This is a genomic window from Stackebrandtia albiflava (assembly GCF_007994225.1).
In the GTDB taxonomy this organism is placed as follows: Bacteria; Actinomycetota; Actinomycetes; order Mycobacteriales; family Micromonosporaceae; genus Stackebrandtia; species Stackebrandtia albiflava.
In genome coordinates, this window is record NZ_VLLL01000006.1 from 1,590,477 (window position 1) to 1,644,830 (window position 54,354).

Here is a 54,354-nt window from a genome sequence, read left to right on the forward strand (position 1 = left end):
CCAACGGTGCCGGGGACGCCTTCGCCTCCGGATTCCTGTGGGCCTGGACGCGGGGCGAGTCGATCGCCGAATGCGCGACGGCCGGGTCCATCGCCGGGGCCTACACGTGCCGGTCGGCCGGAACCCACACCGACCTCATCGACGCGGCCGGACTGGCGGCGGCACGTCAGGCGGTGCCCGGCGCGGTGACGAAGTCGATCAACTCCTCCACGCGCCCGAGCAGCGCCGGCTCCAGGTCGGTGTGACGGTTCACCCTGGACAGGATGTGTCGCCACGCCTCGCCGGTGGTCATCCGCCACCCGAGCCGTGCCACGACGCCCTCCTTCCACGGCTCGCCCGGCGGCACCTCCGGCCACTCCGGGATCCCCACGGCGGCCGGTGTCACGGCCTGCCACACGTCCACGAAGGGGTGCCCGCACACCAGTACGTGCGGTCCCGAGGCGCGGGCCGCGATCCGGCTCTCCTTGGAACCCGGCACGAGATGGTCGACCAGGACGCCCAGTCGCCGTTCGGCCGTCGGCGCGAACTCGGCCACCACGGCGGGCAGGTCGTCGATCCCCGCCAGGAACTCGACGGCGATCCCCTCCACGCGGAGGTCGTGCCCCCAGATCCGCTCCACGAGCTCGGCGTCGTGGACGCCCTCCACATAGATCCGGCTCCGGCGCGCGACCCGTGCCGTCGCATCGGTCACCGCCGTGGAACCGGAGGCCGACCGCAACCGGTGGGGCGGTGTCGTGGTGGCCTTCGGCCGTACCAGGGTCACCGGTTCACCGTCGATGAGGAAACCGGCGGGACGCCACGGGAACACCCGCCGCGCGCCGTGGCGGTCCTCAAGGGTGACACCGTCCTTGTCGCATGCGACGACCGCACCGCAGAAGCCGCCGACCGGGTCCTCCGCGACCACGTCCGGGGTCGCGACGACCTCCGGCACCGGTCTGCGGCGCGGCCCGCGCCGGTCTCCGGACAGGACGTCGTTGCCGTAACGCATCGCCCCAGTCTGACAGAGCGGTGCCCCGGCGAGGATCCGCCGGGGCACCGCCGGACGTCAGCGGTCGATAGTCACGACCGGCGACTCCCAGATCTCGGGCGGGCCGTCGTCCAGTGACTTGAAGAACGACAGCCGCAGTGTGTACTCACCGTCGGGTGCGGGGGTGCCGTCGGCCAGCCGGGTGTCCCAGCCGTAGAAGTCCATGCCGGTTCCGGCGCCGCTGTTGCGGACCACCATGAACTCCCTGACCGGTGTCGCCACCACCCGGCCGTCGCCGTCGACGACCTCCATGCGCAGCTCGGTCAGCATGGGGAAGCCGTGCGACAGCATCACCCACGCCTCGCCGTCCGCCTCGGTGACCGTGATCGGCGCGTTCTCGCCGAAGTCGAAGTGGCCGGGACGCAGCGCCGGGTTGTCCAGTCCGGTGTTGACGTCGGTGAACGTCGGGTTGATCGCCGACACCGCGTGCCAGTCACCCGACACGCCCATGTAGGACACCCTGGACGACTCGCCGAAGAACAGCGGATCGAACTCCACCCAGCCGCCGAACACGGTGCCGTCCGGGACGTTCTCGGGCTGGCCGATCCTGATGCGGACCGTGGTGCTGCCGTGCGGCGGCACGACGACCGTCCGTCGCACCTGGACCTCGGCGTCGGCGGTGACGAGGGTGTACTCGGAGGTGTAGGGCGGCGCGGCGCCGTGCCCGGCCTCGGTGTCGACCCGGTAGATCGCCGGCAGGAGACCGGTGTTGGTGAGGGTCACCTCGCGGGTCACCGTGGCACCCTCCAGCTCTCCCAGCGGGAGCTTCGCCGGTGACACGGTCGTCCTGGTCGCCAGCGCGGCGGGCAGGTCGATCAGCCCGGCACCCTGCTGCGCCACCGGGTGTAGGCCGTCGGCGGGCGCGCCGGAGAGTCCGGTCGGCCGGGCGGTCGACTGCAACAGGTCCCGGACCTGGCGTGGCGTCATGTCACCGCGTTCGGAGAGCAGCACCGCGACGGCACCGGCGACGTGCGGTGCGGCCATCGAGGTTCCGGAGTTCACGCCGTAATGTCCCATGTGGCTCGGCAGCGTAGAGAAGACGTAGCCGCCGGGCGCCACCAGGTCGGGCTTGTAGTCCAGTTCGTGGCTCGGTCCCCACGAGCTGGACGCGTCGGGGGTGCCGACGTACTCGTCCTGGACGCCGATCCGCCAGTACGAGCCCCACTCCGCGGTGACGGTGCCGTCCTCGGCCAGCCGCTGCTGGATCAGCCGGGCGTCGTTCTGCCGGATCGCCACCGCCGGAACGGTGCCCGCGACACCCCAGAAGTGGCCCTCGGGGATCTCGTCCGGATCGGTCCACTCACTGTCGTCGTAGTACAGGACTCCGGCCGCGCCGCCCGCCGTCGCGTTGGCGACCATCGTCGTCGGTGTGCACGGGTACGCGCCGCCGGTGGACAGGACGAGCACGCCCGCGAGGCTTCCGGGTGCGGCGGGTTCGCAGACCGCGCCGCCGTCGACGATCTCCAGTGTCCCGGACGCGGGTGCCGCCGGACCGGTGTGGAAGACGTTGAACGGCACGGTCTCGCCGCTTCCGAGCGTCAACGCCAGGTGCGTGTACCCGGAGGAGTAGACGCTGCCGACCGTGATGGCCTCCGAGGCGATACCGGGGCTACCCGGCTTGAACGGCCCGGCGAAGCCGTTGCCGATGGCCACGACCGGTACGACCCCCTGAGCCGCCACCGCGTCGAGAGCCCTGGGCAGCAGGGCGTTCTGGTGGACCTGTGACTGCGCCTGGCCCAGACTGAGGTTCACCACGTCGACGCCGTCGGCCACCGCGCGCTCCAGCGCCTCCAGGACGACCACGTCGGTGGTGGGGCGTTCCTCACCGAACACCCGGTAGGCCATGATCCGGGCGTCCTTGGCGACTCCCACCAGGGTGTCGTCCTCGCCCGCGGCGATCCCGGCGACATGGGTGCCGTGGCCGCCCGACAGGGTCGCCTCGTCGTAGGGGTCGGGGTCGCGGTCGACGACGTCGTAGCCGCCGATCACCTTCTCGTTGGGGAACTCGCCGCCGCCGAGTGCGGGGTGGTGGTAGTCGATCCCGCTGTCGACGACTCCGATGACGACGCCTTCGCCGGTGGCGCCGTCGCGGTGCGCCTCGGGTACGCCGGTCAGGTCGGTGACCGTCACGTTCTCGCGCGTGACCTCTCCGTCTCCGGGCGACCGGTACGCCTCCACCGGTGGGGCGCTGTAGGTGTTGACCGGGTGCACGGCGATGACGCCGGGCAGGTCGGCGAGGGCGGCGGCGTGGGCACTGTCGACCTCGACCGCCACCGCGTTCATCACCGTGTCGTACCTGGCCAGCTCGGTGACCTCGACGTCGAGGCGGGCCGCCGAACGGGCCAGGCCGTCCTTTCCGGAGTCGCGGGCGGCGGCGTCACCGAACTCGACGATGACCACCGTGTCCTCGCCGGACTCGGTGGGGACGCCGGGATCGGCGTTGCTGATGCCGGGTATCGCGGTCACGGCGAGGACGCCGAGCGCGATCCCGATCCTGGGGAAGATCGTAATCGTGGGCTCCTGGGGTAGGGGATCACTCGGGTGTGGGCCTTCGGCGCGTCGGCCCGTGCCGTGCGGGCCCGGTCGCCGGGTCATTCGGGGATCTCGGTCTCCGGGGAGGGGTAGACCGTCAGGGCGATGCCGTACCGGTCGTGCCCGGGGCCGGCGTCGGGGAGGTCGTCCGGTCCGGCGAGGTGCAGCAGGACCTCCCGCAGCCGGTCCAGTTGTTCACGGGTCAGCCGGACGTGCCGGATGCCGAGGAACTCCGGTGCGGCGGGCGTGGCGGCCATCTCGTCGGCGACGCCGCGCATGAGGCTCGCGACACCGGCGGGGTCGGCCTCGGCGGTCGCCCTGGGGATGTGGTGATTGCGCTGCGGCCGGTGGTAGTACCGGGTGGTTCCGCCCCGCACCGACGCGGTACGGGCGACGGCGACGAGCCCGGCGCGTTCCAGTATTCCGAGGTGGTGGGCGATGTTGCCCTTGAGCGTGTCCAGCATCCGCGCCAGTTGGCCGGCGGTCGCCTCCCTGTCGTCCAGGACGGACAGAATGCGCTGGCGCAGTGGGTGCGCCAGCGCCTTGTACTGGGCGGCGTCGGCGGTCGGGACCGTTTCGTCGTCGGACACCGGCTAAGTGTCAATTTCTCTTGATACTTTGTCAATACCGCCGGCCGTGTGACTGCGGTCTCAGCCGGGTGAGCCGGTGGCCACCAGATCGGGACTCGCCGGACGCGAACGCCGGTACACCGCCAGCGTCTCCCGCGCCACCCGGTCCCACGTGTACCGGCTCAACACCCGCTGCCGCCCCGACCGGCCCATCCGGTTGCGGGTGGCCGGGTCACGTGACAACCGGGTCACCGCCAACGCCAGGTCCTCGACCCGGCCGCCGGGCACCAGCAGGCCCGTCACCTGGTCCTCGACGCTGTCGGTCAGGCCCCCGACCGCCTCCGCCACCACCGGGACACCGCAGGCCATCGCCTCCAGCGGGACGATCCCGAACGACTCGTACCACGGCGTGCACAGCAGCAGGTCGGCGTCGCACAGCAACCCGGGAAGCCGGTCGCGATCGGTCTGGCCGACGAACCTCACCCGGTCGGCGACACCGTGCCGCAGTGCCACCGCGCGAAGCCTGCGGGCCTCGGGATCGGCGGCCAGTTCCGCCTCGGGGGGTCCGCCCGCGATCACCAGTTCGGTGTCGGGCAACTGGGCGAGCACCCGGATCGACTTCTCGAAACCCTTGTGCGGCACCAGCCTGCCCACCGCCACCAGGCGATGCCGGAACCGGCGCGGTTCGCCGTGCCCCCGCCCCGGACGGAACAGGTCGGTGTCGACACCGCACGGCACCACCGACAACCTCTCCGGCGACACCCCCATCGCGGTGAGTTCGGCGGCCTCACTGGAGCAGCTCGCCACCACGCCGGTGGCGTGGTGACCGATGTGGCGTTCGCCGGGGATGCGCTGCGGTGGGCTGGCGTCGGCCCGCCCGAAGTGACGTCGCTTGACCACGCCGAGCGCGTGGAACGACTGCAGGACCGGCACGCCCAGTCCCCGGGTGGCGCTCAGCGCCGCGAGTCCCGACATCCAGAAGTGCGCGTGGACGAGATCGGGCCGCCGCCGTCTCCAGTCGTTGCGCAGCCACCTGGTGAACCGCGGCATGTACGGCGGCAGTTCCTCCTTCGGCAGTCGCGTCGCGGGACCGGCCGGCACGTGCACCACGCGGTACCCGGCGTCGGCGACCACCCGCACCGGTTGCGCCGGGTCGTCGCGCCGTGTGTAGACGGTCACCTCGCAACCCGACCTGGTCAGCGCCGCCGACAGTTCCGCGACGAAGAGGTTCTGCCCGCCGGCGCCGGACTCCCCGAGCGACGCCAGCGGATTCGAGTGTTCCGACACCATGGATATCCTCATAGGACGGCCTCCGTGTGCTTGTGGGCGACCGGTCCGATGCCTGGCACATCGGGTCGCCGGGCGCGCGGCCGGGCTACCGAGCACGTCGTTGGGCCGGATCTTCCGTTTCACCGCGCATGGGATCGGGCGGTTCACGCCGGACGGCCAGGTGGAACCGGCCCCATCAGTCCACCGAAGCCGGAGGGACGAGGAAAGGGGCGTTCGACGGCCCGGAACGGGACCGGTGGCCGGTGCGGAGGTGACCTTCGGCCGTTGCGGGCCGCGTGGAACGCGATTCCTCCGATCCGGAGGCCGCCCGAGGTGCCTTGTCATAGGCTCGACGCGAATGTCACGGGTGTGCCCGGAACCGGTCCGCGTGACCCGGCCCGGCCCTCCGCCGAACGCGCACGTGACCGGTGACCGTGCCGAGGGGAGAACTCATGCGAGCACTGACCGTGGTGGCCGGACGCGCCGACTCCATGGCGGTGTCGGACGTGCCCGAACCGGAGCCCGCCGCCGACGAGATCCTGGTCCGCGGCCTGGCCGTGGGCGTGTGCGGAACCGACCGGGAGATCGCCGCCGCCGAGTACGGTGAGGCGCCACCCGGACGTGAGCACCTGGTCATCGGGCACGAATCGCTCGGTCGCGTCGTCAGTGCCCCGGAGAACAGCGGGTTCGACACCGACGACTACATCGTCGGCATCGTCCGGCGCCCCGACCCCGAGCCCTGCGGCGCCTGCGCCCGCGGCGAGTTCGACATGTGCCGCAACGGCCGCTACACCGAGCGCGGCATCAAGGGCCTCGACGGCTACGCGAGTCAACAGTGGGTCGTACCCACCGAGTACGCCGTCAAGGTCCCGGCCACCCTCGGTGACCTGGGCATCCTCGTCGAGCCCGCGTCGGTGTTGGCCAAGGCGTGGGACCAGATCGACGCGGTCGGGAACCGGTCGTGGTTCGCCCCCGAGTCGGTACTGGTCACCGGGGCCGGGCCGATCGGGCTGCTCGCGGCGATGTTCGGGGTGCAGCGGGGGCTCGACGTCCACGTCCTCGACCGGGTCGAGGACGGCCCGAAACCGCGACTCGTCGAGGCGCTGGGCGCCACCTACCACCACGAGGACATGCGGGACCTCGCCGGACGGCTCGAACCGGACATCGTCATCGAGGCCACCGGTGCCCCGGCGGTCATCACGCCCGCGCTGACCGTCACCGGGCCGTACGGGATCGTGTGCGTCACGGGCGTGTCCACCCCCGGCCGCACCACCCGCGTGGACATGGGCGAGGTCAACCGGGAGATCGTGCTGGACAACGACGTCGTCATCGGCTCCGTCAACGCCAACCGCAGGCACTACGCGGGCGCCGTCGACGCCCTGGCGGCCGCCGACCGGGACTGGGTGGCCCGGCTGATCTCACGCCGGGTGCCGCTGTCCGACTTCGCCGAGGCGTTCGCGCCCCTCGAGGACGACGTCAAGGTCGTCATCACCATCGACGGGTGACCCCTCCGGGCCGACCTCACCCCGCCGCCCTCCTCGCGGCCTGGTTGGCCGTACGACCATCGACATGCCTCGAATAAGCCCTGATGTCCGATTTCCGGCCGTCGTATGACCCACCAAGCCGGGGAATCGGGGCGGGCGGGTGGTGTGGGTCGCTGCCGGGCCGCCCGCGCGGTGCCGCCGCGCCCGGCGGCGGACAATGGCCCCGAATCGGGACGAGTCCCGTGATCCCCAACTGACGCACATCGGATCCCACGCCCCGCGCGACGGATCCCGCGAAGAGGACGGTGCCGGATGTCCACGACCACACTCGTCATCGGTGGCGGTGCCGCCGGGGTCATGCTCGCCAGGCGGTTGAGCCGGTCCGGTGGGGACGTGATCCTGGTGGACCCGTCGGCCGACCCCGGTGCGGGCGTCGCCTACGGCACCGCCGCGCCGTGGCACCTGCTGAACTCGCCGGCCGCCACCATGAGCGTCGACTCCGAGGAAGCGGGCCACTTCATGACCTGGGCCGACCGGGCGGGCAGCCCGATCGGCGCCGGCGACTTCGCACCCCGCCCGCTGTACGGCCGCTACCTGCGCGCGGTGCTGGCGGAGGCCCTGTCCGACCACGGTGACCGGGTCCGCCTGGTGACCGGCACGGTCGCGGAACTGCGTCCCGGCCGGGACGGGGTGACGGCCCGGCTGACCGACGGCGGCGTCCTCACGGCCGACCACGCGATCATCGCCACCGGGAACCCGGCGTCGCAGCACCCGCTTCCCGGCCTCGCCGACCACCCCCGCTACGTGCCGACACCGTGGCACCACTCGGAACCCCTGCGTGACCTGCCCGGCCCCGTCCTGCTCATCGGCACCGGGCTCACCGCCGTGGACGTGGCGCTCAGTGTCGCGGTGGGGGAGCGGGCGGACCCGATCACCGCGATCTCCCGCCACGGCCTGGTGCCCGCCGGTCACCGGCGGCCCGACGAGGTCGCCGCCGTGCAGACCCGCACCCCCGAACCCGACCGGTCGCTCGCCCGGCTGACGGCCGAGGTCCGCAGGTCGGTCGGCGACACCGGCGACTGGCGCGCGGTGGTGGACGGCCTCCGCCCCCGGGTGGACCAGCTGTGGGAGGGGCTGTCCGACGAGGGCCGGGAACGTTTCCTCGCCCATCTCGCCCGCGTCTGGGAGGTACACCGGCACCGGATGGCGCCGCACGTGGCCGCCCGGTTCCACCGGTTGCGCGACACCGGCCGCCTCGACCTGCGCGCCGACCGCATCACCGCGGTGCACGCCGGGGACCCGGGGCACATCGGCGTCGAGTTCGCCTCGGGTGTGAGCGGCCGGTACGGGACGATCGTCAACTGCACCGGTCCGGGCAGACTGCCGGGATCGGCGAACCCGCTGGTGGCGCGCCTGCTGGCCGACGGAGTCGCCGCGATCGGGCCGTTCCGGCTGGGGTTGGACGTCGACGGCAACGGCCGGCTCGTCGGGGCCGACGGCTGGGTACACGAAAGACTGTGGACGATCGGCGCGTTGCGGCGGGGAAGGCTGTGGGAGACCACGGCCGTGCCCGAGATCCGGGCGCAGGCCGACCGGATCGCCGGAGCGCTGACCGGTTCGGTCGCCCGCGCCTGACCGCCGACCGTTTCGACGGGTGGACGTTCCCTGGGGTCGAGTCGGATGGGCACGACGAGTCGGTGCCGGGAATCGCCCGGTGACGGGCCGGTGTCCCCGTCCGATCACCTGTCAGGTGATCGACTCCGCGATCGCCTGCGCCCGGTCGCGGGCGGCCTCCACGGCGTCGGCCACGGCGGCGCGCACCCGGTGCCGTTCGAGTTCCCGGACCGCGTTGATGGTGGTGCCGGCCGGTGAGGTGACGGCCTCCCGCAGCCGCACCGGGTGTTCTCCCGTCTCCCGCAACATCGCCGCGGCGCCCACTGCGGTCTGCACGATGAGTTCGTGGGCGACGGTGCGCGGCAGACCCAGTAGGATCGCCGCGTCAGTCATCGCCTCCACCAGGTAGTAGAAGTAGGCCGGACCGGATCCCGACAGCGCCGTCACGGCGTCCTGCTGCTTCTCCGGCAGGATCAGGGTGCGGCCCAACGGTTTGAACAGGTTCTCGGCGTGCTCCAGGTCGCTCGCCGAGGCGAACCGGCCCGCGGAGAGCACCGTCATCGCCTGGTCCACCAGCGCCGGTGTGTTCGGCATCGCCCGCACCACCGCCGTGCCGTCGGGCAGCCGCTTCTCGAAGAAGCCCGTCGGAAGGCCCGCGCACAGCGACACCACCAGTCGTCCCGCCGGAAGGCCGGACAGCTCCGTCAACAGGTCGGCGGCGTCCTGCGGTTTCACCGCCACGACGGCGATCTCGGCGGCCTCCACCGCCTCGGCGGTCGGCAACACCCTGACGCCCAGGGACTCCCGCACCACCTCGGCCTGCTCAGGGCGCCGCACGGTCGCGATCAGTTCGTCGGCGCCACGCCCCGACCTACGCAGTCCACTCAGTACGGTCTGGCCGATGCGGCCCGCGCCGAGTACCGCCACAGTGGTCATCCGATCCTCCTGGTTCCTTGCGTACGGATGTCGCGGCCCCCACGGGACCGACGGCGCGAGACCGAACCGGAGGACGCCACACCGCCGCGGAGGTGTCCCTCACCGCAGTGCGTCGGAGAGCACGTCCACGGCGTGATCGATCTCCTCCGGCGTGATGACCAGTGGAGGTGCGATCCTGACGGTGGTGTGGTGGGTCTCCTTGCACAGCACCCCCGCCCGCGCCATGGTCTCGCACACCTCGCGCGCGCTCGGCGCGGCGTCCGACAGCTCGACCCCGGCCCACAGGCCCCTGGTCCGCAGTCCCGTCACCTTCGACGGGTCGAGCCTAGACAACCGGTCGGCGAGCCGGTCGCCGAGTTCCCGGGCGCGCCGCTGCCACTCCCCGGTGGACAGCATCGCGACGACCTCGCGGCCCACGGCGCAGGCGAGCGGATTCCCGCCGAAGGTGCTGCCGTGCTGCCCGGGCCGGAACACGTCCATGACCGCGCGGTCGGCCACCACCGCCGACAACGGCAGGATGCCGCCGCCGAGTGCCTTACCGAGCAGGTAGACGTCGGGCCGCACCCCGTCGTGCTCGCACGCGAAGGTGTACCCGGTGCGCCCGAGCCCGGACTGGATCTCGTCGGCGATCAACAGCATCCCGTGCCGGTCACACAGGTCCCGGAGTCCACTGAGGAAAGCCGCCGGGGGGATCACGACCCCCGCCTCGCCCTGTATCGGTTCCACCAGGACGGCCACGGTCCCCGGCGTCACCGCCGCCGCGACGGCGTCCACGTCACCGTAGGGGACCACGTCGAATCCCGGCGTGTACGGACCGTAGTCGCCACGCGCGTCGGGATCGGTGGAGAAGCTGACGATCGTCGTGGTCCGGCCGTGGAAGTTGTTGTCGAAGACGATGATCCGGGCCTCGTCACGGGGGACGCCCCGGCTCCGGTAACCCCACTTGCGGGCCAGTTTGACGCCGGTCTCGACCGCCTCGGCCCCGGTGTTCATCGGCAGGACCGAGTCCATCCCGGCCAGTGCGGCGAGTTCGGCGCAGAACGGGCCGAGCTGGTCGTTGTGGAATGCCCGGCTGGTGAGGGTGAGCCGGTCGAGCTGCCGCCTGGCCGCGTCCACCAGCCGGGGATGCCGGTGTCCGAAGTTGACCGCCGAGTACGACGCCAACAGGTCCAGGTACTCGCGTCCGTCGACGTCACGGACCCGGACGCCCTCGCCGTGGCTGAGCACCACCGGAAGCGGATGGTAGTTGTGTGCGCCGTGCGCGTCCTCCACGGCGATCAACTGCGCGGCGGTGTCGGGCACGGTGCCTCCTGAAGCTCGGTGGTCGCGCCGTCCCCGGTCGTGTGACGGACGGCGACGCCAGCATCGGTGCTCCACGGCCCGATCCGCGTCATTCCGGTGCCCCGGCGTGTTGCGTCAACGCGTGACGCTCAACAACGCCCCGGTGAGCGGTGCCGACGGGTCGGTCGACATGTCGAGGCGGGACCACGGCGCGCCCGCGTCGGTGAGCATGCTCCCGACCGCCGCGATCATCGCGCCGTTGTCGGTGCACAACCGGGGCGACGGCACCCGGAGCGTGACTCCGGCCGCGGCGCAACGTTCCTCGGCGACCTCCCGCAGCCGCGAGTTTGCGGCGACCCCACCGGCGATCACCAGGGTGTCGACACCGTGCGAGGTGCACGCGTCCACCGCCTTGGCCGTCAACACGTCCACGACGGCCTCCTGGAACGAGGCGGCGAGGTCGGCCACCGGCAACGGCCCGTCGTGGCGTTGCACCCAACGCGCGACCGCGGTCTTGAGACCGGAGAAGGAGAACCCGAACCGGCCGGTGGTGGGACGGGGGAACCGGATCGCCTCGGGGTCGCCGGCTTCGGCCGCGCGCTGGATCGCCGGACCGCCCGGGTATCCGAGGTCGAGCAGCCGGGCCACCTTGTCGAAGGCCTCACCGGCGGCGTCGTCGGCGGTGTCACCCAGGTGGACGATGGGGTCGCGGGCGAGGTCGCCCAGCAGCAGCAGGGACGTGTGCCCACCCGACACCACCAGGGCGACGCTCCGCTCCGGCAACGCGCCGTGCTCCAGGGTGTCGGCGGCGACGTGACCGGCCAGATGGTGAACACCCAACAACGGGACCCCCAGGGCCACCGCGTAACCCTTGGCGGCGGCCAATCCCACCTGCAGCGCGGTCGCCAGGCCGGGACCGGAGGTGACCGCGACGGCGTCGACGTCGCTCAGCGACACCCCCGCCCGGTCGACGGCCTCCCGGACCGTCGGGACCATCGCCTCCAGGTGTGCGCGGGCGGCGACCTCGGGGACCACCCCGCCGAACCGGATGTGCTGTTCCATGCTGGAGGACAGGCAGTCGCCGAGCAGCCTGCCGTCGCGGACGATCCCCACACCCGTCTCGTCACAGGACGATTCGATGCCCAGGACGAGGCTCATGCGTCCACCCCCGGGTGGACCGGGCGGGTGACCGGCGCGCGGCACGACATTGGCTACTCCACGGAGGTTCTGGTCGGGTGCGCCGACCGGCGGAACTGCTATTGCAACATACCCGCCACCACGGGTGAGACACGACCGGCGGCCGTCCCGGGGGGAGGGGTCACACCGGCAGTCTCTCGCCCGCCTCCACCAGCACCGACAACCGGTTCTCCGGCAGCGGCACCGGACAGGTGGAGAAGTCGTTGAACGCGCACGGGAGGTTGGCCGCCCGGTTGAAGTCGACGATCACGGTCCCGTCACCCTCGACCGGCGGCAACACCAGCGACCTGGCGGAGGCGGCGGTCGTGACACCGCTGGTGCCGTCACGGAACAGCAGCCAGAGCCGTTCGGGTCCACCGAACGCCAGCAGGCCGTGTTCCCGCCCGGAGACGTCGAACCGGACCTCGCCGGACACCACGTCGCGATGGCTCACGCCCTCCACGACCGAACCGACCGTGACCTCCCGGGACTCCGCGAACGGGACGTACCGTCCGGTCAACCGCCACGCCGCGTCGAACCCGTACCGCGGCAGCCCCCGGAACGCCGCCCGGGCGGGCGCCTCCGGGTCACGGACCCGGATCGCGGCGGCGCCGTCCCGCAGGATCGCCTCCACGACGCGCGGCCCCCACGACACCCGGACGTCCCCGGCGGCGGTGTCGAGCCGGACGGTGCCGTCGATCGGCACACCGTCCACCGACAGCCCCTCGGAGCCGGAAGCGGTGACGACGACCGCGCCGCCGTCGGACCGCCAGCGGCCCGGGATCGGTGGATGTGCGGTGTCCTCGTCCGCCAGCCATTCCAGCGCGGTGAGACTCAGCGGGCCGTCGGGCGCGCCGATGGCGGCGTCCCGTCCGGCCGCCCATTCACGCCACTGCGCGATCAGGTCCACGTCTGGCTCCTTTTCCGTCGGTCGCACAGGAGGCTACTTCGGTGGGACACGCCGTGGCTCCGGCGGTGACGGTGACGTCGGTCATGCCTCACGGGGCGAGCAGGCCCGCCGACTCCGCGACCGCCGCCAGGGTCGCCGCGTCGCCCGTCATCACCGCCCGCACGTTGGCCGTCACCAGCGACACCGGCCAGTTCCACCACGCGGCACGCCGCAACAGGTCCACGTCCGCGTCGGAGAAGCGGCGGCGGATCTCGCGGGCGGGGTTGCCACCGACGATCGTGTACGGGGCGACGTCGGAGGTCACCACCGCGCCGGTGGCGATGATCGCGCCGTCCCCGATCGTCACCCCCGGCATGACCGTCGCGCCGTAACCGATCCACACGTCGTTGCCGACGACGGTGTCGCCACGGCTGCCGGCCGACATCACGATGTCGAGGGTGCGTTCGGTCCACTCGCCGCCGAACATCGTGAACGGGTACGTCGACGGTCCACGATCGACGTGCGCGGCGCCCGCCATGAGGAAGCGGGTGTCGCAGCCGATGGCGCAGTACCGGCCGATGACCAGCCGTTCGGGACCGTACGCGTAGAGGACGTTGCGGGTGGCGAACTCGGTGGCGGCGTCCGGGTCGTCGTAATAGGTGTACTCGCCGACCTCGATCTTCGCCTCGGCCGTTCCCTCCGCCGCCGACCGGTCGATCAACGGTTTCAGGAAGACGACGCGCGGGTGTCCGGGCAACGGGTGTACGGCGGTCGGATCGGCACTCATCGGGTCTCCTCGGTCGGAACGGTCGCGGTCGTCGCGGCGGCGGACATGGTAGGCACGGCACGGGGATTGGACGTCACGGTGTGCCTTCAGTAGCGTGGAATCTCACGACCAACACGACCACTCACGTGGTCCGGCCGGAATGCGGGTGACCATGCGACGAGGTCTTGTGGCGATCGGACTGGTTCTGACGGCGGCCGGTTGCGGCTCCCCGGCGGAGGTCACCCCGCCGACGTTGGAGCCGGAGTGGTTGCAGTTCCGGGCGGTGACGGCGACGGCGCCGGTCGCGCCGGTGGACGAACCGGTGGAGTTGACCGGAGATCCGGCCACCGACGTCGAAGGCGTGTGGCGGCGGGTCGGTGAGGAGGCGGCCGCCCTCGCCCGGGGCCTCGACGCCCCGGTACACGACGCCGCCGACACCGAGGTGTTGGCGCCGTTCGGCGCGCTGACCGCCGAGGAGGTGGCGTTGCTGCCGGCCGAGGTCCGGTTGTACACGCCTTCCATCCACTGTGAACAGCTCGTCCCGGGCGGCGACTTCCTCGATCCGGCGACCGATTCCGTCCTGTGTGACACCGGGGCCACCGCCGAGGCCGCCACGAAGCTGTGGCTGGCACCGGCGGCGTTGGACGGTGGGGACGTCGCGGAGGCCGAGGCGGTGTCCGGCCCGTCCGATCCCGGGTCGGGTGTGGTCAGGATCCGGTTCTCCGAGGCCGGTACGGACGCGTGGGCCGAGCTGACCGGCGCGCAGATGGGTGAGCGGGTGGCGATCGTGCTGGGTACCGAGGTGCTGTCCGCGCCGACCGTGCAGCAGGCGATCACGGAGGGGACGACCGACATCACCGGAGGCTTCACGCCCGCCGAGGCCGAGGAACTGGTCCGCGCGTTGACGGTCACGGAGTGACCCGGCCTCACCACCAGGAGACCAGCCACTCCACCGCGTCCCCGTAACCCTCCGGGAAGAAGCCGAGCAGGGCGGCGTTGAGACCGGTGACCGGGAGGGTGAAGAAGCCCAACACCATCCCGGTCACACTGCGACCCGGGTTGGTCGCCACACCGCGCCGGTGCAGGCGGTATCCCCTGATGCCGAAGACGATCGCGAGAACCGACAACAGCAGTCCGCCGATCGGCAGACAACACGCCACCACCGCCATGACCCCGATGACGACGGCGCTGTTACCCATGGCGTTGCGGGGTACGGGCGGGTCGCCGCCCGTGACCGACGGCGACCATGACGCCGGGGAGTCGCCGGACCGGTTCATGTCGCCCCTCTCCACGTCACGGTCCGGTGCCGCCGCGCCCTTCGCGCATGTCGGACACCGGAACGGCGTTCCAGCCTACGCGGTCGCGGTCCACGGCGCGGTACCTCGCCGTTTCGCCGCCGGACAAGGTGGACTCTCCGCTCGGTGACTCGTGGCGGCCGCCTTCAAGAGGCCGTCTTCGATCCTGCTGTCCTGCTGCGCGACGAACGAGGACCGAAGACGACCTCTGAGCGGCTAGCCTGACCGGCATGACCGCAGAGCGCATGCGCGCCGCCGGAAGGCGCTGGGTGGCCGCACTGACCGACGGGCAACGCGACCGGGGGTGCCTGCCGTTCGACTCCGAGCGGCGCCGACACTGGGAGTACCGGCCGAGGCCCAGGCCCGGCCTCGCCCTGTCCGAGATGGACGCCCCGGCCCGCAAACGCGCCCACGCCCTCCTCGCCACGGCGATGAGTCCGCACGCGTTCGCGCAGGTCACCACGATCATGGGGCTGGAGGAGGTGTTGGACCACCTGGAGGGCGGCCGCCGCGACCGGCGTTCCGACGACTTCCGGCTGGTCTCGTTCGGCTCGCCCGACGCCGAACTGTGGACGTGGCGGTTCGAGGGCCACCACGTCTCGGTGACGATGAGCCTCGTCGGGGACGCCGTCAGCCCGACGCCGGTGTTCCTCGGCGCGAACCCGGCGAACCTGGGATTCCGTGGCAGGCCGGTGATCCGGCCGTTGACCTGGGAGGAGGATCTGGCCCGGGAACTGCTCGCGTCGCTGCCGGCCTCCCGGCGCGGCGAGGCGGTCGTGTCGCCCACCGCACCCGACGACATCCGGTCCCGCAACGCGCCCGACGTCTCGGACTTCGACGAGTTGCCCGGCCTTCGGGTGGCGGAGATGCCCCGCACCGCGCGGGCGCTGCTCGACGAACTCGTGGACCTCTACCTGCACCGGCTACCGCCGGAGACGGCCCGCCGGGAACGGGCGGCGTTGACGCCCGACCGGCTGCGATTCGCCTGGGAGGGGACCACGGAGCCCGGAGGCGGCCACTACTACCGGATCCAGTCGCCGGAACTGCTCCTCGAATACGACAACACCCAGAACGACGCCAACCACGTCCACACGGTGTTGCGTCGTCCCGGTGACGACTTCGGCGCGCGGCTCATCCCCGAGCACGTGGCGACGGACCACCGGAAGCCGTGACCGCACCGGCCCGGGTGCCGCAGTGCGGATACCACCTCGGGTCCACCGCGACGCCGATCGCGAGCCGGATCCCGCACCGTACGCGGCGAACCGGCCGAGCACCGACGGTCACTCCTCGATGGCGCCGTCCCGGGCACGGAGGTGCTGTCGGAACGTGAGGTCCGGTTCCGCCGCCCGGCGGGCGAGGAACTCGGAGAACGCGAGCTGTTCGCGTAGTGACCTCCCCGCGCGCAACGCCGCCACCTGCGACCGTTCGGCGGCGGCGATGCGCGCCGCCGCTTCCGACACCGCCTCGGCGGCGGAGGCGGAGACGAACACGACGCCGTCGTCGTCACCGAACACCAGGTCCGCCTCGGTGACGGTCAGATCGCCCGACCGGGCGGCGACGAGTGCGTCGGTGGGGCGGTCGTCGAGCCGCAACGGTCCGGTGGGCAGCGCGCCGAGGCTGAACACCGGCAGGCCGATCTCCCTGATGTCGGCCGTGTCCCGGTGCAGGCCCCATATGACCACTCCGGACAGTCCGGCGGCCGCGGCCTCCCACACGACGAGGTCTCCCACGCACGCCTCGTCGAGACGCCCGGCGTTGTCGACCACGAGGACGTCGCCCGGATCGGACCGCTCCAACGCCTCCAGGAACACGTCGACGCTGCCGCAGTGCCGCACCGGTCTTACCCGTCCGGCGAGTCTCACGCCGGGGGAGACCGGAGTGGTATCCGGCGGAGCGCAACGCACCGGTTCGCCGACGCGGAGGCAGCCGTCGGCGATGTGGGCGGTGCTCAGGCCCTCGAACCGTCGTCGCAGTTCCTCGGCTCGCATTCGGGACTCCCTCCGTCGCGTCGTGGTCTTCGCCGTGACGGCTCCACGGACTCGGTGACGTGTGCAGGCCGGTGACCGAGTCGCGTTGTGTGGCTTGACGATCGGGCGCCGGGGTGACATCGTACCCACGACCGTCTCTACCTTTTGGAGGCTCATATGAAGGTCGTCACCCGAAGCATGGACCGTGTCCTGGACGTGCTGCTGCGGAAGGACACCGCGGACGCGTCGTGCACTCTGGAGTGCAAACGCGTCAACCACAACGGACAGGACTGCGAGAAGTGCAGGCGGCCCGACTGCACCATCACGGTCATCTGCTACCCGCCGCCGATCGACTGAACGCCCGCACGAGTAGACCAGGAGCCCCGGTGCGCTCACGCGCACCGGGGCTCCACCGTGATGCCCGCCGCGAACTCCGTGACGTCGGCCGTCGATCGGGACTCCGGACACGGACCTCCGATGTGATGGACGATCGGTCCGAGGAATCGCCTGGCGCATCGTGGCGCCGGCGGTTAGCGTCCTCTCGTGGCCCACATCGATGTAGAGACGCCGGCGATCCTCATCGTCACGGGGATGCCCGGCGCGGGGAAGTCGACGGTGACCCGCAGGATCGCCGCGGAACTGCCGCGTGCCGCCCGACTCGACGGTGACCAGGTGAACCGGTTGGTCGTCAGTGGCAGGGTGGGGCCGTTGGGTGAGCCTGTGGACGAGGCCGAACGTCAGGTGGAACTGTGTAACCGGAATCTGTGCGCGCTCGCCGCCAACTTCGCCGACGCCGGTTTCACCGCGTTGATCGACTGGGTGATTCCGACACGGGAACAACTCGACCTCTTCGTCCGCCTACTCGCGCCCCGAACCGTCCACTTCGTGATGCTGGCCCCGGGGATCGCGGCGTGCCGCGACCGTGACATGCGGCGCGATCCTCGGGAGCGGTTCCGCTTCGACGGCTACGAGGCGTTGGAGGCCGCGATGAGCCGCGAACTCGGTGACGTCGGCTGGTGGTTCGACACCTCCGCACTCGAACCGGGCGAGACCGCCCGGCGCGTCATCGAGGAGGCCGGTGAGCGCGCGAGGGTCGGTGGTCGAGAGGCCGGGCCCCGCCCGGCGGCGGTGTCCGACGGGGCTCAGGGGCGCCAGGTCACCCAGTCGGCGGTGTCGTTGGTCACCACCGACTCCTCCATCCACATTCCGGGATCCAAGATCACGTAATTCATGGTTTCGACGTCGGTGATCACTGCCGTCATCTCGGTCCGGTTGTACCAGGAGGAGACGGTGTCCCCCATGTCGAAGTGGTTGAGGTTCACGTCGTACCCCTCCGCGATACCGAACGCCGGCCCCTGCCAGGAGTAGTCGCGGTACAGGCAGAAGGTCCTGTCGGGGCAGGGCTCACCGTCGTTCAGGGCGATGACCCCGGGCGGAAGTTGCTCCGTCGGGGCCGCCTGCGCCGTGGCGGGGGAGGACAGTGTCACCGCGGCGACGGCGGCGGCCACCGCGGCTGCTCGGGTGATGCGGATGGTGTTCATGTCGGCTCCTATGTGTCTGAAAATCGTGTGTGACGTCGTGTCACGGTGTCATCGCGCTTCGCATATCACTCTTGTCGTTCCGCTGGTGGGCAGTGGGTCCGCAGCTCCACGTGGCGCCCGGTACGGACCCCGCAAACCGCCGACCGGCGCATCACGATGGTCGAGAAATGCACCCGACGGTTCGGCGCCGAGCGAATCCATGTGCGCCTTGAGGGTCTGGGCCCGGCCGATCACCGGATCCAGACCCTCACCGCCCGACCTTCATGAACCGGTCCCACTTCGGGGGACCGGTTCATCGCCGTCTCCGCGTGTGGAGCACAGGAGACCGCCCCGCGCGTCATCGATCAGCCGGTGAGCCCGCGAGACCGTGGCCTCGTCAGGCGGCCGAGTGGGACGGGATCAGTGGGTCCAGACCACCCAGTCGGCGGTGTCGTTGGTCTCCTGGGACTCCTCCATCCACTGTCCGGCCTCCACCACCTGGTGGTGCATGGTGTCGGCGTCGACGACCAACGCCGTCATCGTGGTGTTGTTGATCCAGGTGGAGACGGTGTTCCCCATGCCGAACTCGTGGAGGTTCACGTTGTAGCCCTCGGCGATGCCGTACGCGGGTCCCTCTCCCCGGTAGTCGCGGTACAGGCAGAACGTCATCGGAGGACAGCCCTCACCGTCGTTCAGCGCGATGACCCCGGGCGGAAGTTGCTCCGCCGGGGCCGCCTGCGCCGTGGCGGCGGAGGACAGGGCCACCGCGGCGACGCCGGCGGCCACCGCGGCTGCTCGGGCGAAACGGATCGTGTTCATGACGACTCCTAGGTGTATGAATACCGTGCGAAACGCGCGTGTCGCGGTTTCGTTACTCTCCGTATATCACTCCTGTCGTTCCGTGAGTGGGAACCGGAGTCGCCCGCTTCCGCGTGGCGCTCAACGACTGCGCGGCCGTTGCCGTGCACTGTGCTCTGTGTCACAGTTGACGCGAAGGAGGTGGTGTCGATGCGCACGTGGACGACGCATCCGTCGGCGCCCGTCGTCCTCGTGTTGGCGATCGTGGTGGCCTCGTGCCTGGTCCTCGGCACCGCCGGTCGAGGGGTGCGGTCGGAGTCGGCCTCCACTCCGGATCCGGACGTTACGCCGTCGATCCCGGTCGAGGGCGGCGACCGCGCGTGCGGCGGTGAGCGCTTCGACGCCTCGGCGGTGTCGCCGTACGCGCCGGAGACCGCCGCGTACTCCGGGACCGGGCCGCACCCGGTGGTCCTGTTCAAGATGGACGGTGGGGCGGTGGACGCCGAGCCCCGGCTCCCGGCCGACTGGCTCAGTTGGCGGTACTGGTCTCACACCCAGCTCGTGGTGTGCCAACACCTGGACGACGACCCCGTACCCAGGGTCGCCGGGACCTGCTTCACCACCGACGGCAGCCGGGAGACCGCGTCGGTGGCGTTGTACTCGGCGAGCTACGTGTACCGGGTGTTCGAGGCGAGGACCGGTGAACCGGTGACCACCTTCCGGCTCGCGGGCTCCATAAACCCCTGTGGCGCGCTGCAGGCCGGGGGCGACACCGGGACGCTCCGGGCGTTGGTGTCCAGTGCGGACCTCGCCGACCGGTTGCGGCCGTGGGTGGAGGGCGACGCCCCGGGCTGAGAGGCCGTCAACACACCCGGAACCACAGGCATACCACGGTGGTGTCGTCGTCGACCGGGGTCCCGATGTCACGCCAGAACCGCGCGTGGGACTCCCGCCAGTGCGCCACCGACTCGTACCCCTCACCCTCGGCGGCGGCGAACTCCCAGGTGACCTCGTCGAACCGCACCTGCTCCACCCTGGTGATCTCCACGGTGGCGACGTGCCTCTCCCCGGTGGCGAGCAGGGCGAGGTGTTCCCCGACCGTCTCCAGCGCCTCGGACTCCGTCTCGTACTCCGCCAGGAGGCCGGCGGTGGCGGTCTTCTCCCCGGCCAGCACCAGGGCGGTCAGTTCCTCCCGGAGCTCTCCGGGAGTTCCCAGTTCCAATGCCCGTAGGCCGTTCACCCGTGGCCACATGTCGCCTCCCCGTCATGACCGGTGTCTCGGGCGCGGGACCGGTCGGTGCCGCGCCGGAACGACCCTATCCCCACCGATCGGGAACGTGACCGTGCTCCGCTCCCATCGGGCCGGTGTGATCCGTCCATAACACGCATACAAGGCGGATACGCCCGAATCGATCTCCGCGGCCGTGACCGGCGGGAACCCCCGGGGGGTGGCGGCGTGTGCGGGTCATTGCCACGCTTGTAAATCTGTGGAATTCTGATTCCGCCCTCCTGCAAGCGGTTGCCCGCTTGTTCCTACCGAGGAAGGAATTCTCATGCGACTCTTCTCCAAGGCACACACCCTCGCCGACCGCGCGCTGGACCGCATGGTTCACGGCACCCGCGCCGCCGCCGGCTGCGCGCCGGACACCTGGACCCGCTGCGTCCGCAACGGCGTCTGCTCCAGCGGTCACTCCAAGGAGCGCTGCTCCGTCAGCGGTGGCTGCACCGTGAGCTGCAGCCACATCGGCTGCTGCTGATCACGACCCGACGCCGCCCGGTGCTCCCGGGCGGCGTCTCGCCGTATGCCGCCGGCCGCCTCAGCCGTTCATCTCGGCGATGACGGCCCAGGCCATGTCCTCCCACTGCGCGTAACGATCGGGATAGGCCGACCGCTGGACCGCCTGCGCCGCCACGGTCAGCTCCATGTCCTCCCAGCCCGCCACCTCGTCCAGCGCGCGGTAGAACACCGTGGTGGAGTACTCCACGTCCATGCACTCGGCGACCGTCCCCCAGCCCATGCTCGGACGCTGCTGGAACAGCCCCACGGAGTCGTAGTCGATCATGATCCCCTCGTGCGGGTAGTCGAGGGATTCGGGCACCGCCGTGCTGGCGACGTTGCGCAGCAGGCTCTCCTGCATGGCCGTCACCAACGCGACCGCCTGACCGCGTTCGGAGAAGCCCAGTTCCCGGCCGATCTCCACCACGGTGACCGCGTTGGCCATCTGCGTCTCGTCGAGCCCCGCCACCGGCTGCGGAGGCGTCTCGGGTTGCGGGGCCTCCGCCTCGGACGACTCCGTGTCCTCTGAGGACGGCTCGGGTTCCGGGGCGGCCTCCCGTTCGTGAGACCGGTCGCCGTGGTCCTCGGTGAGTCGTTCGGTGGCGGCGGTCGCCGTGCCGGGAGGCGAGTCGCCGTCGGGTTGCGCGGCCACGCCTACGCCGACCGCGGTCAGTGTCGCCAGCGCGGCGACGGACAGGATCGCCCACGGCCGGATCGGCGGCAGGCGGAACGGTCGGCGGTGTGCGGTCGCCGGGGAGCCCGGATCGGGCGTCCCCTCTGATCGGGGTGTCGGCATTCGGCCACCCTAGGCGGCGAAATCGCAGGTGGGAAGCCTGTCGTCGTTGACTCCACAAGGGATGATGTGGCGAGAGCGACCCGCGGTGACTGCGCCCGGAATCTCCGGAAGGCCCCGTTGGTGTGGATTCGTCGCCGACTCGGCGCCGCCGGCCCGCTTTGGGCTCACTCGCTTCGCCGCTCGCGCCGGCCCGATCGGGTGAGTTACCCCGATGTGATTCGAGTTGTGATGTGTATCACTTAGATGGCTCCATTGTGGCCTCAATGGTCACGTTCCGTCGCGGTCCCCGTGCGGAGCGGCGTCGCGACCGGTCCGGGAGGTGGTCGGATACATGCCGCCGAAGTGGCCGCGCCGTTCCTCCTCCGGCGGCGGCAACGCGATCAACCGGAACCGCGCCGTCAGTTCCGGCAGGATCGATTCGAGCGCCAGATGGGTCGCGCCCCTGTCGCCACCGCCGTCGTGCAACAGGACGATGCCGCCCGGCCCGGTATGCGCCACGACGTCGCGCGCGATCCGCGCGGCACCGTGGCCGGCGTTCCAGTCGCCCGGGTCGACCGACCAGTGGATCGGCACCATGCCCAGCTCCCGCGCCACCCGCACCACACGATCGGTCCACGCGCCGCCCGGTTGCCGGAAGTACCCGATCCGGGCGTGCGGCACCGCGGCGCGGATCGCCTCGTTCGTGCGTTCCAGGTCGGCGCGGATGGCGGACTCGCTCCGGGAACCGAGGTCGTAGGAGTGCCGCCAACTGTGGTTGCACAGGGTGTGGCCGTCGGCGACGATGCTCCGCAGCAGTTCCGGATACGCCCGCGCCTGCACGCCGACGACGCAGAACGTCGCCCGGACACCGTGGCGACGCAACGACGCCAGCACCTTGGGCGTCCAGTCGGGATGCGGACCGTCGTCGAAGGTCAACGCCACCTCCGCGACACCGGTCTCCCGGACCGTTCCCGCCGGACCGTCCCACTCGCGCGCGGCCGGGATCACCTCGCCGATCCGGTACGGCGGTACGTCCACCACCCCGTCGCCGTGTTCCCGCCGATGCACCGGGGCCGGCGCGGCAGTCGTCGGCGCCGTGTATCCGGCCGCCCGGTCGCCGTGGGAGGAGCCGGGAGTCGTCACGACCACCGCGGGGAACACCACGGCCACGGCGACGACCGCGGCGAACACCATCCGTCTCATGTGCGCAACGTAACGGATCGACCCCCCGCGGCGACGGTTATCGCGGGGCGACACGGGCTCACGCGTCGGAGGGGAACCGCAACTCGGCGACCGTGGTCAGGTCGATCCCGTACCGCGCGTACACCTTCACGGTGTTCTCCGAGGTCAACACCTCGGACGTGAACCCCAGACGCGCCGCCGTCTCCACGACCTCCCGAGTGGAGGAACCCTCGATCTCCAGGTACGGCGGAATGCCCGGCCACCTGTCGAGGTCGAGCCGTACACCGTCCAACACGAACGACGTGCGGTCGTTCTCCTGATAGGACTTCGGTGAGTGGCCCGCCCTGCGCAGCAACGCCGCCGCGGTGTCGAAGTCGTCTACGACGATCTCGGTCTCGGTCGTACCGTCGATCCCGTCGTGGGCGATCTCCTTGACCGCCAACGTGACCCTGGTCCCGTCGTCCCGCAACCTGATCCAACGCGACTCGTCGCCGGGCACGATGTCGTAGACGAACCGGCGTTGCCGCGCCTCCCCGACGAGCCGGCCACCGAGCGCGCGGACGGCGTCGGTGATCGCCTCCGGATCGACCTCCAGGACCTTGGCCTCGTACTCCACCGGCATGGGCGACCTCCTCACGGAACGGGACCGGGCGGGGCGGTTCACGCTACCCGGCGCGGTGAGGGCCGTCCGGTGGCGGGCGGCGGGAATCCACCGGCTGATTCCCGCCGTCAACCGATCCGATGCGCCGTCACCGTCGAGTGGTCGATGTCCGGGCGTCCCCGCCGCCGCAGGCTGGAGACCCCCTCGTGAAACGGAGGCCACATGTGGTCGACACCCGCACCCGCCCCGGCCCGATCGGCGTCTCGGAACGCTCCCGGGCCCCCGACCTCGCCCGGGGCGCGATGCTGCTCCTCATCGCACTGGCCAACATCCCGATATACCTGCACGGCCGCCCCTACGGACTGCGGCAGCACATCGTCGAAACGGGACTCGCCGACCGGTTCGTCGCCGTCGTGACGACCGTCCTGATCGACATGCGCGCGTATCCCATGTTCGCCGCGCTGTTCGCGTACGGCCTGGTGACCATCCACCGCAGACAACGCGCGGCGGGTGTCGCCGAGCGGCAGGCGCGCCGCGTACTGCGACGCCGCCACCTGCTGCTGATCGGATTCGGGGCGGTCCACGCCGTACTGCTGTTCTCCGGCGACATCCTCGGCCTGTACGGCCTTCTCGGCCTACTCGTCACCCGGCTGCTGCGGCTGTCGGACCGGGCACTGCTGTGGCTGGCGGCGGCGTGGCTGCCGATCGCGAGTCTCCTCCAGGGCGCCGCGTTCGCCGACACCGACACCCGCCCGGACCGCACGATGTTCTGGTCGTTCGCGATCCCCGACTACCCGACCGCGGTGGCGTTCCGCGCCATGGAGTGGCTGTTCACGCCGGTGGGACTGCTCGCGGTGTTCAGCGCCGCCCTGATCGGGGTCTGGGCCGCCCGGCACGACGTGCTCACCGACCCTCACCGTCACCGGGTGCTGCTGCGGCGCACGGCGATCGTCGGCCTGACGTCGATGGTGCTGGGCGGCCTGCCGATCGGAACCGCCGTCGGTGGCCTGTGGACTGTCACCGACCCCGCCGTCGCGTACCTGCTGTCGGCGCTGCACGTGGCCACCGGAGTGTGCGGTGGCATGGGTTACGCCGCCGCCATCGCGCTGTGGGCGACGCGGCGGCCCGACCGTCCCGGCCCGGTGACGCGCGCACTGACCGCCCTGGGACGGCGTTCCCTGTCGGGTTACCTGGCGCAGTCGGTGGCGTTCGCGGTGCTGCTGACGCCGCCGATGCTGGGCATGGGGCGCTGGATCGGGTCGGCGCAGGCCGCCGGTATCGCGGTGGCCGTCTGGGCGGTGACCGTGTGCGCCGCCGTGCTGGCGGAACGACGCGGCCTGCGGGGACCCGCCGAGGTCCTGCTGCGCAGGCTGGCGTACCGGCGCACCGGGCGCGTGGCAGGGTGATCCGATGACCGCCGACCCCCACGAACACCGGATCCGACGATGGAACCTGTGGTGGACGCTCGCCCCCTACGTCGCGCTCCTGCTCGTGGCGGTCGTCGCACTGATCACCGGCACGGAACACCCGTGGCCGGTGATCGGTCTGTCCGTGGCGGCCGCCGCGTGGCACGCGTGGTGGATCCAGTCCCACCCGCACTGGTGGGAGCGGGCCATGGTGCCCATGTCGGCGTACCTGGCGGGGATGCTGGCACTCCTGACCGTCCTGTGTGAACTGGACGGCAGGTTCGCCGTCGCGGCGGCCGCCTGCTATCCCACCGTCTTCGTCGCCCTGCGGGGCGGATGGGCGTATCCGGCGGTGTTCGCGGTCTCGCTGCTCACCGTGCCGGGCGGCCCCGTCACGGTGGTGACCGGCGGGATCACCCCGGACGCGCTGGTGATCCCGCTGCTGTGGGCGGGGGTGGTGTGCTTCATCGGCGGCATGAGCCGGAGCCTGGAACGCGAGACCGCCCGGCGCGGCGAACTCAACCGGGCGCTGGCGCGGGCGAACCGCGAGCTCACCGCGCTCGGAGCGGAGAACGCGGCACTGCAGCGGCGCCTGGTCGACCAGGCGCACCGCGCCGGCGTCACCGCCGAGCGTTACTGGATCGCCCGCGAGTTCCACGACACCCTCGCCCAGGGACTCGCCGGGATCACCACCCAACTCGACACGGTGGACGCCGAGGTCCCCGACCTCCCCACGCGGGCCCGCCGCCGGCTCCACACCGCCCGGCGCCTCGCCCGAGACAGCCTCGTCGAGGCACGCCGGGCCGTCGAGGCGCTACCGCCCGGCCCGCTGGCGACCGCCTCACTTCCGGAGGCCGTCGAGTCGGTCGTGCGAGACTGGCGTGAGCAACACGAGGGTGAGATCGCGTTGACCGTCACCGGTGCCGTGACCGTGCTGCCCGAACCCGCGGAGGCGGCACTGCTGCGCGCCGTGCAGGAGGCGATCGGCAACGTCGCCGCGCACGCCCGCGCGAGACGCACCGTCGTCACCCTGTCTTACATGGAGGACACCGTGCTCCTGGACGTCCGCGACGACGGCCACGGCCGGCACCCCACCGCGACCACCGGTCTCGGCCTGGCGGCGATGCGGGACCGGATCCACCGCCTCGGCGGCGAGGTGGTGGTCGAGGCGATACCCGGAACCGGCACCGCGGTCGCCGTCAGCGTCCCGATCCGCGCCACGGCGGCCGCATGACCGACGGGATCACACTGGTCGTCGTGGACGACCACCCCGTCGTACGCGACGGGCTCGTCGGGATGCTGTCGACCCGGCCCGAGTTCACCGTGGTCGGGGAGGCCGCCGGAGGCGCGGAGGCGCTGACCGTGGTGGAACGGACCCGCCCCGACGTGGTGGTCACCGACCTGCGGCTGCCGCCACCCGCCGGGGCCGACCTGGTGGCCGCCCTGTTGGCGGCCGCACCGGTGCGGGTGCTCGTGTTCACCACCTTCGACGGCGACGACGACGTCTTCCCCGCCATCGAGGTGGGCGCGTCCGGGTACCTGCTGAAGGACACGCCGCGCGAGGAACTGTTCCGGGCGGTTCACGAGGTCGCCAGGGGCGAGTCGGTACTGTCGCCCACCGTCGCCCGGCGGCTCATAGGACGGGTCCGCGACACCGCCCGCAGGCCCGAACCACTTCTGAGCGCCCGCGAGGTCGAGGTGCTGCGCCTGGTGGGGGAGGGGAACACCAACCGTGCAGTGGCCGCCGCACTGTTCGTCAGCGAGGCCACCGTCAAGACACACCTGCTGCACATCTACGCCAAACTGGACGTCAAGGACCGCGCCGCCGCCGTCGCGGCGGGATACACCCGCGGTCTACTGTGACCGGGCCGGCCACGGCTTCGGCGGCGATGCGTCAACCGGCGCGGTGCCTTCAGATCTCCGACACGTGCGGCAGGTCCTCGCGGCGGCAGTGAAGTGTCACCGTGCCGTCCTCGTCCACCTCGAAACGATCCCGGGCGGCGAAACCGGTGTTGCGGTGCAACAGATCCATCAACACGCGCAACACGAACGGCCTCGGTTGCCGCCGCCGCTCGAAGCCGAGCAGCCGCCGTGCCCGGTCGGCGACGATGACGCCCTCCACGACGAGCGTGCCCCGGTCGGGGCGGGTCCGCACGTCGATGACGATGCCGCAGTGGGCTCCCGTCACGTCGTACACCGGCGCGGTGATCAGGTCGCTAGTGCGCATCGCCCGCCCCCGGTATCCGGTCGACGATCTTCCGGCGGAGCCACCGCTCGGCCGGACTCGACATCGACTCGGCGGCGGCGTGACTGATGGTGACGGTGCTGTCGAGGTTCTCGATCTCGGACAACGGGATCCGTGTCGGCGGCCGGGACCGACCGAAGAACCGGCCCGGTCGCAACCGTGACCTGGTGTCCAGCCGTCGCCGCCACGCCGACGTGCCGGTGAGGATCGCCGTCACCTCGATGACGCCGTCGTCGCGCAGTTCCAGTTCCACGTCGTCCACCTTCCCGAAGGGCGCACCGTCGGGGTCGACGATCTGCCGGTCCAGCAGTTCCGCCGACAGGTCGATCTGATCGTGTCCGTGCCACCCGCTCATGCGCCCATCCCCGTCCCGATCATCAAGGGGATCGCCGTGACCGCGGCCACCACCACGACCACCAGCATCGACACCCCGACGAAGTTGCCGAACCGGCCGTTGACGTGCTCGCCCATGTAGGTGCGGTCGTTGGCGACGACCAGCACCGGAAGATACGTCAACGGCAGTGCGACGGCCGAGAACAACAGCGAGTACTCCGTCACCAGGATGGGATCCACGCCCGTCTGTATGAACAGGACGGCGATCGCCAGGGACACCATCAACGACACGTGGAACCGGGCGGCGCGCTCGGGCGCGACCCTCTTGCCCCACGTCCAGCCGAAATACTGTCCCAGGGCGTATCCGCACGAAAGCGCCGCCTCGAAGGTCGCGCCCAGTGTGGCGCCGAGGAAACCGAGCAGTGCCGCCGCCACGCCCACCACACCGAACGCCAACGCCACCGGGAGCATGATCTGCCCCAGCGTGGACACGTCCATGCCGGTGGGTTCCAGCGCCACCGCGGCGGCGGCCATGATGCCCAGCGACAACACGCCACCCAGTGGGAAGCCCAGCATGACGTTGAGGCGTTGCTGCCGCAGCTGGGACGGCTTCCAGCCCTCCTCGACACCACCGGAGGAGAAGAACAGCACCGTGTACGGGGTCATGGCCGAGGCAAACAACGCGACCGCGTGGTAGAAGTAGGTCGGTACCGGCTCACCGGCGGGCGGCGCGGGCCGGGTCGCCTGGGCGAACAGTTCGCTCCAGTTCGGGTCCAGCCACCAGATCGACAGCGCGAACACCAGGATCGTCAGACCCGCGAAGCCGAACACGCTCTCGATCGTCTGGAACTTGACCCGCCACAGCACGAACCACACGACTAGGCCGATCGGTATCACCCACACCACGTGCGGGATGTCGCTGGCCAGTTCGATGACCAGCGCGATGCCGCCGATCTGCGCGCCCAGCGTCAGCAGCGTCACGAACATCGTCGCGAGCAGGTTCCACAGTGCCGCCGTCGGTCCCAGCCGTTCCCTGACCAGGTCGAACAGCGGTCGGCCGGACACCGCTACGACCCGCCCGGCCATCTCGGCGTAGCAGGCGACGCCGATGACGCCCAGGATCAGCACCCACAGCAGCGCGAGTCCGTACCGGGCGCCGATCGTGCCGCCGGCGACCACGTCGCCGATGTCGACGAACCCTCCCACCGCCGACAGGATGGCCAGGGCGAGTGTCAGCAGCTTCTTCACAGCGCCTCCGCTTCGGAGGCCAGTTCCGCGATGACGGGCTCCAGGTCACGGAGGGCGGCGCGATCACCGGATTCGACGGCCTCGCGAAGGTCGGCGGCGGTGTCCATCGAGTCGGACACCAGTTCCAGGAGCACGGGCCGGGCGGGGTCGTCCGTGGCGAGCCCGACCGCGGCGTCCTCGGCGTCGCCCAGCGCGGAGTCCACGTCGGACATGATTGCGCTCAGCGTGATCGTCGGCGGGTCCCGGCGTTGCGCGGCCCGGTTCACCAGGGACATCACCTGTGCCTCGCTGCCTATCGCGTCCGCGGTGCGTTGTGCCTCCGAGCCCGCCGAGGCGCTCCACGAGGAACAACCGGACAGCCCGGTCAGTGCGAGTGCGAGACCCGCCGTCAACAGCAAACGCCACACCATGCGAACACCTCGACCGAGATCGTATGGCCGGAATCGGACGTTCGGGCCGGAACCGGGAAACCCGGGGGACGGGCACGGGCACCCGCGCCACCACACACGTCCGTTGTGGACTGGAGTGTGCGGCGGCGTCGTACCTCGCCGTTACGATCGCGCGATGTCCCACCCCCGCGCCCGGCACGTCACCGATCTGGCCGCCCCGCCCGACGGCCGTCTGCTGTTCGCACCCGGGCCCGCGACCGCCGCATACCGGTGGGACGGAGAAGTCCTCTGCCGGTTGGACGCCCGGCTGTCGACGGCCGGCGCGGTGCCGTGGGACGTGCCACCCGGTGAACGACTCCTCGCCGCCCTGCCCGACCTGTCCCGGGCGGTGTTCGGTTCCGGGGCGGGGCTGCGGATCACCGGCCCGGGCCGGACCGGCCGGGTCGTTTCGGTGAGACACGCCGACTCCGCGACCTTCGTCGCCCGGAACCGGCTGCTCGTGTCGGCCCCGATCATGTACCTCCCGGACGGGCGGGGGCGGGAGGAACGGGGGTGGCATCGCGTCCACCTCGTGGACACCGAAGCGGCCCGGGTCGTCGACCGGCAACTTCTCGGCGACTCCGTGGACGCCGGGGTCGACGCCCTGGCCCACCCGCACGACGGGACCGTCCTGCTCACCGCGTTCGAGGGACAGGACGGCGGAAAGGTGTTCGCGGTCAGGGTCGACGCCGACCGGATGACGGTCCGGCGGATCGCCGACGACCTCATACCGGTCGACTTCTCACCACGCGGCGACCGGTTGTTGTGCATCGGGTACCACGGAGGCCCCGTGGTGATGCTGCGGTGGCCGGACCTCACCGTCGTGCCACCCTGCACCGGCTCGACACCGGAGACGAGACGCCGGACGACGACTCGTGCTTCGCCCCGTACGGTTGCCTCGTGGCCGATCGGCGGGCGGTGCTCCTGGTGAACGGACCGGGAGTCGTGTCGTGGTTCCCGGACTCGGGCGAGACGGCTCGCGTGACGTTCCCGGAACCGTGGACCGATGTATCGCACGAGACCCTGCACGGGCTCGGAGGCGGCCGGTTCGCCACCACGGCGTGGGCGCGAACCGGCACCGTTGCGGTGTGGCGACTGCCGGGACGTCCACCCGAACGGCCGTTGACCGTCCACAAGGCTTGGCAGTAGCGTCACGGCATCCGTCGCCTATCGAAGAAGGTCGATCACATGCCCACTCACGATCGCCGCCGCCTGCTTCAGACCGCCGCCGTCACGTCCGCCGCCGCACTGGCCGCCGCCGCCATGCCCGGTACCGCCGCCGCCGAAGAGGCCAAGAAGTACGAACTCGACGGCGGTCCGGGCGACTGGACCGACGCCGAACGGCTCGACTACCGCAACATCCGCATCGCGGGGTTCACCCACGACGAGGCGATCTGCTGGCTCCTGGTCGCCCGTGCCACCCTCGCCATCTTCGACCTCCCCGAACAACATCCCTCCGACATCCCCGAAGTGGTCACCCTGGTCCACGGCATCCAGAACAAGCTGCTGGCCCGTCCCACCTACCGCGACTACATGGAGGCGTACCAGGGCGACACCGAGGCCGACGCGTTGGCGACGCCGCCGAAGACCGGCTGACCTCGCCGCACGGCCCGGTGACCGGTCCGGTCACCGGGCCGCACCGTGACGGCGTGGCCGACTCCGGGACGTGCGGCGCGCGGCGGCCGTCAACCGTGCCGCGTCATGACCTCCGCGTAGTAGCCGATCCCGGAGACGTGGTGCACCACCTCCCGGATCGTCCACGTCGTCTCGCCGGGCCGGTGGTCCAGCGTCTCCGGGGCCAGGTCGCGCAGTCGCGCCTCATAACACGCCGCCAACCTGGTCAGCCTGCTGGTCGCCTCGTCCAGGTCCGCCTCGGTGAACCTCGCCCAATCCGCGTCGGTGGTGAGTTTCCTGCCGTGCCACCGATCGGGGACGGTCGGTATCCCGGCCAACCGGCACTCGATCTCGGCGAGATGGTCGATCAGGTGATCGGCCACCCGGCGCAGGCACTTGTGCGGGGTCCACACGTTGCCGTCGGCGTGGCGGCCGATGCCGTCCCAGCCGAGCCACGACTCGGCGGTCTCCAAGACCGCGGTCACCGCCTCGGGGATCAACCGCGCCACCGGGGCCGTGGTGGTCTCCGGGCGTTCGGCGTAGGCGGCGTGATCGATCGTCAGGTATCTCGTCATGCGGCGACGCTAATCGGCGGACGGTTCGGCGCCCGCCGAAACGTGTCGGCGCCGGGCCGCGTGACCCGGTGAGAGAAGTAGGTCGGCCGCGTGTCGCACCGCACTGCCGTGCCTTACTTCGGCGCCCGCCGCAGTGTCCCCGCGCTAGGTTCGACCGGTGGAGACCGTGAGCACCACCGGAGAGGTCGACGTGGCCGCCGTCGCGCGGCTCGTCGGGGAGCCCGCGCGTGCCGCCATGCTCGACGCGTTGTTGGCGGGTCGGGCGTTGGCGGCCGGAGAGCTGGCCAGGGCGGCGGGCGTGAGTCCCGCCACCGCGAGCCAGCACCTCGCCAGGCTGCGGGACGGCGGTCTCATCGAGACCGTTGCCGCCGGTCGGCACCGGTACCACCGGCTGGCGTCGCCCGAGGTGGCGGCCGCATTGGAGGCGCTCGCGGCGGTCAGCCCGCCGAAACGGGTGACGACGCTGCGGCAGTCCCGCCGCAACGACGCGCTCGCGGTGGCCCGCACCTGTTACGACCATCTCGCCGGAAGGATCGGGGTAGCCGTCCACCGGTCCCTGATCGAATCGGGGGCGCTGGAACTGATGCCGGACGGGTACGCACTCACCGACACGGGAAGACGCACGCTGTCGGGGTTCGGTGTCGACGTCGACGCGGCGGCGGCCCGACGCCGCGTGTTCGCGCGGCCGTGCCTCGACTTCACCGAACGGGTCCCCCACCTTGCCGGGGCGCTCGGCGCGGCGCTGTGCACCCGCACGCTCGACCTGGGTTGGCTGGTCCGCCGGGCCTCCGGCGACCGGTCGCTACGCCTCACGGAAGCGGGGACGGCCGGATTCGCGGAGGTGTTCGGCGTCAGGCTCACCTGACCGGTACCGGCGGATGCCGCAGGTCCGGCGTGGCCGATGACCAGGACCGTCCGCGGTCGTCCGTCCGGTTCCGCCGGGGCGAAGTCGGTGACCAGGCCGCGCCGCAACAGGACCACCCGGTCCGCATCGTCCATGCGCGACATCCGACCGCACCGGTACCGGAGTGACCATCCGCCGGTCACCGGAGGCGGGCCGTCTCCGGGCGGCGCCACGCGGTGCGCGGCACCGATCGCTAGACGGGATGAGGGCCGTGCGCCTCACCGTCAGGCCGCCGTCCTCTCGGCGTCCAGCACCCGGGAGGTCGGGGTGTCCCGTCCCGTGTAGTCGGCGACGTGCCCCTCGAACAGCACCGCGCCGCCGTGCCTGCCCGGTCCGGGACCGAGGTCGATCAACCAGTCGGCCCGCCGGACGACGTCCAGATCGTGCTCGATGACCACGACCGTGTGACCCCGATCGACGAGCGCGTCCAACACCCCCAGCAGCGTCCCCACGTCGTTCATGTGGAGACCGGTGGTCGGTTCGTCCAGTACGTACAGTGTGGAGTCGGCGGCCCGCCGGAGTTCTCTGGCGATCTTGACGCGCTGGGCCTCACCGCCCGACAGCGTGTTCAGCGACTGGCCGAGCCGCAGATACCCCAGGCCCACCTCCGCCAGGTGCCGGAGTCCCGCCACGATCTTCGCGTCGGACAGCCGGGTCATCGCCTGGGAGACCGTCAGGTCGTCCACGTCGGCGATCGACAGCCCGTCCACCGTGTGGGCGAGCACTTCCGGGGTGAACCGGCGGCCCCGGCAGGTCTCACAGACGACCTCCTGACCGTCCATGAACGCCAGGTCCGTGTAGACGACGCCGAGCCCGTCGCAGTCGGGGCAGGCGCCCTCGGAGTTCGCGCTGAACAGCGAGGCCGGTACGTCGTTGTGCCGCGCGAACAGTCTGCGGATCGCCGGTGCCAGCCCGGTGTAGGTGACCGGGGTGGACCTGCGGTTGGCGCTGACCGGGCGCTGGTCGATGACGGTGGCACCGTGGCGGGCGACGATCTCGTCGGCGAGACTCGACTTCCCGGACCCCGCGACCCCGGTCAGCACGGTCATCACACCGGTCGGGAGCGTCACCGTGACGTCCCGCAGGTTGTTGCGGGTGGCGTTCTCGACCGTGAGCCGGCCGGTCGGGGTACGTGGCGCCGGTACTGCCGCCGTGGTCCCGTCGAGCGCGCGACCGGTCGGGGTGCCGGAGCGCCGCAACGTGTCGAAGTCACCGTCGAACACGATCCTGCCGCCCGCGCCACCGGCACCCGGGCCGACCTCCACGATCCGGTCGGCGTGCGCCATGACGGCGGGATCGTGTTCGACGACGAGCACGTTGTTCCCCTCGTCGCGGAGCCGCGTCAACAGCGCCACCACCGCCTCCACGTCGGTGGGGTGGAGGCCGACGGTCGGTTCGTCGATGACGTAGGTCATCTCGGTGAGGCTGGAACCGAGATGGGTGACCATCTTGATCCGCTGCGACTCGCCGCCCGACAGGGTCGGTGTCGCGCGCGACAGCGTCAGGTAGCCGAGGCCCACCGTGACCATCGCGTCGAGTCGCTCGGTCAACGCGCGTACGGCCGGTGCGACGGCGGGGGAGTCCAGGCCGGCCACGAACCGGACCAGTTCGGTGATCTCCATACGGGACAGTTCCCCGATGGTGTGCCCGTCGACGGTGGCGGTCCGGGCCGCCTCGTGCAACCGGTCGCCCGCGCACTCGGGGCAGACGGCGGCACGGGTGAACCGGCGGATCACCTCCTGTTTACGGTCCGACAGGTTGTCCGAGGTGCGCAGGTAGATGCGTTCGAACCGTTCCACGACGCCCTCGTACTCGCGGGGTGGCCGTCGCCCGAGCGAGGCCGCCGCCTCCCCGCCGTACAGCAGCGCGTTCCGCTGTTCCGCCGTCCACTGCGACAGCGGCGTGTCGGCGTCGAACACCCCGATGTCGGCGTACTGCGAGTACCAGTACCCGCCGTTGCCGAAACCCGGCAGCAGGATCGCGCCCCCGGCGAGTGACCTGTCCGGGTCCAGGAACCGGTCGACCGCGCTCACCACCACCTCGCCCAGGCCGGAGCAGGCCGGGCACATCCCGGCCGGGTCGTTGAACGAGAACCGGTTCGACTCGCCGACGTGGGGCCGGCTCGCCCGCGAGTACAGCAACCTCAGGTACGTCCAGGCGTCGGTGATCGTGCCGACCGTGGAACGGGCGTTGCCACCGATGCGGCGCTGATCGACGACGATGACGGGCGTCAACCCGCCGATGTGGTCGGCGTCGGGACGGTTCCACTTCGGCAGCCGGTTGCGCGCGAACGGTGGGAAGGTCTCGTTGAGCAGGTAACCGGCCTCGGCGGCGATCGTGTCGAACACCAGCGACGACTTGCCCGAGCCCGACACGCCCGCGAAGACCACCAACCGGTTGCGCGGGATGTCCAGGTCGACTCCGGCCAGGTTGTGTGTCCGTACGCCGCGTAGGCGGATGGTGCGCTGCGTCATGATCACCACGCTAGGTGCGGATGCGGCCGGATCCTGGCCGCGTCTGCTGGGAACATCGGGGCATGGCCGATGTCACCGAACGGATGCTCGCGCTGCTGTCCACGCTTCAGACCGGCCGCGCGTTCAGCGGTGCGGAACTGAGTCGCCGCCTCCACGTCAGCCCTCGCACCCTCCGCCGCGACGTCGACCGGTTGCGCGGCTACGGATACCCCGTGGAGACCCGGCCTGGCCCGGGCGGGCACTACCGGTTGGCGGCGGGCAGGACCATGCCGCCGTTGGTGCTCGACGACGACGAGGCGGTCGCGGTCCTGTTGGCGCTCGCGGCGTTCGGTGCGGTGGGGTCGGCGGTCGAGGGCGGCGTCGACGAGGCGGCCACCCGCGCCCTCGGGAAACTGGACCAGTTCCTGCCGCGCCGGTTGCGTCCCCGGATGGCGGCGGTCCGCGCGAGCCTGGAAGCCGGTCACACGCCCGCGCCGCCGGTGACCGCCGGACTGTTCGACCTGGTCGCCGGTGCCGTCGCCGACCACGACGTCGTCTCGTTCGGTTACGTCGACGCACACGGCGGACGATCGGTCCGGCGCGTGGAGCCGTACCGCCAGGTGCATCACCTGCTGCGCTGGTACCTACTGGGTTGGGACCTGGACCGCCGGGACTGGCGGGTGTTCCGCGCCGACCGCGTCGAGGATCCACTGCGGACCGGCGAACGGTTCACGCCCCGCGCGCTGCCCGCGTCCTCGGCGGCGGAGTTCGTCCGGCGGGCGGTCGGCCGGGACCGCCGGACGGTGACGTTGCGTGTGGCGGCACCGGTCACCGCCGTCGCCGACGCCCTCAGGTTCCAGGACGCGCGCATCCGGCCCGTGGACGACACGACCACCGAGGTCCGATTGGCTCCGGAGTCCTGGCAGTGGCTCGTGCTGAACCTGGCGTTCCTGGAGGCCGACTTCACCCTCACCGACGACGACCGGTTCGCGGCCGACTGCCGGGCGTTCGCCGAACGGCTCCTCGCCGGGACGGCGGGGCCGAAGTGACCGCGCCGAGCAGCGGGCCGGATCCGGGGTTGCATCCGGTGCCGGGGTACGGGTTTACAGTCGATTCATGACCGACGTGACCGACTGGACACCCGAGGCCTGCACGCTGCCCACCGCGGCGCGACCCCTTCGCCACGCGGAGTTCGGTGCGCTGTTCGCGACCGCCCTCCGTGACGTGACCGCTGTTTCGCCGACCCGGCTACGGATGCGATTCGACGCCACCGCCGGCACCGAGATCACCCGGCTGACCGAAGCCGAATCGGCCTGTTGCTCCTTCTTCGCCTTCACGATCGGGAAACCGACCAACGGGCTGATCACCGTGGACGTGGACGTTCCGCAGTCGCGGGCCGACGGGCTCGACGGCCTCGCCGCCCACGCCCGGGCGGCCCGGCGGTGAACGAGGGTCTGCGGGTGGGTGAGGTCGTGACCGCCGCCGGTGTGGGCCGCGAGACGCTGCGGTACTACGAACGGCGCGGCCTGATCGCGCGCCCACCACGCAGCCTCGGCGGGCACCGGCGCTATCCGGCCGAGACGGTCGAACGGCTGCGGATCATCAAGGGCGCACAACGGCTCGGCTTCACGCTGGACGAGATCGCCGCCCTGCTCGCCCGGCGAGGTGGAGCGGGCGGCCTGCACGCCACCGCCCGGGACAAGCTCGCACAGATCCACCGCCACATCGCGCAGTGGCAGCACAACGCCGAGGTGCTGCACGCCGCGTTGGCGGCCGGCTGTGACGACCTCCACGACTGCGCCGCCACCCCGGAGTGCCCGCTGCCGTTCCCCACGGTTTCCGGTGGGGTGACGAACCGCTAGATTGCCCACGGTGAACCTCCTGCGTTCGATCGTCCTGTTCCTGCTGGCCGCCCTCGCCGAGATCAGCGGTGCCTGGCTCATCTGGCAGGGCTGGCGGGAGAACCGCGGTGTCGTCTGGATCGCCGGGGGAATACTGGCTCTGGGGGTGTACGGATTCGTCGCCACCTTCCAACCCGACCCGAACTTCGGGCGGATCCTCGCCGCGTACGGCGGCATCTTCGTGGCCGGATCACTGGCGTGGGGAGTCCTCGTGGACGGTTTCCGGCCGGACCGCTGGGACCTCGTCGGCGCCGGAATCTGCCTGATCGGCGTCGCCGTGATCATGTACGCGCCACGCACCTGACCAGGTCCCCGGCCGGGTGGTCCCGCCGTCGCGTCGCGGATCAGCCGCCCGCCATGCCGTCCCGCACCGCCGCAAGCAGCGACTCCGCCCTGCGGTCCACCACTCCCTCGCGTACGTGATTGGTCACGTAACCGAACGCCAGCCCGGTCGCCGGATCGGCGAAACCGAGTGAGCCACCCAGTCCCGGGAAGCCGAAGGCGGCCGGGGTGTACCAGAACGTGTCCGGTGTCGGGAGCCCGAAACCGGTGGCGATCCGTACCGGGACCTTGAGGACCCGGTCCACTCCGGACACGCGTTCGGCGGTGGCGTCGGCGAGCGTGTCGGCGGACAGGATCCGGCGACCGCCGACCTCACCGATGAGGGCGGCGTAGAACCCGGCGAGGGCACGAGCGGTGCAGGCACCGTTCGTCGAGGGCATCTCGGCGGCCAGCTCCTCCGGCCGGTTGTGATCGAGCGGCGGGGTGACGACCTTCATCGTCCGCATCGTGAGGGAGTCCGGGTCGGCGTAGGCGGCCATCATGTCCCGCAGCGGCTCGGGATGGTCCGCGGGATCGATCAGGGTCAGGGAGTCGAAGTCCGGGGCGGCCGCGACGATGCGGCTGACCCGCTCCCGCTGTGCCTCGGGTAGTCCGATCCACAGGTCCAGGTCGTGCGGGACGGCGATCTCCCGGCGCAGGAAGACTCCGGGTCCCACCCCGGACACCCGGCGGATCACCTCACCGACCAGCCAGCCGTAGGTCAGCCCGTGGTAACCGTGAGCGGTACCGGGTTCCCACTCGGGCCGCTGCGCGGCGAGCGCGGATACCACCGGTTCCCACCGCACGGCCTCGTCCGGCGTGACCGGACTGTCGATCGCCGACAGTCCCGCCTGGTGGGTCAACAACCACCGCACCGGGATGTGCTCCTTGCCGGCGGCGGCGAACTCGGGCCAGTAGCGGGCCACCGGGGCGTCCAGGTCGAGCGTGCCGCGCTGTGCGAGCAGGTGGGCACAGGCGGCGGTGAACGCCTTCGTCACCGAGTACACGACCTGGAGCGTGTCGTGCCGCCACGCGCGGCCGGTGTCGGGGTCGGCGCTGCCGCCCCACAGATCGACCACCTCGCGGCCGTCGACGTAGGCGGCGACCGCCCCGCCGATCTCACCGTGATCCCGCAGGTTGGCGGCGAACGCGTCGCGTACCGCCTCGTATCCCGGTGCGGTGGTCCCGCCGATTTCGGGCATGGTGTATCGCCTCTCTGAGCGTGGTGTCTGTGGAGGCGGGTTCAGGCCCGCCACTTCTCGATGAGCCAGGCGCACAGTTCCGGCTCGGTCATCTCGGGGAACTCCTCGGCGAAGACGTCCAGTGCGCGCAACGCCTCGTCCCGGTTCAGGTCGTGCTTCGCGGCCTCGCGCAGGTACGCCTGGCGGGTCGCGGAGGGGCGGCCGCCGCCGGTTCCCCGTCCGGGCAGTCCCTCACGCCATCCGGTGACCTCGGACAGCCGTTCCGGGAGCCAGCCGGGTACGCCGTCGATCTCGACGTCCGGTTCGGGGAAGGGGTGCCGGGATCCGGCGGGGTGGCGGGACCGCCACTTGTGTACCGCGTGCCGGGTGACGCCCAGTGCCTCGGCGATGCCGAGGATGCCGAGGTACCGCTTGGTCATGGTGTTCCACTTCGCTGTGATGGGCCTCCTGTGGACGTCATGACTATCAGGCCGGCACCTCGGGGGCACGCCAACCCGTCTTCGTCTCTTGCCGAGACGATGTTATGCCCTCGGCGTTACGTTGTCAACGACGGAGACGAGGTTTACGGGCCGGTTCTCATCGCCGATGCCGATACGCCCAGGCCCGCCACTTCGACTGGAGCACCGTCTCCTCGTACAGGCGGCGACAGGTGAGCTGCCCCAGCCGGGACGCCGTCGCGGACACGGCCGCGCGGGGCACCGCCGCCATGCCGCCGACCCTCAGATGGCCCCGGATCGGATCGTCCTCCGTCAACGGCACCCCGAACGCCCCACCGGACGACATGACCGGGATCAACAACGCCTCCACACCCGGCCGCCAGGTGGGCGGCATGGCCGCCGCGTCCTCGTACACGACGACATCCCCGGGCCAACCGTCCACCGTGCACACCGTCCCGCGCGGCATCGGCCCCGGGCCGCCGGGGACCTCCGTCCGTGCCCCCTCCCGACCCGCCCGCGACACGAACTCGTTCCACCGCCGCAGCTCCACGTCGTCGCGCTCCGCCTCGACCGCCGCCCCCAGCGCCGCATCCAGCAGCGCGTGGGCAGCCCAGGTCCGCAGGTCGAGACCGGATGTCGCGGCGGCCCGCTCCACATGACGCCGCACCGCCGGGCTGAGCCACACCTTCACACGGTTGCCGGGCATCCGAAAAGCCCCTCTCGTCACATGCGAAACGCCGGGACGACCATACCGGTACACGTCCGAACGCCGCCACGCCAACGGAAACCGGGGACCTCCAGAACATCGGGCACCGTGCCGCCGGCCGGGGCGGGGCAGGTCCGGCGGCCTCCGCCGTACCGTGGTCGGCGGCGCACCCGACACGACACCGGCCCCCTCTGCCGCCCGTCGCGCGGACCCGAACGACGGGCGACCGCCGGTCTCCCGGCGGTCGCCCGTGTGGCCGGCCGTGTCGGTCACCGATCGGCGACCCCACTGGACTTCCCGGCGGCGTGTGACGTCGAGGACCCGGCCTCGTCCTTCACGTTCGAGGCCGCGTCCTTCGCCGTGGACTTGACGTTGTCGGCGGCCTCCCGCACCGCCTCGCCGGTGTCCTCCTTCACATGCCGCACCGCCTCGGTCACGGGCTCGCGCACCTGCTCGACCAGTCCTCCCGACCGGTCCTTCAACTCGCGGCCGAGCCGTTCCTCCCGGCTGCTCTCCGGAATGACCGCCGCCGCCACGAGCCCGGCACCGAACGCGATCAGTCCCATCCGGACGGGGCTGTCCTCGGTCTGGCGGCGCATCATCCCGGGAACCTCCTTGGCGCGGTGCGCCACGTCGGAGGCGGCGGCACCGGCCCTGTCACCGGCCTTGTGCGCCATGCCCTGCGCGGACCCGGCCGCGGACTTCAGCCCGGACTTCGTGTTCGACGCGCCCGACTTCGACGACCCCTTGAACTTCTCGTTCATGGCGCCGATCTTGTCGCGCATCGACCCCCACGTCCGCTCCGCGACCCGCTTCGGGTTGGCCTGATCGGCCAACAGGTCGACGTCCCGGGTCAGCCGGGATCGCGTCGACTCGATGTCGCTCCTGATCCGGTCGGATTCCTGAACCATCGCGCATCCTCCTTCAGCGTCTCGACGGTTTGACGGGGCACGGGTGAGACGTCGCGTAGCCGCTTACGTCCGCTCAGGTAGGCGATGAGACCGACGACACCCCACAGGACGGCCACGATCAACACCGCCCAGATCGCCGGCATCACATACGACAGCGCCAGCACGACCGCTCCGGTCAGCAGGATCGCCACCATGTAACCGGCGAAACCGGCCGTACCGAGCATCCCGGCGGCCTTCCCGGCCTTCCCGGCCTCCTCACGCACCTCCGCCTTGGCCAGTTCCACCTCCTGGCGGAACAACTGCGACACGTCGTCGCTGATGTCACCGATCAGTCGACCGATGGACGTCTCCGAATGGTCGGCACCGGGTGGACGCGTGGTCGTCGGTGCCTCGCGATAAGTCGTCACGTCGGCTCCTTTCGATTCCAGTCGTGCACGGGCGGCGGTCCGCTCGGCGGCGACAGGTCCGGGTCGGTCACCGGCCGTTCCACGACCGGTATGGGGCCGCCCCGAGACGGTGTATCGGTGGCGCCGGCCGAGCCGGAACCGGTGGTCGTACCGGCGGACCCGGTCCGCGCCCCCGACACCCCGGTGGACACCGTCGCGGTGCCGCCCGTTCCGGCGGTCCCGGTGGTCTCGGCCCCGGCGGTCCGGGTGGTCTCCGAACCCGTCGCGGCGGACTCCGACGTCTCGGCCCCGCCGTCGGAGGCCATGTCCTTCGCTCCGGCCTTCACGACCGCCTTGCCCAGCCGTCCCACGACGAACCCGCTAGCCGCCGCCGCCAACACGAACGCCCCCGGCTTGCGGCGCGCGAAGTCCTGGACCTCGTCCAGAACCCCCTCCGGCCCCTTCTCGGAGAGGTCGTCCGCCAGGCGGCGCCCGGCGGCGGCGACCTTCGACACGATGGTGCGCGCGGGAGACTCCTCCCGGTTCGCGACCATGTCGTCGAACTCGTCGGCCATGTGGCGGATGCCCTCGGCGAGCCGGTCACTCTGCCGGTGTGCCTCGCCGGTGACACTGTCACGCATCTCCGCGCCGACGTGCCGGGTCTGTGCCGCCGTCTCACCGGCGACCTCACGGGCCTGGTCGGCCACCTTCCGCCCGGCGTCCTTCCCGGTGCTCGAGCTCTCGGTCCCGGTATCGGCGTCCCGTGCCCGGTGTCCCTCGGAAGTCCGGGCCTCACTGAGTGTTCTGCTCATGTTCCAACCTCCTTGGAAAGAGCTCCCCGGAGGATCGTTACCCGTGACACGCCACGCCATGCCTTCCATTTCGGCGCCCCGAGGGCGATCACCATGCCGCTGACCAGCGAAGACACCGCCCATACGGACAACAGGCAGCACAGTGAAATCCGGTAACCCCGGCCTCGCGCGGCCACGGCCCGACACGATCGCCACAGCCGTACCGCCCCGAGACCCGATCCGCGGCTCTCGGACGCCGGCCGCCGACACTCGCGGCCGCCATGCCGCCCGGTCAGCCGGTCTGGTGCCGGTCGACGGTTGCGTGGCCGGCGACGGTGAGAACGCAGCCGTCGCCGGTGCAGGAGCGGCGCAGCCGCCCGCGGGAGATCGTCTGCGCCAACCCGATCGCCCAGCACATCGGGCAGCCCCGCAGGAAGACCAGCCCCACGGGCGCCAACAGCAGGGTGACGGGCCCGAACACCGGTATCGATCCGACCGAGGCGATCAGGGCGCCGATGCCCAGTACGCCCCGGATCAGATGCCGAGGCAGCGAACGGCTCGCGAAGTCCGGTCGGTCAGTCATCACTGCCTCCCGCCGGTTCGGTCAATGCCTCATGGACCGCCGCCCGCGCCCGATGCAGCCGCGACTTCATCGCCGCGACGCTGAGCCCGAGCGCGTCGGCGACCGTCCGCCCGGGACGGCCCTGCACATCCCGCATGATCAACACCCGGCGCTGGTCGAGGGGGAGTGCGGCGATCGCCGCAGCCACCCGCTCGGCCTCCAGCCGCGCCAACACCTGCTCCTCGGCCGATTCGGCCGCCACCTCCCGAGCCGGCGCGACGGGGCGGCGCACCAGGCGGGCCCGGCGAAGACACTCGTTGCGGACGATGCGGAACAGCCATGACGCGAGCGCCGCGGACGCCCGCAACAACCCGATCTTGCGGTACAGGATGATCAGCGCCTCCTGTGCGGCGTCCTCGGCGTCCTGCGGCGAGGCGCAGAGCGTGTGCGCGAACCGCCACACATGCGGGTGCGCCCCGGAGACGACCGCGCTGATCGCCGCCACGTCACCACGTTGCGCCGCGCCGATCAGCGCACCGTCGGGCCAGGTGGTGCGGCTCATTCGGCACGACTCCGGCGACGCAGCAGCAGCGCGGTACAGGTGCAGATCAGCAGCGCAGCACCGGCGACGATTCCCGCGATGAGCATTTCGGCCTCCGATTCCTCCCGGCACGGTACCGGGACAGGTATAAGAGGCATCCCACCCCGAAAAGGATTCACCCACACCCCGAAAGCAACCCGTGTTCAATCAGGCCGGCTGTCGGTATGAAACTTCCGTCGGTGCCCGGGGGTGCGTGGCCGCCTGTTGACGGGGCGGCCACCGAACGCACGAAAAGGGCCTCCGACATTTGCCTGTCGGAGGCCCTTTCACCTGGTAGCGGGGACAGGATTTGAACCTGTGACCTCTGGGTTATGAGCCCAGCGAGCTACCGAACTGCTCCACCCCGCGTCGAGTGCTTGTTAACAATAGCCCACCCCTGGAAGGGTGCCAAATGGGGGGTATGTGATCCATGTGACCCGGTTTGTCCCGATGGGATTCCCGCAGGTCAGCGCCGTATCGGCCCCCGACGGGGGCGCCACTGGCGACTTCCGGGTGACAGAATCCGGTTCTCCCCGACGCTAGGAGCCAAAGGTGGTCGACTCCCTTCCCCTGCACACCGGCTGGACCTGTCACCCCGTCGCGGGTCCCGCACGTGACCGGGACATCCCCGCGTCGATTCCCGCGACGGTGCCCGGCTGCGTTCACACCGACCTCCTCGCCGCCGGGCTCATCGACGACCCGTACCGCGACGCCAACGAGGAAACGCAGCGCTGGATCGGGCGCAGCGACTGGGAGTACCGCTGCGAGTTCGACTGGCCGGGCACCACTCACGAATACGCCGAGTTGGCGTGCGACGGCCTCGACACCGTCGCGGAACTGTGGCTCAACGGTGAACCACTCGGCCGGACCGCCGACATGCACCGCCGCCACCGGTTCGACGTGCGCCGGCTCCTGACCCCGGGCCGCAACCGGCTCGTCATCCGGTTCACCTCCGCGTACACGTACGCCGAGGCGCAGCGCGATCGGCTCGGCGACCTCTCCAACGCGTACGACGAACCGTTCCAGTTCATCCGGAAGATGGCCAGCAGCTTCGGGTGGGACTGGGGCCCCACGACGGTGACCGCAGGGATCTGGCGGCCGATCCGTATCGAGTCCTGGACGGGTCCCCGGCTCGCCGAGGTGCGTCCCGCCACCACCATGGACGGTGACACCGGTGTAGCCCGGATCGTCGTGACCCTCGCCGGCGACACCGGCCGCCCCAGGACCGTCACCGCCGAACTCGCCGGCCGCCGCGCCGCCGTGGAGGTCGGTCCCGGCACGACCGAGGCGACACTGGAGCTGCGACTGCCCGGTGCGACCCCCTGGTTCCCGCACGGCCACGGCGAACCACACCGCTACACGCTCGGTGTCCGGTGCGGCGACGACTCGTGGCGACGTGAGATCGGTTTCCGGACCGTGGACCTCGACACCACGCCCGACGACACCGGCCGGGCCTTCAACCTGCGGATCAACGACCGGCCGATCTTCGTCAAGGGCGTCAACTGGATCCCCGACGACGCGCTCGTCACCCGGGTCGACGCCGACCGGTACCGTCGACGGCTCCGCCAGGCCAGGGACGCCGGAGCCAACCTCATCCGGGTGTGGGGCGGCGGACTCTACGAGTCCGACGAGTTCTACACCGCCGCCGACGAACTCGGGCTACTCGTCGAACAGGACTTCCCGTTCGCCTGCGCCGCCTACCCCGAGGCGGCGCCCTTCCGTGACGAGGTCGAGGCGGAGGCGCGCGACAACATCGCCAGGCTCGCCCACCACCCCAGCCTGGTCATGTGGTTCGGCAACAACGAGAACATCTGGGGCGAACAGGACTGGGGTTGGCGTGCCGCCCACCCGGGGAGACCGTGGGGCGCCGACTACTACTTCCGGCTGCTTCCGGACCTGGTGGCGCGGCTCGATCCGAGCCGCCCGTACTGGCCGGGCAGCCCCTACTCCGGTGACCCCGCCGTCCACCCGAACGACCCCGCCCACGGCAGTTGCCACATCTGGGACGTCTGGAACACCCACGACTACCTGCACTATCGGCAGTGGCGGCCGCGTTTCGCGGCGGAGTTCGGTTACCAGGCGCCCGCCACGTACGCCACGCTCACCGCGGCGCTCTCGGACACGCCGTTGGCGGCCGACTCGCCCGGGATGCGCCACCATCAGAAGGCGGTCGACGGTGACGTGAAACTGGCGCGCGGCCTTGCGGCGCATTTCGGGGAACCGGCCGACTTCGACGACTGGCACTTCCTGACGCAGGTGAACCAGGCCCGGGCGATCCAGGTCGCCCTGGGGCACTTCCGTTCGCTGCACCCCGAATGCGGTGGCGCGATCGTATGGCAGCTCAACGACTGTTGGCCCGTCACCTCATGGTCTGCGGTGGATGCGGCGGGCCGGCTGAAACCCGTGTACTTCACGCTGCGGGCCGGATTCGCCGACCGCCTGGTCACAGTGCAGCCCCGTGGCACCGGCCTGGTCGCCGTCCTTCACAACGACACCGACGAGACGTGGCGTCCCCGGTTGTGTGCCGCCAGGCGTGACTTCACCGGCCGGGTCGTGGCCGACGACGCCGAGGACGTCACCGTGCCGCCTCGCACGGCGACGACGGTCCCGTTGCCGGAGCGGGTCGCCACCACCGGGTGCGGACGGACCGAACTCGTGACGGTGGACGCCGACACCGACCGGGCGTGGTGGTTCTTCGACGTGGACCGGCGGCTCGACCTGCCCGAGGCGGAGTACGTGGCCGAGGTGGTCGACACCGTCGACGGACACGACGTCACTGTCGCCGCCCGGACTCTGCTGCGGGACCTGTGCCTCTTCCCCGACCGCCTGCACCCGGACGCGACGGTGGACGAGGGCATGGTCACGCTGCTGCCGGGCGAGTCCACCCGGTTCCGGGTGCGCGGTGCCACCGGCCTGGACGCGGCGGCCCTGGCCGCGGCGCCGGTGCTCAGGTGCGTCAACGACCGGCCGCTACCGCGCCGTGTCGAGTGACCGGACGCGCCCGGCCACCTCGTGCGGCTTCGGTCCGCGCCTGCGCGGTCGGCTACGGCCGGCGACCGGGGCGACGCGCCCGCCCCCATCGGGACGCCGGCGCGCGAGTCGGGTGCCGTCCGGTGTGGACGGCGTCACGTCATCCGAGCGAACCCCACCCCGACCGGGGGCAGACCACCCCGGCACTCGAAGTCTCGCAATGCCGGACGAACCGTGTCAAACGGTATTCAGCGGGGCTTAAGGCGCGGTGCGGTGCGACGGCCACGCCCGGCGACGACATACCGCGCACCCGGCGCGGGCGGAACCGTTTCGCGGTCGGTGGGCACGTGCCCACGGCGCGACGCCGTTCACCGCCCCGGGATCGCGACGGCCGTCACCTGATCCGAGGCTGCACCGATCGGATGCCGTTGCCACCGGTTTCGCGGCCGGTCCTGCGGCCCGCCGGGGGACGGGGCTGCCCCGCCGGGCGCGTGTTGTCGTCCGAGGGGGAGACCGGAGCGATCCTGGGCCTGCGCCGCGCCGTCTCCTGGTTCTCCTGCGGTGGTGGTCTCCGCTCCACCGGCACGGGGGCCGGCACCGGCGGCAACGCCGCCGCCTGCTGTGGTTCGGCGAACCGGGTCAACGCCAACACCGTGCCGAGCGTGACCAGGAAACCCACCGCGGCTAGCCATTCCAGTCCCGGCCGGATCTGGTCACCCAGCAGGACGAGCCCCACCGCGGCGGCCGGGGCCGCGAACGCCGCGTCCATGGCGGCCACCGCCGCCGTCGTACTGCCGCGCTGCATCGCCAGCGCCAGCAACAGTTGACCCGTCAACGACTGCACGATGATCAGGTACAGCAGCGGATCCGCCAGCAGGTCCGTGACACCGGCCGACGCCAGGGGCCGGGACGCCACCGCGGCCACTCCGAAGGCCAGGCCGGCCAGGGCGCCGAGCGCGACCGAGCCCGGTACCCCGTGGACCTTCTGCGCGGTGATCCATCCGGCCGCCGCGATGACGAGCCAACTGGCGCCGAGGATCACCACGGCCAGGGTGTCGAGGTCCTTGGACGCGGAGGGCTGCGCCGACACCACGAGAGCGGCGATGCCCAGCGTCAGGCCCGCCAGCAGCGCGATCTCCGATCGTGGGAGCTGCCACTTCAGCACGATGACGCCCAGGATCGCCGTGACGCCGAGCCCCGCGGCGACGGCCGCCTGCACCAGGAACAGCGGCAGGTCGGCGCGCGCGACGATGGCGAGCAGGAATCCCAGCACCTGGCAGGCGATTCCGGTCAGATAGGTCTTCTGCGAGGCGAGCTTGAAAAGCAGCCTCGGATGGAAGCTCTCGTGTTTGCGTTCTCGGCTCGCGGCGACGGCTTGCAGGAAGTTCGCGACCCCATAAGCGATGATCATCGCCGCGAGGAAAAACCATCCCGCGGTCACCCAGTGAGACTAGTCGCCGGGCGGGTCCCGCACCAGGCGGGCGGTATGACCATCGGTGGTTTCCGGTCGAAACGGGCGTATCGGGTGAGACGGTTCACGCTTCGAGAGCGGTCAACACCTCATCGTGCAGGACGCCGTTGCTGGCGACCGCCGAACCGCCGTCCGGCCCGGGCCGTCCGCCGAGATCGGTGAACCGGCCTCCTGCCTCGGTCACGATCACCGACGGCGCCGCCAGGTCCCACAACGCCACCTCGGGTTCGAGCGCGGCGTCGACCGCGCCCTCGGCGACCAGCATGTAACTGTAGAAGTCGCCGTAGGCGCGGCTGCGCCACGACCGCCGCAGCAGCTCCACCATCTGCGGGCCGCGGCCGTGATCGAACCAGCTCGGCAGGCTGGAGTAGCTGATTGAGCAGTTCGGCACCCGGCGGACCCCGGACACCTCGATGCGTTCGGCACGGGTGCGGTGGCGCCCGGCGAACGCCCCGGCGCCCTTGGCGGCCCACCAGCGGCGGCCCAGCGCGGGCGCCGACACCACGCCCACGACCGGCTCGGTGCCGTCGAACAACGCGATCAGCGTCGCCCACACCGGGACCCCGCGGATGAAGTTCTTGGTGCCGTCGATCGGATCGATCACCCAACGTCGCGACCCGGCGCCCGGCTCGTCCCCGAACTCCTCGCCCATGACGCCGTCGCGGGGGCGGGCCCGCGCCAAGGTCGAACGGAGCGCCTTCTCGGTGGCGGTGTCGGCGTCGCTGACCGGCGTCATGTCGGGCTTGGTGTCGATCTTCAGGTCCAGCGACCGGAACCTGTCCGTGGTGACGGAGTCGGCCGAGTCGGCGAGCAGATGGGCCAACCCCAGATCGTCGCTGTATGGCATGGCGGTGAGTCTAGAGGTGCCCGGCGACGGGACGGACCGCGGCGAACGGGTCGCCGGCCCCTCAACCCGTCAACGACTGCAGGAGCCGGCGGTAGGACACCAGCCGTTGCGGCGGGGCGCCGTCGACGTCGCGGAGGGTGTCGAGCGCGCAGTCGCCCCCCGCGCCGGTGTGGTCGCAACCGCGTGGGCAGTCGGTGGCGACCTGCGCGAGGTCACCGAACGCCAGCAGCAGCGAGTCGGGGGACACGTGCGCCAGCCCGAACGACCGCACGCCCGGTGTGTCGACGATCCATCCACCGCCGGGCAGCGCGAGCGCCACCGCGCTGGTGGAGGTGTGCCGTCCCTTGCCGATCGCCGAGACGGCACCGGTGGAGCGGCCGGCTCCCGGTACGAGCCGGTTCACCAGGGTGGACTTCCCCACACCCGAGTGGCCGATGAAGACCGACACCTTGTCGCGCAACGTGTCGGCGAGCGCGGTCAACGGCCGGTCCGGGGCGCAGGTGACGAGGTTCAACTCCAGGTCGGCGTAGTAGGACTCCACCTCGGGGATGGCGGCGGAACCGATGTCGGCCTTGGTCAGGCACAACAACACGTCGATGTCGGCGTCGAACCCGGCGACGATGCACCGGTCGATGAAACCGGTGCTGGGCGGTGGATCCACCAGCGCCGACACCACGACGAGCTGGTCGACGTTGGCGACGATCACCCGCTCGGTGGGATCGTCGTCGTCGGCGGTGCGGCGCAGTTCACCGTGCCGCGGCCCGACCTTCACGATCCGGGCCAGCGTGCCCGGCCTGCCGGACACGTCCCCGACCAGGCCCACCCGGTCGCCCAGGATCACCGACTTACGGGCCAGTTCCCGGGCCGACATCGCGACCACGTCGACCGGGCCGTCCCCGTCGGCGACCCGCACCTGGTAGCGGCCCCGGTCGACACCGAAGACGAAACCCTCCACCGCCCCGGCGTGCTTGGGGCGGACCTTGGTGCGGGGACGGGAGCCACGTCCGGGCCTGATCCGGACGTCCTCCTCGTCGTAGTTCCTGCGCCGCCGGTTCAGGACGAGGTCCCCAGCAGCTCGTCCCACATGTGCGGGAAGTCGGGGAGCGTCTTGGACGTACACGCCACATCGGACAGTTCGACGTCCGGGACCGACAGGCCGATGACGGCCGCCGCCTGGGCCATCCGGTGATCGTCGTAGGTGTCGAACAGGCCGCCGCGCAGCGTCCGGGGCCGGATGCGCAGGCCGTCGTCGGTCTCGGTGACGTCGCCGCCCAGCTTGTTGATCTCGGCCGCGAGCGCGGCCAACCGGTCCGTCTCGTGGCCCCGCAGGTGCGCGATGCCCCGAAGCGTCGACGGTGTCTCGGCGAGCGCGCACACCGCCGCGATCACCGGGGTGAGCTCACCCGCCTCGGACAGATCGATGTCGATGCCCTTGATCCGGCCGGTGCCCCGCACGGTCAGGCCCTCGTCGGTGAGCGCGATACGTCCCCCGAACTCCACCAACACGTCCCGCAGCAGGTCGCCGGGCTGACTGGTGTGGTACGGCCAACCGGGAACCACGGTCGTCCCGCCGGTCAACAGGGCCGCCGCCAGGAACGGCGCGGCGTTGGACAGGTCCGGTTCGATGTGCCAGGCGCGGCCGGTGAGACGCCCAGGTTCCACCTCCCACACGTCCCGGCGGGAGTCGTCGACCGCCGCACCGGCGGCCCGGAGCATGTCCACGGTCATCCGTACGTGCGGCGCGGAGGGCACCGGCGGACCCTCGTGCCGGACCACGATCCCCCGGTCGAACTCCGGCGCCGCCAGCAGCAGCCCGGAGATGAACTGGCTCGACCGTGACGCGTCGAGCGTGACCTCGCCGCCGGTCACTCTTCCCACACCGGTGACGGTGAACGGGAGTCCCTGACCGCCGTCACGTTCCACCGAGACCCCCAGGTCCTCCAGGGCGCCCAGCAGCGGCGCCATCGGCCGGGTCCGGGCGTGCGGGTCGCCGTCGAAGGTGATCGCGCCGGTACCGGTGGCCGCCAACGGCGGCAGGAACCGCATCACCGTTCCCGCCAGCCCGCAGTCGATCTGCGCGGGTCCCCGCAGCGGACGCGGATGGACGAGCCACAGCGCGTCGTCGGCGGTGACGACCCTGGTGCCCATGGCCTGCAACGCGGCGACCATGAGACGGGTGTCGCGGGCGTGGAGGGGGGACGCCAGTGAGCTCGCGCCGACACTGGCGGCGGTCAGCACCAGCGCGCGGGACATCATGGACTTGGAGCCGGGGAGCGCGACACTGGCGTTCACCGGGTCGGAGGCGACGGGGGCGCGCCAGCGCTGCGCCGCAGGGGCACGGGTATCAGTCACGTCCATCAGCGTATCGGGGATTGTCGGTGGCGCGGCGTAATGTGGCCGCATGTGCGGACGTTATGCCTCCACCCGGTCGACGGCCGATCTGGCGACCCTGTTCGACGCCGTGGACGTGACCGGCGGCGACACCGACATCGGGTTCAACATGGCGCCCACGCAACGGATCCCGGTGGTCCGGATGTCCCGCTCCGCCGAGGGCCGCGTCGTGTCGGCGGCCCGGTGGGGGCTGGTGCCGCCGTGGGCGAAGGACCCGGCCGTCGGTGTCAGGATGATCAACGCCCGCGCCGAGACGGTCACCACGTCGCGGGCGTACCGGGCGCCGTTCGCGCGCCGCCGCTGCCTGGTGCCGGCCGACGGCTGGTACGAGTGGCAGAAACTCCCCGGCGGGAAGCAGCCGTACTACACCACCGGTGTCGACGAGGCGCCACTGGTGTTCGCGGGTCTGTGGGAGACCTGGGGTGGCGACTCCGACCGCCTGATGACCTGCACGATCCTCACCGTGAACGCGGTCGGAGGGCTGCGCGACGTCCACGAACGGATGCCGTTGGTGTTGCCCGTCGACTCCTACCGGGACTGGCTGGAGGATCCCGACGCCGCCGAGCACCTGTTGCGGCAACCGGGGGAGGAGTTGTTGTCCCGGTTGCGTTTCCACCCGGTGGACCGGGCGGTCGGCAACGTCCGCAACGACAGTCCGAAGTTGATAGAACCGGTCGAGGTGGCCGGTGGCGCGACGGTGCCGTCACAGGACACTTTGTTCTGACCCGTTCGGTGGGGCACCGGCGTGACGTGCCGGTTCACCTGTCGTGAACGGTTTTTGACGCCGGGGGGTCGTCGTGTCGATCCGGGTTTCCCGCCGGTCACCGACGGCTGGCCGTTCGGGCCGAATCGGAATGCGGCTATTGCGCTCCGTCGGACATGTGGGGTAAAACACAACACTACGCGCGTTGCGATGTCGGTCCGTCGGCAACGTTTCCCTCGACGATTCTGTACGGGAGGCTGGGTAGTGTGAGCCGGAGCAAGAAGAACCCGAGCCCGGAGGAAGTCGACGCCGCGCGGCGGGACCCCCGGCTCAGGCGTGCCATGGACGTCGGGCGGCGCGATCCCGAATGGCGGCTGCGGGGCCGGTGCCTGTCGGTGGACCCGGAGACCTTCTTCCCCGAACCCCAGTTGAAGGAGACCCCCAACGCGGCGCTGGCGTTGTGCTCCGGATGCGGTGTGCAGGCGGCGTGCCTGGCGTGGGCGTTGGACGCCGGCGACCGCAACGGCGTGTGGGGCGGCACCACGCCCCGGGAGCGCCAGGTGATGCTGGTGGCGTGGCGGGACACCGTCGCCGCGGCGTGACCGCTCGGACGGCTGGTCGGATAGCGGAGGCGGCCGGCCCCGGAGCGTCTGGATCTGCCGTCCCGGACCCGGCGGTGGTGTCTCACCGCCGGGCCCGGGCAGGGCCTGGGAGATTGGCACGGGCCCGAAGGCCCGCTGTGGGAGATCCCTTATGGGTTCACACTGGTAAACGAGCCCGATGTCGTGAGGTAACGGGTCGGTCACGCGAAGCGGTGATCCGTCTCACGAGCGGGGCCGTGGCCGGGAATGTTCCGGGCGGGGCCGCTGTTGCATCGGGTCGTGGCGGCGGGTACCCCTCGCCGTGGAAGGAGTGGCCCGTGATGACGTCTCTACGGGAACGTGTCGCCAATCGCGACACCGAGCGGCTGCAACGCCTGCTCAACGCCCCTGCCTGGCCGGTCGACGCGCCGGGGGCGGAGGGCGCGGGCGGCGCCGTGCACCCGGCGATTCCGGTTTCGGAGGCCCCTTCGGTTGCCGTACCCTCGGCGCAACAGCCGTGGAGAGGGGAGCCGGTGACCGACGCCGATCAGGCCGATCAGGAGGAGACCGCGCAGCAGCAGCGTGACCGTTTCGAACGTGACGCGATGCCGCTGGTCGATCAGCTTTACGGGGCGGCGCTGCGGATGACCCGCAACCCTCAGGACGCCGAGGACCTGGTCCAGGAGACCTACCTGAAGGCCTTCAGCGCGTTCCACCAGTTCAAGGCGGGAACGAACCTGCGGGCGTGGATGTACCGCATCCTCACCAACACGTACATCAACTCCTATCGCAAGCGCAAGCGTCAGCCGGTGCAGGCGCCGACCGACGAGATCACCGACTGGCAGTTGGTGGAGGCCGAGTCGCACACCTCCTCGGGGTTGCGTTCGGCGGAGACCGAGGCACTGGACCGGTTGCCCGATTCGGACGTCAAGGACGCGTTGGCCCGGCTGCCGGAGGAGTTCCGGTTGGCGGTCTACCTCGCCGACGTCGAGGGTTTCGCGTACAAGGAGATCGCCGACATCATGGGGACGCCGATCGGCACCGTGATGTCGCGTCTGCACCGTGGCCGGCGTCAGTTGCGCGACATGTTGACCGAGTACGCGGCGGAGCGGGGCTTCTCCGCCTCGTCGGGTAATGAGGAGGTATCACGGTGAGCGGTGGTGAACCGCACGACGTGGACTGCCGGGAGGTTCTCTCGGAGGTCTACTTCTATCTGGATGCCGAGTGCGCCGACGCGAGGCGGGACATCATAAAGAAGCACCTGTCGGAGTGCTCGCCGTGCCTCGCCGAGTACGGCATCGAGCAGGACGTGCGCGCACTCGTCCACCGGTGCTGCTCCAACGAGGTGGCCCCGGACGAGGTCAAGGCCCGGCTCCGCGCGAAGCTGGCGATCCTGACCTCACCGGAACAGCTCGACCGGCCCTCGGGCTGAAGACGGCCTCACGCCGGAGGCCGACCGCCTTCGGCATTCCGTTCCAACAGTTCCACCGATATCCGCACCGTCGCATCCCGCAGCTCGTCGTGGTCCGCGTCGAGGCCGATCGGCAGGAACCACGCCGAGTGCATCGTCATGATGGCGTCGTGGGCGCGTAGCCGCTCGATGAGTGGGGCGTCCGGATCGACGAGGAAACCGTGCAGCCGGTGCATCCGCTGTTTGAAGATCGACTCCTTGTCCTGCTTGCGAAGCACCGGCGGGTTCTGGTGCATGAATCGCAAGAGCGTGTGGTGCCTCATCAGCAGGTCGGCGTAGCGGTTGACGAGTTCCCTGCGTGCCTCCAGATTCGGCGTCCGCTCCTCACTCCACGCCACCAGCGCGTCGACGTCGGCGCCGAAGCCCTCGAAGAAGCTCGCCGCGATCTCCTCCTTGGTCTTGAAGTGGTAGTAGAGTGCCGCCTTGGTGACCCCGAGCCGTTCGGCTATCTCCCGCAGCGAAGTCTGCTCGTATCCCTGTTCGGTGAACAGATCCATCGCCACCTGCTGGATCCGTTCCCTGGTGTTACCCGGCTCACGCATGGACGTCCTCTACTTACTTGCCGACCGGCTAGTTCCGGTCTACGTTTCAACGGTAACGCACACTTACTTGCCGGCTGGCAAGCTTCCGGAGGGAGTCCAGCCCATGTCTCAGGCCGAACGGCCGACGGCCGCACCGCCGAAGATGCGACGTGAAGTCCTCATCGTGCTGCCCGGTCTGATGCTCGCCATCCTCCTCGCGATGCTCGACAACACCATCATCGGCACCGCGATGCCGACCATCGTCGGCGAGTTCGGCGGCTACGCCCACATGTCGTGGGTCGTCACCGCCTACATCCTGGCGGCCACCGTCTCCACCCCCCTCTACGGCAAACTCGGCGACATCTACGGCCGCAAACGCCTGTTCATGTTCGCCATCGGGTTGTTCCTCATCGGCTCCGCCGCCTCGGGAGCCGCACAGAGCATGGCCCAGCTCATCGCCTTCCGGGGAGTGCAGGGGCTCGGCGCCGGCGGCCTCATGGTCGGCGCGATGGCCATCCTCGGCGACCTCGTCTCACCCCGCGAACGCGGACGCTACCAGGGATTCATGGCGGCGGTCATGATGCTGTCCACCATCGGCGGACCCCTCGTCGGCGGATTCCTCACCGACCAGTTCACCTGGCGCTGGGCCTTCTACATCAACCTGCCCCTTGGCGCCATCGCGCTAATCGTCATCGCCTTGACGCTGAAACTGCCCCGCCACCGCGCCAGGGTCCGCATCGACTACGCGGGCATCGCACTGCTGTCCCTCGCCGCGGCCGGACTCGTACTGTTCACCACCTGGGGCGGCACCGAATACGCCTGGGACTCCCCACAGATCATCGGACTCGGCATGGTGTCCGTACTGGCCCTCGTCGGACTCGTCGTGGTCGAACGCCGCGCCGCCGAACCCGTCCTGCCGTTGCGGCTGTTCACCGACC

At 71.0% G+C, this 54,354-nt stretch carries 62 protein-coding genes and 1 tRNA gene (2 of these 63 running past the window's edge); 26 read left to right on the forward strand and 37 right to left on the reverse strand.

Translation table 11 applies throughout. From position 1 onward, the window contains the following. A protein-coding gene (locus tag LX16_RS18365) for a carbohydrate kinase family protein (protein WP_147140485.1) crosses the window boundary here: on the forward strand, window positions 1-245 show its final stretch. It extends 745 nt beyond the left edge of the window; only the last 245 of its 990 coding nucleotides appear in the window; its start codon lies off the left edge, out of view; it ends in the stop codon at window positions 243-245. Here LX16_RS18365 and LX16_RS18370 read toward each other — a convergent pair. From LX16_RS18370 to LX16_RS18385, 4 genes are all read right to left on the reverse strand, one after another. Further along, window positions 167-988, reverse strand: a complete 822-nt coding sequence (locus tag LX16_RS18370; protein WP_147140487.1) for a DUF3097 domain-containing protein — start codon at window positions 986-988, stop codon at window positions 167-169. The genes LX16_RS18365 and LX16_RS18370 overlap by 79 nt on opposite strands. Window positions 989-1,045: 57 nt before the next feature. Further along, a complete protein-coding gene (locus tag LX16_RS18375) occupies window positions 1,046-3,493 on the reverse strand; it encodes a S8 family serine peptidase (RefSeq protein WP_158645652.1) in 2,448 nt (815 codons plus the stop codon). A gap of 125 nt (window positions 3,494-3,618) precedes the next feature. Next, window positions 3,619-4,149: an ArsR/SmtB family transcription factor gene (locus LX16_RS18380; protein WP_147140491.1), complete on the reverse strand. Its 531-nt coding sequence runs from the start codon at window positions 4,147-4,149 to the stop codon at window positions 3,619-3,621. A gap of 60 nt (window positions 4,150-4,209) precedes the next feature. Next, window positions 4,210-5,430 carry a glycosyltransferase gene (locus LX16_RS18385; RefSeq protein ID WP_147140493.1) on the reverse strand — a complete coding sequence of 407 codons (1,221 nt, stop codon included), beginning with the start codon at window positions 5,428-5,430 and terminating at the stop codon, window positions 4,210-4,212. A gap of 419 nt (window positions 5,431-5,849) precedes the next feature. Here LX16_RS18385 and LX16_RS18390 point away from each other — a divergent pair, with 419 nt between their 5' ends. Both LX16_RS18390 and LX16_RS18395 read left to right on the forward strand, forming a co-directional pair. Continuing rightward, window positions 5,850-6,902, forward strand: coding sequence for a glucose 1-dehydrogenase (locus tag LX16_RS18390; protein ID WP_147140495.1), 1,053 nt, complete (start codon window positions 5,850-5,852; stop codon window positions 6,900-6,902). Between the two features lie 291 nt (window positions 6,903-7,193). Beyond that, a complete protein-coding gene (locus tag LX16_RS18395) occupies window positions 7,194-8,516 on the forward strand; it encodes an FAD/NAD(P)-binding protein (RefSeq protein WP_147140497.1) in 1,323 nt (440 codons plus the stop codon). A gap of 111 nt (window positions 8,517-8,627) precedes the next feature. On the opposite strand, the gene proC is transcribed toward LX16_RS18395, so the two are convergent. From proC to LX16_RS28005, 5 genes are all read right to left on the reverse strand, one after another. After that, window positions 8,628-9,431, reverse strand: a complete 804-nt coding sequence (gene proC, locus LX16_RS18400) for a pyrroline-5-carboxylate reductase (RefSeq protein ID WP_147140499.1) — start codon at window positions 9,429-9,431, stop codon at window positions 8,628-8,630. 99 nt (window positions 9,432-9,530) lie between these two features. Then, window positions 9,531-10,733: an ornithine--oxo-acid transaminase gene (gene rocD / locus LX16_RS18405; RefSeq protein ID WP_147140501.1), complete on the reverse strand. Its 1,203-nt coding sequence runs from the start codon at window positions 10,731-10,733 to the stop codon at window positions 9,531-9,533. 114 nt (window positions 10,734-10,847) lie between these two features. Then, a complete protein-coding gene (tsaD, locus tag LX16_RS18410; RefSeq protein ID WP_147140503.1) occupies window positions 10,848-11,870 on the reverse strand; it encodes a tRNA (adenosine(37)-N6)-threonylcarbamoyltransferase complex transferase subunit TsaD in 1,023 nt (340 codons plus the stop codon). Window positions 11,871-12,030: 160 nt separating this feature from the next. Beyond that, entirely contained in the window at window positions 12,031-12,798 is a 768-nt protein-coding gene (locus LX16_RS18415) for a DUF1684 domain-containing protein (protein ID WP_158645653.1), read from the reverse strand. Window positions 12,799-12,886: 88 nt separating this feature from the next. Further along, complete coding sequence (locus tag LX16_RS28005; protein ID WP_147140507.1) at window positions 12,887-13,564, reverse strand: CatB-related O-acetyltransferase; 678 nt, start codon at window positions 13,562-13,564, stop codon at window positions 12,887-12,889. 151 nt (window positions 13,565-13,715) lie between these two features. Here LX16_RS28005 and LX16_RS18425 point away from each other — a divergent pair, with 151 nt between their 5' ends. Further along, entirely contained in the window at window positions 13,716-14,462 is a 747-nt protein-coding gene (locus LX16_RS18425; RefSeq protein WP_147140509.1) for a SecDF P1 head subdomain-containing protein, read from the forward strand. A 7-nt stretch (window positions 14,463-14,469) separates the two neighbouring features. Here the strand turns inward: LX16_RS18425 and LX16_RS18430 are convergent, their stop codons facing one another. Continuing rightward, window positions 14,470-14,820: a DUF4190 domain-containing protein gene (locus LX16_RS18430; RefSeq protein ID WP_147140511.1), complete on the reverse strand. Its 351-nt coding sequence runs from the start codon at window positions 14,818-14,820 to the stop codon at window positions 14,470-14,472. A 248-nt stretch (window positions 14,821-15,068) separates the two neighbouring features. Between LX16_RS18430 and LX16_RS18435 the strand changes: the two genes are divergently transcribed. Beyond that, window positions 15,069-16,010, forward strand: a complete 942-nt coding sequence (locus tag LX16_RS18435) for a DUF3500 domain-containing protein (RefSeq protein WP_147140513.1) — start codon at window positions 15,069-15,071, stop codon at window positions 16,008-16,010. Between the two features lie 108 nt (window positions 16,011-16,118). Here the strand turns inward: LX16_RS18435 and LX16_RS18440 are convergent, their stop codons facing one another. After that, window positions 16,119-16,826: an RraA family protein gene (locus LX16_RS18440; RefSeq protein WP_147140515.1), complete on the reverse strand. Its 708-nt coding sequence runs from the start codon at window positions 16,824-16,826 to the stop codon at window positions 16,119-16,121. 156 nt (window positions 16,827-16,982) lie between these two features. Between LX16_RS18440 and LX16_RS18445 the strand changes: the two genes are divergently transcribed. Continuing rightward, on the forward strand, window positions 16,983-17,162 hold the full coding sequence (locus LX16_RS18445; protein WP_147140517.1) for a hypothetical protein: 180 nt from the start codon (window positions 16,983-16,985) through the stop codon (window positions 17,160-17,162). Between the two features lie 186 nt (window positions 17,163-17,348). Then, a complete protein-coding gene (locus LX16_RS18450; RefSeq protein WP_244615868.1) occupies window positions 17,349-18,032 on the forward strand; it encodes a P-loop nucleotide/nucleoside kinase family protein in 684 nt (227 codons plus the stop codon). Here LX16_RS18450 and LX16_RS18455 read toward each other — a convergent pair. Both LX16_RS18455 and LX16_RS18460 read right to left on the reverse strand, forming a co-directional pair. Beyond that, complete coding sequence (locus tag LX16_RS18455) at window positions 17,948-18,346, reverse strand: peptidase inhibitor family I36 protein (protein ID WP_147140519.1); 399 nt, start codon at window positions 18,344-18,346, stop codon at window positions 17,948-17,950. The genes LX16_RS18450 and LX16_RS18455 overlap by 85 nt on opposite strands. A 399-nt stretch (window positions 18,347-18,745) precedes the next feature. Then, window positions 18,746-19,144 carry a peptidase inhibitor family I36 protein gene (locus LX16_RS18460; RefSeq protein WP_147140521.1) on the reverse strand — a complete coding sequence of 133 codons (399 nt, stop codon included), beginning with the start codon at window positions 19,142-19,144 and terminating at the stop codon, window positions 18,746-18,748. A 189-nt stretch (window positions 19,145-19,333) separates the two neighbouring features. Between LX16_RS18460 and LX16_RS18465 the strand changes: the two genes are divergently transcribed. Further along, window positions 19,334-19,978, forward strand: a complete 645-nt coding sequence (locus LX16_RS18465) for a hypothetical protein (RefSeq protein ID WP_147140523.1) — start codon at window positions 19,334-19,336, stop codon at window positions 19,976-19,978. Between the two features lie 7 nt (window positions 19,979-19,985). On the opposite strand, the gene LX16_RS18470 is transcribed toward LX16_RS18465, so the two are convergent. Further along, complete coding sequence (locus LX16_RS18470) at window positions 19,986-20,375, reverse strand: ASCH domain-containing protein (protein WP_147140524.1); 390 nt, start codon at window positions 20,373-20,375, stop codon at window positions 19,986-19,988. 301 nt (window positions 20,376-20,676) lie between these two features. Here LX16_RS18470 and LX16_RS18475 point away from each other — a divergent pair, with 301 nt between their 5' ends. Beyond that, window positions 20,677-20,880 (forward strand): hypothetical protein, encoded by a 204-nt coding sequence (locus LX16_RS18475; RefSeq protein WP_147140526.1) that lies wholly within the window; start codon window positions 20,677-20,679, stop codon window positions 20,878-20,880. A gap of 60 nt (window positions 20,881-20,940) precedes the next feature. Here the strand turns inward: LX16_RS18475 and LX16_RS18480 are convergent, their stop codons facing one another. The 3 genes from LX16_RS18480 to LX16_RS18490 form a co-directional block, all read right to left on the reverse strand. Next, window positions 20,941-21,696: a hypothetical protein gene (locus tag LX16_RS18480; protein ID WP_147140528.1), complete on the reverse strand. Its 756-nt coding sequence runs from the start codon at window positions 21,694-21,696 to the stop codon at window positions 20,941-20,943. Window positions 21,697-21,963: 267 nt separating this feature from the next. Continuing rightward, window positions 21,964-22,878 carry a polysaccharide deacetylase family protein gene (locus tag LX16_RS18485; RefSeq protein WP_147140530.1) on the reverse strand — a complete coding sequence of 305 codons (915 nt, stop codon included), beginning with the start codon at window positions 22,876-22,878 and terminating at the stop codon, window positions 21,964-21,966. A 58-nt stretch (window positions 22,879-22,936) separates the two neighbouring features. Further along, a complete protein-coding gene (locus LX16_RS18490; RefSeq protein ID WP_147140532.1) occupies window positions 22,937-23,479 on the reverse strand; it encodes a class IV adenylate cyclase in 543 nt (180 codons plus the stop codon). A gap of 203 nt (window positions 23,480-23,682) precedes the next feature. Here LX16_RS18490 and LX16_RS18495 point away from each other — a divergent pair, with 203 nt between their 5' ends. Genes LX16_RS18495 through LX16_RS18505 form a run of 3 tightly spaced genes read left to right on the forward strand, consistent with a single transcriptional unit; the run spans window position 23,683 to window position 26,727 of the window. Next, a complete protein-coding gene (locus LX16_RS18495; RefSeq protein WP_244615869.1) occupies window positions 23,683-24,864 on the forward strand; it encodes a DUF418 domain-containing protein in 1,182 nt (393 codons plus the stop codon). A 4-nt stretch (window positions 24,865-24,868) separates the two neighbouring features. After that, a complete protein-coding gene (locus LX16_RS18500) occupies window positions 24,869-26,098 on the forward strand; it encodes a sensor histidine kinase (RefSeq protein ID WP_147140536.1) in 1,230 nt (409 codons plus the stop codon). Next, complete coding sequence (locus LX16_RS18505) at window positions 26,095-26,727, forward strand: response regulator (RefSeq protein WP_147140537.1); 633 nt, start codon at window positions 26,095-26,097, stop codon at window positions 26,725-26,727. Before LX16_RS18500 ends, LX16_RS18505 begins: the two co-directional genes overlap by 4 nt. Window positions 26,728-26,776: 49 nt before the next feature. Here the strand turns inward: LX16_RS18505 and LX16_RS18510 are convergent, their stop codons facing one another. Genes LX16_RS18510 through LX16_RS18525 form a run of 4 tightly spaced genes read right to left on the reverse strand, consistent with a single transcriptional unit; the run spans window position 26,777 to window position 29,100 of the window. After that, window positions 26,777-27,091 (reverse strand): hypothetical protein, encoded by a 315-nt coding sequence (locus LX16_RS18510; RefSeq protein WP_147140539.1) that lies wholly within the window; start codon window positions 27,089-27,091, stop codon window positions 26,777-26,779. Next, window positions 27,081-27,464 (reverse strand): hypothetical protein, encoded by a 384-nt coding sequence (locus tag LX16_RS18515; protein ID WP_147140542.1) that lies wholly within the window; start codon window positions 27,462-27,464, stop codon window positions 27,081-27,083. Before LX16_RS18515 ends, LX16_RS18510 begins: the two co-directional genes overlap by 11 nt. Further along, entirely contained in the window at window positions 27,461-28,690 is a 1,230-nt protein-coding gene (locus tag LX16_RS18520; RefSeq protein WP_147140544.1) for an NRAMP family divalent metal transporter, read from the reverse strand. The genes LX16_RS18515 and LX16_RS18520 overlap by 4 nt, the downstream gene beginning before the upstream one ends. After that, a complete protein-coding gene (locus tag LX16_RS18525) occupies window positions 28,687-29,100 on the reverse strand; it encodes a hypothetical protein (RefSeq protein ID WP_147140545.1) in 414 nt (137 codons plus the stop codon). Before LX16_RS18525 ends, LX16_RS18520 begins: the two co-directional genes overlap by 4 nt. Window positions 29,101-29,254: 154 nt before the next feature. Here LX16_RS18525 and LX16_RS18530 point away from each other — a divergent pair, with 154 nt between their 5' ends. Genes LX16_RS18530 through LX16_RS18540 form a run of 3 tightly spaced genes read left to right on the forward strand, consistent with a single transcriptional unit; the run spans window position 29,255 to window position 30,714 of the window. Then, window positions 29,255-30,049, forward strand: coding sequence for a hypothetical protein (locus tag LX16_RS18530; RefSeq protein ID WP_147140547.1), 795 nt, complete (start codon window positions 29,255-29,257; stop codon window positions 30,047-30,049). Then, complete coding sequence (locus tag LX16_RS18535; RefSeq protein WP_147140549.1) at window positions 30,019-30,267, forward strand: hypothetical protein; 249 nt, start codon at window positions 30,019-30,021, stop codon at window positions 30,265-30,267. Before LX16_RS18530 ends, LX16_RS18535 begins: the two co-directional genes overlap by 31 nt. Before the next feature lie 39 nt (window positions 30,268-30,306). Then, window positions 30,307-30,714 (forward strand): hypothetical protein, encoded by a 408-nt coding sequence (locus tag LX16_RS18540; RefSeq protein ID WP_147140551.1) that lies wholly within the window; start codon window positions 30,307-30,309, stop codon window positions 30,712-30,714. 89 nt (window positions 30,715-30,803) lie between these two features. Here LX16_RS18540 and LX16_RS18545 read toward each other — a convergent pair whose 3' ends face one another. Next, window positions 30,804-31,307: a DinB family protein gene (locus tag LX16_RS18545; protein ID WP_147140553.1), complete on the reverse strand. Its 504-nt coding sequence runs from the start codon at window positions 31,305-31,307 to the stop codon at window positions 30,804-30,806. A gap of 157 nt (window positions 31,308-31,464) precedes the next feature. Between LX16_RS18545 and LX16_RS18550 the strand changes: the two genes are divergently transcribed. Further along, window positions 31,465-32,172 (forward strand): ArsR/SmtB family transcription factor, encoded by a 708-nt coding sequence (locus tag LX16_RS18550; RefSeq protein WP_211354577.1) that lies wholly within the window; start codon window positions 31,465-31,467, stop codon window positions 32,170-32,172. A 263-nt stretch (window positions 32,173-32,435) separates the two neighbouring features. Here LX16_RS18550 and LX16_RS18555 read toward each other — a convergent pair whose 3' ends face one another. Further along, window positions 32,436-34,685 carry an ATP-binding cassette domain-containing protein gene (locus tag LX16_RS18555; protein ID WP_147140555.1) on the reverse strand — a complete coding sequence of 750 codons (2,250 nt, stop codon included), beginning with the start codon at window positions 34,683-34,685 and terminating at the stop codon, window positions 32,436-32,438. Between the two features lie 62 nt (window positions 34,686-34,747). On the opposite strand from LX16_RS18555, the gene LX16_RS18560 reads away from it, so the two are divergent. From LX16_RS18560 to LX16_RS18575, 4 genes are all read left to right on the forward strand, one after another. After that, window positions 34,748-35,713 (forward strand): helix-turn-helix transcriptional regulator, encoded by a 966-nt coding sequence (locus LX16_RS18560; protein ID WP_147140556.1) that lies wholly within the window; start codon window positions 34,748-34,750, stop codon window positions 35,711-35,713. 67 nt (window positions 35,714-35,780) lie between these two features. Then, window positions 35,781-36,110: a hypothetical protein gene (locus LX16_RS18565; RefSeq protein ID WP_147140558.1), complete on the forward strand. Its 330-nt coding sequence runs from the start codon at window positions 35,781-35,783 to the stop codon at window positions 36,108-36,110. Then, entirely contained in the window at window positions 36,107-36,526 is a 420-nt protein-coding gene (locus tag LX16_RS18570) for a MerR family transcriptional regulator (RefSeq protein WP_147140560.1), read from the forward strand. Before LX16_RS18565 ends, LX16_RS18570 begins: the two co-directional genes overlap by 4 nt. A gap of 10 nt (window positions 36,527-36,536) precedes the next feature. Further along, window positions 36,537-36,869 carry a YnfA family protein gene (locus LX16_RS18575; RefSeq protein WP_147140562.1) on the forward strand — a complete coding sequence of 111 codons (333 nt, stop codon included), beginning with the start codon at window positions 36,537-36,539 and terminating at the stop codon, window positions 36,867-36,869. Window positions 36,870-36,909: 40 nt separating this feature from the next. Here the strand turns inward: LX16_RS18575 and LX16_RS18580 are convergent, their stop codons facing one another. The 9 genes from LX16_RS18580 to LX16_RS18620 all read right to left on the reverse strand — a co-directional run bounded on the left by LX16_RS18580 (window position 36,910) and on the right by LX16_RS18620 (window position 42,830). After that, window positions 36,910-38,088, reverse strand: coding sequence for a serine hydrolase domain-containing protein (locus LX16_RS18580; protein ID WP_147140564.1), 1,179 nt, complete (start codon window positions 38,086-38,088; stop codon window positions 36,910-36,912). 41 nt (window positions 38,089-38,129) lie between these two features. Beyond that, window positions 38,130-38,507: a hypothetical protein gene (locus LX16_RS18585; RefSeq protein WP_147140566.1), complete on the reverse strand. Its 378-nt coding sequence runs from the start codon at window positions 38,505-38,507 to the stop codon at window positions 38,130-38,132. A 157-nt stretch (window positions 38,508-38,664) separates the two neighbouring features. After that, window positions 38,665-39,231 (reverse strand): hypothetical protein, encoded by a 567-nt coding sequence (locus tag LX16_RS18590; protein WP_147140567.1) that lies wholly within the window; start codon window positions 39,229-39,231, stop codon window positions 38,665-38,667. 269 nt (window positions 39,232-39,500) lie between these two features. Beyond that, window positions 39,501-40,142 carry a DUF3618 domain-containing protein gene (locus tag LX16_RS18595; protein WP_147140569.1) on the reverse strand — a complete coding sequence of 214 codons (642 nt, stop codon included), beginning with the start codon at window positions 40,140-40,142 and terminating at the stop codon, window positions 39,501-39,503. Further along, window positions 40,085-40,549, reverse strand: coding sequence for a phage holin family protein (locus tag LX16_RS18600; RefSeq protein ID WP_147140571.1), 465 nt, complete (start codon window positions 40,547-40,549; stop codon window positions 40,085-40,087). The genes LX16_RS18595 and LX16_RS18600 overlap by 58 nt, the downstream gene beginning before the upstream one ends. After that, the gene (locus LX16_RS18605; protein WP_147140572.1) at window positions 40,546-41,340 is read right to left on the reverse strand and encodes a hypothetical protein; all 795 of its coding nucleotides are present in this window, start codon (window positions 41,338-41,340) and stop codon (window positions 40,546-40,548) included. Before LX16_RS18605 ends, LX16_RS18600 begins: the two co-directional genes overlap by 4 nt. Before the next feature lie 271 nt (window positions 41,341-41,611). Continuing rightward, window positions 41,612-41,902 carry a hypothetical protein gene (locus tag LX16_RS18610; protein ID WP_147140574.1) on the reverse strand — a complete coding sequence of 97 codons (291 nt, stop codon included), beginning with the start codon at window positions 41,900-41,902 and terminating at the stop codon, window positions 41,612-41,614. After that, a complete protein-coding gene (locus LX16_RS18615; protein WP_147140576.1) occupies window positions 41,895-42,443 on the reverse strand; it encodes an RNA polymerase sigma factor in 549 nt (182 codons plus the stop codon). Before LX16_RS18615 ends, LX16_RS18610 begins: the two co-directional genes overlap by 8 nt. Before the next feature lie 310 nt (window positions 42,444-42,753). Next, a tRNA-Met gene (locus LX16_RS18620) sits at window positions 42,754-42,830 on the reverse strand. 183 nt (window positions 42,831-43,013) lie between these two features. On the opposite strand from LX16_RS18620, the gene LX16_RS18625 reads away from it, so the two are divergent. After that, window positions 43,014-45,452, forward strand: coding sequence for a glycoside hydrolase family 2 protein (locus LX16_RS18625; protein ID WP_147140578.1), 2,439 nt, complete (start codon window positions 43,014-43,016; stop codon window positions 45,450-45,452). A 373-nt stretch (window positions 45,453-45,825) separates the two neighbouring features. Here the strand turns inward: LX16_RS18625 and LX16_RS18630 are convergent, their stop codons facing one another. The 4 genes from LX16_RS18630 to aroA form a co-directional block, all read right to left on the reverse strand. Further along, entirely contained in the window at window positions 45,826-46,842 is a 1,017-nt protein-coding gene (locus LX16_RS18630) for a hypothetical protein (protein ID WP_211354578.1), read from the reverse strand. A 124-nt stretch (window positions 46,843-46,966) separates the two neighbouring features. Continuing rightward, window positions 46,967-47,749, reverse strand: coding sequence for a histidinol-phosphatase (hisN, locus tag LX16_RS18635; RefSeq protein ID WP_147140579.1), 783 nt, complete (start codon window positions 47,747-47,749; stop codon window positions 46,967-46,969). A gap of 61 nt (window positions 47,750-47,810) precedes the next feature. Beyond that, a complete protein-coding gene (gene rsgA, locus LX16_RS18640; RefSeq protein ID WP_211354579.1) occupies window positions 47,811-48,833 on the reverse strand; it encodes a ribosome small subunit-dependent GTPase A in 1,023 nt (340 codons plus the stop codon). After that, window positions 48,803-50,107 (reverse strand): 3-phosphoshikimate 1-carboxyvinyltransferase, encoded by a 1,305-nt coding sequence (aroA, locus tag LX16_RS18645; RefSeq protein ID WP_147140582.1) that lies wholly within the window; start codon window positions 50,105-50,107, stop codon window positions 48,803-48,805. The genes rsgA and aroA overlap by 31 nt, the downstream gene beginning before the upstream one ends. Window positions 50,108-50,150: 43 nt before the next feature. Here aroA and LX16_RS18650 point away from each other — a divergent pair, with 43 nt between their 5' ends. From LX16_RS18650 to rsrA, 4 genes are all read left to right on the forward strand, one after another. Continuing rightward, entirely contained in the window at window positions 50,151-50,864 is a 714-nt protein-coding gene (locus LX16_RS18650; protein WP_147140584.1) for an SOS response-associated peptidase, read from the forward strand. A gap of 245 nt (window positions 50,865-51,109) precedes the next feature. Further along, on the forward strand, window positions 51,110-51,445 hold the full coding sequence (locus LX16_RS18655) for a WhiB family transcriptional regulator (RefSeq protein ID WP_147140586.1): 336 nt from the start codon (window positions 51,110-51,112) through the stop codon (window positions 51,443-51,445). 320 nt (window positions 51,446-51,765) lie between these two features. Further along, window positions 51,766-52,578, forward strand: coding sequence for a sigma-70 family RNA polymerase sigma factor (locus LX16_RS18660; RefSeq protein WP_147140588.1), 813 nt, complete (start codon window positions 51,766-51,768; stop codon window positions 52,576-52,578). Next, window positions 52,575-52,856: a mycothiol system anti-sigma-R factor gene (gene rsrA, locus LX16_RS18665; protein WP_147140590.1), complete on the forward strand. Its 282-nt coding sequence runs from the start codon at window positions 52,575-52,577 to the stop codon at window positions 52,854-52,856. The genes LX16_RS18660 and rsrA overlap by 4 nt, the downstream gene beginning before the upstream one ends. A gap of 8 nt (window positions 52,857-52,864) precedes the next feature. Here the strand turns inward: rsrA and LX16_RS18670 are convergent, their stop codons facing one another. After that, window positions 52,865-53,437 carry a TetR/AcrR family transcriptional regulator gene (locus LX16_RS18670; protein WP_147140592.1) on the reverse strand — a complete coding sequence of 191 codons (573 nt, stop codon included), beginning with the start codon at window positions 53,435-53,437 and terminating at the stop codon, window positions 52,865-52,867. A 103-nt stretch (window positions 53,438-53,540) separates the two neighbouring features. Here LX16_RS18670 and LX16_RS18675 point away from each other — a divergent pair, with 103 nt between their 5' ends. Continuing rightward, window positions 53,541-54,354, forward strand: partial view of an MDR family MFS transporter gene (locus LX16_RS18675; protein ID WP_147140593.1) — the 5' portion only. Its footprint extends 767 nt past the window's final position; the window shows 814 of its 1,581 coding nt (coding positions 1-814); it begins with the start codon at window positions 53,541-53,543; its stop codon lies off the right edge, out of view.

Excerpts from the sequence above, each read along its gene's own strand:
- LX16_RS18370 (WP_147140487.1), bottom strand. The coding sequence starts at position 988 with ATGCGTTACGGCAACGACGTCCTGTCCGGAGACCGGCGCGGGCCGCGC.
- LX16_RS18385 (WP_147140493.1), bottom strand. The coding sequence starts at position 5,430 with ATGAGGATATCCATGGTGTCGGAACACTCGAATCCGCTGGCGTCGCTC.
- LX16_RS18390 (WP_147140495.1), top strand. The coding sequence starts at position 5,850 with ATGCGAGCACTGACCGTGGTGGCCGGACGCGCCGACTCCATGGCGGTG.
- LX16_RS18395 (WP_147140497.1), top strand. The coding sequence starts at position 7,194 with ATGTCCACGACCACACTCGTCATCGGTGGCGGTGCCGCCGGGGTCATG.
- proC (WP_147140499.1), bottom strand. The coding sequence starts at position 9,431 with ATGACCACTGTGGCGGTACTCGGCGCGGGCCGCATCGGCCAGACCGTA.
- tsaD (WP_147140503.1), bottom strand. The coding sequence starts at position 11,870 with ATGAGCCTCGTCCTGGGCATCGAATCGTCCTGTGACGAGACGGGTGTG.
- LX16_RS28005 (WP_147140507.1), bottom strand. The coding sequence starts at position 13,564 with ATGAGTGCCGATCCGACCGCCGTACACCCGTTGCCCGGACACCCGCGC.
- LX16_RS18425 (WP_147140509.1), top strand. The coding sequence starts at position 13,716 with ATGCGACGAGGTCTTGTGGCGATCGGACTGGTTCTGACGGCGGCCGGT.
- LX16_RS18430 (WP_147140511.1), bottom strand. The coding sequence starts at position 14,820 with ATGAACCGGTCCGGCGACTCCCCGGCGTCATGGTCGCCGTCGGTCACG.
- LX16_RS18435 (WP_147140513.1), top strand. The coding sequence starts at position 15,069 with ATGACCGCAGAGCGCATGCGCGCCGCCGGAAGGCGCTGGGTGGCCGCA.
- LX16_RS18440 (WP_147140515.1), bottom strand. The coding sequence starts at position 16,826 with ATGCGAGCCGAGGAACTGCGACGACGGTTCGAGGGCCTGAGCACCGCC.
- LX16_RS18445 (WP_147140517.1), top strand. The coding sequence starts at position 16,983 with ATGAAGGTCGTCACCCGAAGCATGGACCGTGTCCTGGACGTGCTGCTG.
- LX16_RS18455 (WP_147140519.1), bottom strand. The coding sequence starts at position 18,346 with ATGAACACCATCCGCATCACCCGAGCAGCCGCGGTGGCCGCCGCCGTC.
- LX16_RS18460 (WP_147140521.1), bottom strand. The coding sequence starts at position 19,144 with ATGAACACGATCCGTTTCGCCCGAGCAGCCGCGGTGGCCGCCGGCGTC.
- LX16_RS18465 (WP_147140523.1), top strand. The coding sequence starts at position 19,334 with ATGCGCACGTGGACGACGCATCCGTCGGCGCCCGTCGTCCTCGTGTTG.
- LX16_RS18470 (WP_147140524.1), bottom strand. The coding sequence starts at position 20,375 with ATGTGGCCACGGGTGAACGGCCTACGGGCATTGGAACTGGGAACTCCC.
- LX16_RS18475 (WP_147140526.1), top strand. The coding sequence starts at position 20,677 with ATGCGACTCTTCTCCAAGGCACACACCCTCGCCGACCGCGCGCTGGAC.
- LX16_RS18480 (WP_147140528.1), bottom strand. The coding sequence starts at position 21,696 with ATGCCGACACCCCGATCAGAGGGGACGCCCGATCCGGGCTCCCCGGCG.
- LX16_RS18485 (WP_147140530.1), bottom strand. The coding sequence starts at position 22,878 with ATGAGACGGATGGTGTTCGCCGCGGTCGTCGCCGTGGCCGTGGTGTTC.
- LX16_RS18490 (WP_147140532.1), bottom strand. The coding sequence starts at position 23,479 with ATGCCGGTGGAGTACGAGGCCAAGGTCCTGGAGGTCGATCCGGAGGCG.
- LX16_RS18500 (WP_147140536.1), top strand. The coding sequence starts at position 24,869 with ATGACCGCCGACCCCCACGAACACCGGATCCGACGATGGAACCTGTGG.
- LX16_RS18505 (WP_147140537.1), top strand. The coding sequence starts at position 26,095 with ATGACCGACGGGATCACACTGGTCGTCGTGGACGACCACCCCGTCGTA.
- LX16_RS18510 (WP_147140539.1), bottom strand. The coding sequence starts at position 27,091 with ATGCGCACTAGCGACCTGATCACCGCGCCGGTGTACGACGTGACGGGA.
- LX16_RS18515 (WP_147140542.1), bottom strand. The coding sequence starts at position 27,464 with ATGAGCGGGTGGCACGGACACGATCAGATCGACCTGTCGGCGGAACTG.
- LX16_RS18525 (WP_147140545.1), bottom strand. The coding sequence starts at position 29,100 with ATGGTGTGGCGTTTGCTGTTGACGGCGGGTCTCGCACTCGCACTGACC.
- LX16_RS18530 (WP_147140547.1), top strand. The coding sequence starts at position 29,255 with ATGTCCCACCCCCGCGCCCGGCACGTCACCGATCTGGCCGCCCCGCCC.
- LX16_RS18540 (WP_147140551.1), top strand. The coding sequence starts at position 30,307 with ATGCCCACTCACGATCGCCGCCGCCTGCTTCAGACCGCCGCCGTCACG.
- LX16_RS18545 (WP_147140553.1), bottom strand. The coding sequence starts at position 31,307 with ATGACGAGATACCTGACGATCGATCACGCCGCCTACGCCGAACGCCCG.
- LX16_RS18555 (WP_147140555.1), bottom strand. The coding sequence starts at position 34,685 with ATGACGCAGCGCACCATCCGCCTACGCGGCGTACGGACACACAACCTG.
- LX16_RS18560 (WP_147140556.1), top strand. The coding sequence starts at position 34,748 with ATGGCCGATGTCACCGAACGGATGCTCGCGCTGCTGTCCACGCTTCAG.
- LX16_RS18565 (WP_147140558.1), top strand. The coding sequence starts at position 35,781 with ATGACCGACGTGACCGACTGGACACCCGAGGCCTGCACGCTGCCCACC.
- LX16_RS18580 (WP_147140564.1), bottom strand. The coding sequence starts at position 38,088 with ATGCCCGAAATCGGCGGGACCACCGCACCGGGATACGAGGCGGTACGC.
- LX16_RS18585 (WP_147140566.1), bottom strand. The coding sequence starts at position 38,507 with ATGACCAAGCGGTACCTCGGCATCCTCGGCATCGCCGAGGCACTGGGC.
- LX16_RS18590 (WP_147140567.1), bottom strand. The coding sequence starts at position 39,231 with ATGCCCGGCAACCGTGTGAAGGTGTGGCTCAGCCCGGCGGTGCGGCGT.
- LX16_RS18595 (WP_147140569.1), bottom strand. The coding sequence starts at position 40,142 with ATGGTTCAGGAATCCGACCGGATCAGGAGCGACATCGAGTCGACGCGA.
- LX16_RS18605 (WP_147140572.1), bottom strand. The coding sequence starts at position 41,340 with ATGAGCAGAACACTCAGTGAGGCCCGGACTTCCGAGGGACACCGGGCA.
- LX16_RS18610 (WP_147140574.1), bottom strand. The coding sequence starts at position 41,902 with ATGACTGACCGACCGGACTTCGCGAGCCGTTCGCTGCCTCGGCATCTG.
- LX16_RS18615 (WP_147140576.1), bottom strand. The coding sequence starts at position 42,443 with ATGAGCCGCACCACCTGGCCCGACGGTGCGCTGATCGGCGCGGCGCAA.
- LX16_RS18630 (WP_211354578.1), bottom strand. The coding sequence starts at position 46,842 with ATGATCATCGCTTATGGGGTCGCGAACTTCCTGCAAGCCGTCGCCGCG.
- hisN (WP_147140579.1), bottom strand. The coding sequence starts at position 47,749 with ATGCCATACAGCGACGATCTGGGGTTGGCCCATCTGCTCGCCGACTCG.
- aroA (WP_147140582.1), bottom strand. The coding sequence starts at position 50,107 with ATGGACGTGACTGATACCCGTGCCCCTGCGGCGCAGCGCTGGCGCGCC.
- LX16_RS18650 (WP_147140584.1), top strand. The coding sequence starts at position 50,151 with ATGTGCGGACGTTATGCCTCCACCCGGTCGACGGCCGATCTGGCGACC.
- LX16_RS18660 (WP_147140588.1), top strand. The coding sequence starts at position 51,766 with ATGACGTCTCTACGGGAACGTGTCGCCAATCGCGACACCGAGCGGCTG.
- LX16_RS18670 (WP_147140592.1), bottom strand. The coding sequence starts at position 53,437 with ATGCGTGAGCCGGGTAACACCAGGGAACGGATCCAGCAGGTGGCGATG.